The organism is Parapedobacter sp. 2B3 (genome assembly GCF_041925275.1).
Lineage (GTDB): Bacteria > Bacteroidota > Bacteroidia > Sphingobacteriales > Sphingobacteriaceae > Parapedobacter > Parapedobacter pyrenivorans_A.
This window is the reverse complement of record NZ_JBHEUZ010000003.1, coordinates 230,687-288,357: the sequence shown is the minus strand read 5'-3', so window position 1 is coordinate 288,357 and position 57,671 is coordinate 230,687. Positions and strand designations below refer to the sequence as shown.

The 57,671-nt window shown below is 52.0% G+C and carries 43 protein-coding genes and 3 tRNA genes (2 of these 46 running past the window's edge); 25 read left to right on the top strand and 21 right to left on the bottom strand.

The features are described 5' to 3' along the window. From ACEVG1_RS05810 to ACEVG1_RS05795, 4 genes are all read left to right on the top strand, one after another. A protein-coding gene (locus ACEVG1_RS05810) for an MFS transporter (protein ID WP_374742636.1) crosses the window boundary here: on the top strand, nt 1-792 show its 3' portion. The gene continues 513 nt to the left of window position 1, outside the view; only the last 792 of its 1,305 coding nucleotides appear in the window; its start codon lies beyond the left edge, outside the window; it ends in the stop codon at nt 790-792. Next, on the top strand, nt 789-1,517 hold the full coding sequence (locus ACEVG1_RS05805) for a (Fe-S)-binding protein (RefSeq protein WP_374742635.1): 729 nt from the start codon (nt 789-791) through the stop codon (nt 1,515-1,517). The genes ACEVG1_RS05810 and ACEVG1_RS05805 overlap by 4 nt, the downstream gene beginning before the upstream one ends. Before the next feature lie 24 nt (nt 1,518-1,541). Next, complete coding sequence (locus ACEVG1_RS05800; RefSeq protein WP_374742634.1) at nt 1,542-2,444, top strand: sugar phosphate isomerase/epimerase family protein; 903 nt, start codon at nt 1,542-1,544, stop codon at nt 2,442-2,444. A gap of 97 nt (nt 2,445-2,541) precedes the next feature. Next, nucleotides 2,542-2,626, top strand: a tRNA-Leu gene (locus ACEVG1_RS05795). A gap of 59 nt (nt 2,627-2,685) precedes the next feature. On the opposite strand, the gene ACEVG1_RS05790 is transcribed toward ACEVG1_RS05795, so the two are convergent. Further along, complete coding sequence (locus tag ACEVG1_RS05790; protein WP_374742633.1) at nt 2,686-3,210, bottom strand: DinB family protein; 525 nt, start codon at nt 3,208-3,210, stop codon at nt 2,686-2,688. Nucleotides 3,211-3,388: 178 nt separating this feature from the next. On the opposite strand from ACEVG1_RS05790, the gene ACEVG1_RS05785 reads away from it, so the two are divergent. The 3 genes from ACEVG1_RS05785 to ACEVG1_RS05775 all read left to right on the top strand — a co-directional run bounded on the left by ACEVG1_RS05785 (nt 3,389) and on the right by ACEVG1_RS05775 (nt 7,473). Continuing rightward, a complete protein-coding gene (locus ACEVG1_RS05785; protein WP_374742632.1) occupies nt 3,389-4,327 on the top strand; it encodes a LysR substrate-binding domain-containing protein in 939 nt (312 codons plus the stop codon). 71 nt (nt 4,328-4,398) lie between these two features. After that, nucleotides 4,399-6,696: a carboxypeptidase-like regulatory domain-containing protein gene (locus tag ACEVG1_RS05780; RefSeq protein WP_374742631.1), complete on the top strand. Its 2,298-nt coding sequence runs from the start codon at nt 4,399-4,401 to the stop codon at nt 6,694-6,696. A gap of 3 nt (nt 6,697-6,699) precedes the next feature. Continuing rightward, on the top strand, nt 6,700-7,473 hold the full coding sequence (locus ACEVG1_RS05775; protein WP_374742629.1) for a DUF4249 domain-containing protein: 774 nt from the start codon (nt 6,700-6,702) through the stop codon (nt 7,471-7,473). A gap of 1 nt (nt 7,474) precedes the next feature. On the opposite strand, the gene ACEVG1_RS05770 is transcribed toward ACEVG1_RS05775, so the two are convergent. Beyond that, nucleotides 7,475-8,083, bottom strand: coding sequence for a polysaccharide deacetylase family protein (locus ACEVG1_RS05770; RefSeq protein WP_374742628.1), 609 nt, complete (start codon nt 8,081-8,083; stop codon nt 7,475-7,477). A gap of 91 nt (nt 8,084-8,174) precedes the next feature. Here ACEVG1_RS05770 and ACEVG1_RS05765 point away from each other — a divergent pair, with 91 nt between their 5' ends. Then, a complete protein-coding gene (locus tag ACEVG1_RS05765; RefSeq protein WP_374742627.1) occupies nt 8,175-9,560 on the top strand; it encodes a TolC family protein in 1,386 nt (461 codons plus the stop codon). A 30-nt stretch (nt 9,561-9,590) separates the two neighbouring features. Further along, the gene (locus ACEVG1_RS05760; protein ID WP_374742626.1) at nt 9,591-10,964 is read left to right on the top strand and encodes an efflux RND transporter periplasmic adaptor subunit; all 1,374 of its coding nucleotides are present in this window, start codon (nt 9,591-9,593) and stop codon (nt 10,962-10,964) included. A gap of 25 nt (nt 10,965-10,989) precedes the next feature. On the opposite strand, the gene ACEVG1_RS05755 is transcribed toward ACEVG1_RS05760, so the two are convergent. Continuing rightward, a complete protein-coding gene (locus tag ACEVG1_RS05755; RefSeq protein WP_374742625.1) occupies nt 10,990-11,262 on the bottom strand; it encodes a helix-turn-helix domain-containing protein in 273 nt (90 codons plus the stop codon). Between the two features lie 299 nt (nt 11,263-11,561). Between ACEVG1_RS05755 and ACEVG1_RS05750 the strand changes: the two genes are divergently transcribed. The 8 genes from ACEVG1_RS05750 to cysM all read left to right on the top strand — a co-directional run bounded on the left by ACEVG1_RS05750 (nt 11,562) and on the right by cysM (nt 21,382). Then, complete coding sequence (locus tag ACEVG1_RS05750) at nt 11,562-11,807, top strand: hypothetical protein (protein WP_374742623.1); 246 nt, start codon at nt 11,562-11,564, stop codon at nt 11,805-11,807. Between the two features lie 133 nt (nt 11,808-11,940). After that, a complete protein-coding gene (locus ACEVG1_RS05745) occupies nt 11,941-13,125 on the top strand; it encodes an HlyD family secretion protein (protein WP_374742621.1) in 1,185 nt (394 codons plus the stop codon). Between the two features lie 41 nt (nt 13,126-13,166). Further along, nucleotides 13,167-15,395, top strand: coding sequence for a peptidase domain-containing ABC transporter (locus tag ACEVG1_RS05740; protein ID WP_374742620.1), 2,229 nt, complete (start codon nt 13,167-13,169; stop codon nt 15,393-15,395). Between the two features lie 76 nt (nt 15,396-15,471). After that, nucleotides 15,472-15,837 carry a hypothetical protein gene (locus ACEVG1_RS05735; RefSeq protein ID WP_374742619.1) on the top strand — a complete coding sequence of 122 codons (366 nt, stop codon included), beginning with the start codon at nt 15,472-15,474 and terminating at the stop codon, nt 15,835-15,837. Between the two features lie 301 nt (nt 15,838-16,138). Continuing rightward, nucleotides 16,139-16,663, top strand: a complete 525-nt coding sequence (locus ACEVG1_RS05730; RefSeq protein WP_374742618.1) for a ferritin — start codon at nt 16,139-16,141, stop codon at nt 16,661-16,663. A gap of 173 nt (nt 16,664-16,836) precedes the next feature. Continuing rightward, nucleotides 16,837-19,557 (top strand): outer membrane beta-barrel protein, encoded by a 2,721-nt coding sequence (locus tag ACEVG1_RS05725; protein WP_374742616.1) that lies wholly within the window; start codon nt 16,837-16,839, stop codon nt 19,555-19,557. 136 nt (nt 19,558-19,693) lie between these two features. Next, nucleotides 19,694-20,506 (top strand): serine O-acetyltransferase, encoded by an 813-nt coding sequence (locus tag ACEVG1_RS05720; RefSeq protein WP_374742615.1) that lies wholly within the window; start codon nt 19,694-19,696, stop codon nt 20,504-20,506. Between the two features lie 3 nt (nt 20,507-20,509). Continuing rightward, nucleotides 20,510-21,382, top strand: a complete 873-nt coding sequence (gene cysM, locus ACEVG1_RS05715; RefSeq protein ID WP_374742614.1) for a cysteine synthase CysM — start codon at nt 20,510-20,512, stop codon at nt 21,380-21,382. On the opposite strand, the gene ACEVG1_RS05710 is transcribed toward cysM, so the two are convergent. From ACEVG1_RS05710 to ACEVG1_RS05690, 5 genes are all read right to left on the bottom strand, one after another. Further along, entirely contained in the window at nt 21,379-23,658 is a 2,280-nt protein-coding gene (locus tag ACEVG1_RS05710; RefSeq protein ID WP_374742613.1) for a Tex family protein, read from the bottom strand. The genes cysM and ACEVG1_RS05710 overlap by 4 nt on opposite strands. Before the next feature lie 6 nt (nt 23,659-23,664). After that, entirely contained in the window at nt 23,665-24,114 is a 450-nt protein-coding gene (locus ACEVG1_RS05705) for a twin-arginine translocase TatA/TatE family subunit (RefSeq protein WP_374742612.1), read from the bottom strand. Nucleotides 24,115-24,328: 214 nt separating this feature from the next. Then, nucleotides 24,329-25,591, bottom strand: a complete 1,263-nt coding sequence (locus ACEVG1_RS05700) for a PepSY-associated TM helix domain-containing protein (RefSeq protein ID WP_374742611.1) — start codon at nt 25,589-25,591, stop codon at nt 24,329-24,331. 115 nt (nt 25,592-25,706) lie between these two features. Further along, complete coding sequence (locus tag ACEVG1_RS05695; protein WP_374742610.1) at nt 25,707-27,077, bottom strand: hypothetical protein; 1,371 nt, start codon at nt 27,075-27,077, stop codon at nt 25,707-25,709. Between the two features lie 11 nt (nt 27,078-27,088). Beyond that, nucleotides 27,089-29,533 (bottom strand): TonB-dependent receptor, encoded by a 2,445-nt coding sequence (locus ACEVG1_RS05690; RefSeq protein WP_374742609.1) that lies wholly within the window; start codon nt 29,531-29,533, stop codon nt 27,089-27,091. A 108-nt stretch (nt 29,534-29,641) separates the two neighbouring features. On the opposite strand from ACEVG1_RS05690, the gene ACEVG1_RS05685 reads away from it, so the two are divergent. Both ACEVG1_RS05685 and ACEVG1_RS05680 read left to right on the top strand, forming a co-directional pair. Continuing rightward, nucleotides 29,642-30,649, top strand: a complete 1,008-nt coding sequence (locus ACEVG1_RS05685; protein ID WP_374742608.1) for a helix-turn-helix transcriptional regulator — start codon at nt 29,642-29,644, stop codon at nt 30,647-30,649. A gap of 46 nt (nt 30,650-30,695) precedes the next feature. Continuing rightward, nucleotides 30,696-32,054: an MATE family efflux transporter gene (locus ACEVG1_RS05680; protein WP_374742607.1), complete on the top strand. Its 1,359-nt coding sequence runs from the start codon at nt 30,696-30,698 to the stop codon at nt 32,052-32,054. Here ACEVG1_RS05680 and ACEVG1_RS05675 read toward each other — a convergent pair. The 3 genes from ACEVG1_RS05675 to ACEVG1_RS05665 all read right to left on the bottom strand — a co-directional run bounded on the left by ACEVG1_RS05675 (nt 32,051) and on the right by ACEVG1_RS05665 (nt 37,479). After that, complete coding sequence (locus tag ACEVG1_RS05675; protein WP_374742606.1) at nt 32,051-33,436, bottom strand: dihydrolipoamide acetyltransferase family protein; 1,386 nt, start codon at nt 33,434-33,436, stop codon at nt 32,051-32,053. The genes ACEVG1_RS05680 and ACEVG1_RS05675 overlap by 4 nt on opposite strands. Before the next feature lie 140 nt (nt 33,437-33,576). Further along, a complete protein-coding gene (locus ACEVG1_RS05670) occupies nt 33,577-34,833 on the bottom strand; it encodes a competence/damage-inducible protein A (RefSeq protein ID WP_374742605.1) in 1,257 nt (418 codons plus the stop codon). 3 nt (nt 34,834-34,836) lie between these two features. Continuing rightward, nucleotides 34,837-37,479 carry a putative LPS assembly protein LptD gene (locus ACEVG1_RS05665; protein ID WP_374742604.1) on the bottom strand — a complete coding sequence of 881 codons (2,643 nt, stop codon included), beginning with the start codon at nt 37,477-37,479 and terminating at the stop codon, nt 34,837-34,839. Nucleotides 37,480-37,553: 74 nt separating this feature from the next. Between ACEVG1_RS05665 and ACEVG1_RS05660 the strand changes: the two genes are divergently transcribed. The 4 genes from ACEVG1_RS05660 (at nt 37,554) to tig (ending at nt 41,028) form a co-directional block, all read left to right on the top strand. Continuing rightward, nucleotides 37,554-38,396 (top strand): N-acetylmuramoyl-L-alanine amidase, encoded by an 843-nt coding sequence (locus ACEVG1_RS05660; protein WP_374742603.1) that lies wholly within the window; start codon nt 37,554-37,556, stop codon nt 38,394-38,396. Nucleotides 38,397-38,500: 104 nt separating this feature from the next. Then, complete coding sequence (locus ACEVG1_RS05655) at nt 38,501-39,445, top strand: MlaD family protein (protein WP_374742602.1); 945 nt, start codon at nt 38,501-38,503, stop codon at nt 39,443-39,445. Nucleotides 39,446-39,515: 70 nt separating this feature from the next. After that, nucleotides 39,516-39,597: transfer RNA gene (locus ACEVG1_RS05650), tRNA-Leu, on the top strand. Between the two features lie 84 nt (nt 39,598-39,681). After that, nucleotides 39,682-41,028 carry a trigger factor gene (gene tig / locus ACEVG1_RS05645; protein WP_374742601.1) on the top strand — a complete coding sequence of 449 codons (1,347 nt, stop codon included), beginning with the start codon at nt 39,682-39,684 and terminating at the stop codon, nt 41,026-41,028. A 61-nt stretch (nt 41,029-41,089) separates the two neighbouring features. Here the strand turns inward: tig and ACEVG1_RS05640 are convergent, their stop codons facing one another. Continuing rightward, nucleotides 41,090-41,866, bottom strand: coding sequence for a copper resistance protein NlpE N-terminal domain-containing protein (locus ACEVG1_RS05640; RefSeq protein ID WP_374742600.1), 777 nt, complete (start codon nt 41,864-41,866; stop codon nt 41,090-41,092). Between the two features lie 57 nt (nt 41,867-41,923). Continuing rightward, nucleotides 41,924-43,963, bottom strand: coding sequence for an alpha/beta fold hydrolase (locus ACEVG1_RS05635; protein WP_374742599.1), 2,040 nt, complete (start codon nt 43,961-43,963; stop codon nt 41,924-41,926). Nucleotides 43,964-44,058: 95 nt separating this feature from the next. Between ACEVG1_RS05635 and ACEVG1_RS05630 the strand changes: the two genes are divergently transcribed. Beyond that, complete coding sequence (locus ACEVG1_RS05630; protein WP_374742598.1) at nt 44,059-44,367, top strand: DUF202 domain-containing protein; 309 nt, start codon at nt 44,059-44,061, stop codon at nt 44,365-44,367. Nucleotides 44,368-44,409: 42 nt separating this feature from the next. On the opposite strand, the gene ACEVG1_RS05625 is transcribed toward ACEVG1_RS05630, so the two are convergent. The 8 genes from ACEVG1_RS05625 to pbpC form a co-directional block, all read right to left on the bottom strand. Further along, nucleotides 44,410-44,493, bottom strand: a tRNA-Leu gene (locus ACEVG1_RS05625). An 83-nt stretch (nt 44,494-44,576) separates the two neighbouring features. Continuing rightward, nucleotides 44,577-47,762: an efflux RND transporter permease subunit gene (locus tag ACEVG1_RS05620; protein ID WP_374742597.1), complete on the bottom strand. Its 3,186-nt coding sequence runs from the start codon at nt 47,760-47,762 to the stop codon at nt 44,577-44,579. 32 nt (nt 47,763-47,794) lie between these two features. Next, the gene (locus ACEVG1_RS05615) at nt 47,795-48,922 is read right to left on the bottom strand and encodes an efflux RND transporter periplasmic adaptor subunit (RefSeq protein WP_374742596.1); all 1,128 of its coding nucleotides are present in this window, start codon (nt 48,920-48,922) and stop codon (nt 47,795-47,797) included. Between the two features lie 67 nt (nt 48,923-48,989). Then, nucleotides 48,990-50,327, bottom strand: coding sequence for a TolC family protein (locus ACEVG1_RS05610; protein WP_374742595.1), 1,338 nt, complete (start codon nt 50,325-50,327; stop codon nt 48,990-48,992). 26 nt (nt 50,328-50,353) lie between these two features. Next, nucleotides 50,354-50,938: a TetR/AcrR family transcriptional regulator gene (locus ACEVG1_RS05605; protein WP_374742594.1), complete on the bottom strand. Its 585-nt coding sequence runs from the start codon at nt 50,936-50,938 to the stop codon at nt 50,354-50,356. 103 nt (nt 50,939-51,041) lie between these two features. Further along, entirely contained in the window at nt 51,042-53,174 is a 2,133-nt protein-coding gene (rnr, locus tag ACEVG1_RS05600) for a ribonuclease R (protein WP_374742593.1), read from the bottom strand. Nucleotides 53,175-53,320: 146 nt separating this feature from the next. Beyond that, complete coding sequence (locus ACEVG1_RS05595; protein ID WP_374742592.1) at nt 53,321-54,040, bottom strand: 3'-5' exonuclease; 720 nt, start codon at nt 54,038-54,040, stop codon at nt 53,321-53,323. Nucleotides 54,041-54,049: 9 nt separating this feature from the next. Continuing rightward, on the bottom strand, nt 54,050-56,452 hold the full coding sequence (gene pbpC / locus ACEVG1_RS05590; RefSeq protein ID WP_374742591.1) for a penicillin-binding protein 1C: 2,403 nt from the start codon (nt 56,450-56,452) through the stop codon (nt 54,050-54,052). Nucleotides 56,453-56,921: 469 nt separating this feature from the next. On the opposite strand from pbpC, the gene ACEVG1_RS05585 reads away from it, so the two are divergent. Continuing rightward, nucleotides 56,922-57,671, top strand: the beginning of a protein-coding gene (locus ACEVG1_RS05585; RefSeq protein WP_374742590.1) for a mechanosensitive ion channel family protein. Its footprint extends 1,110 nt past the window's final position; only the first 750 of its 1,860 coding nucleotides appear in the window; the start codon lies at nt 56,922-56,924; its stop codon lies off the right edge, out of view.

Sequence of the window (57,671 nt, the reverse complement as noted above, 5' to 3'; positions counted from 1 at the left end):
ATCTGCTTTGTGTTTATACTCAAGCCCGAGTGGTTTGGTATTACCGATCCCAGTTTCGCACCCCGGCTGTCGTTTTTGCTGGTTGGCCTGTGGTGGATCGGGTTTGCCCAGATACCTTTTGTAAAGCTGCCGAAAGACATGCGGAATAATGGGCGCGTGACCCGGCATGTGCTGCGCAAGGGGTTTGCCGAACTGCGGGAGGTGTGGATGCGGCTGCGGGAGATACCGGAAATCAAGCGTTTCCTTCCTGCCTTTTTCTTCTATGCCATGGGCGTGCAAACCGTGATGATCGTGGCAGCGGCCTTTGGCGAAAAAGTATTGCACTTAGGCGCCCCCAAACTGATTGCCACCATCTTGCTGATCCAACTGGTGGCGATAGGCGGTGCCTACCTGATGTCGTTGCTGGCACGTTTTATCGGCAACGTGCGGGTGCTCATGTTGGTGGTGTGCGTATGGATCGGGATATGCATCTCGGCGTATTACATCCAACATGAAATCCAGTTCTACGTGTTGGCCGCGTTGGTTGGGTTGGTGATGGGGGGCATACAGTCACTTTCGCGCTCCACCTATTCCAAGCTGTTGCCGGCCGATGAAACCGACACCGCTTCTTTTTTCAGCTTCTACGATGTCACGGAGAAGGTTGCCATCGTCATCGGGCTGTTTTCGTTTGCCCTCATCGAGCAGGTTACCCGTAATATCCGCTATTCAGCATTGAGTTTAGGCCTATTTTTTGTGTTGGGGTTGGTGCTATTGTTTAGGATGTTGATGTTAAAGAAAGCTACTGCCGCATGAACGTTGAATTGTTCATTCCCTGTTTCATCGATCAGCTATTTCCCGAAACGGCCTTCCATACCGTAAAGGTATTGGAAAAAGCCGGGTGCACGGTCGCATACAATCCGCAACAAACCTGCTGTGGGCAGCCCGCTTACAATGCCGGTTTTTGGGATGAGGCCAAAGAGATCGGTACGAAGTTCCTGCATGATTTTTCGGATGACCGCGTTATCGTTTCGCCCTCGGCATCGTGCACGGGCATGGTGAAAAATGCGTATAATGACCTGTTTACGAACACCATGGTACACAACCGTTGCCGTGCTATCCAAGGGAATATCCACGAGCTCTCCGATTTTCTTGTGAATGTATTGAAAAAGGACTACTTTGGAGCTGAATTGGAAGGGCGGGCGGTTTATCACGACTCCTGCTCGGGATTGCGTGAATGCCGCATCAAGGACGAACCGCGGCAGTTGCTGGGCAATGTTGGTGGGTTGGAACTGGTGGAGATGCGGCATACCGATACCTGCTGCGGGTTTGGTGGTACGTTTGCCGTTAAATTCGATGCGATATCGAGTGCCATGGCCGAGCAGAAGGTGCATCATGCACTGGAGATGGAGGCGGATTTCATCATTTCCACAGACTCCTCATGCTTGTTGCATCTGCAGGCGTATATTGATAAGCATAACTTGTCCGTAAAGACCATGCACCTGGTAGATGTGCTTGCCAGCGGATGGGCAAATATTTGACGTGTGTATACTAACTTTAACGATATGACAGATAGAAGATCATTTTTGAAACATCTTGGGGTGGGTGCTTTGGGCCTATCCGTACTGCCTGCGCTGGGCAGGCAGTTGGCCAATCCAACGGGCAAGCAACTATTCTTCGATATTTCCCTGGCGGAGTGGTCGTTGCACAAAACGTTGTTTGGTGGGAAACTGGATAACCTCGATTTTCCGAAGACCGCCGCGGAAACGTTCGGTATCCATGCGGTTGAATATGTAAACCAGTTTTTCAAAGATAAAGCCAAGGATACCACTTATTTGGCCGATTTGAATCAACGTGCCAAGGATTACGGCGTAACGAATGTGCTCATCATGATCGATGGCGAAGGACCACTGGGGTCGACCGACGATAAGGAGCGTACCCAAGCAGTGGAAAACCATTACAAATGGGTGGAAGCGGCGAAGTTTTTGGGATGCCATGCCATCCGCGTAAATGCTGCCGGGAAAGGCACGCCCGAAGAGGTGAAAGCTGCGGCTATCGACGGCCTGGGCCGGTTGAGCGAGTTTGCCGCACAGCATAGCATCAGCGTAATCGTGGAAAACCATGGGGGCATATCGTCGCATGGCGATTGGCTAAGTGCCGTATTGCAGGGTGTGGGCAAAACCAACTGCGGCAGTTTACCCGATTTCGGGAACTTCTACGAATATGACCGTTACCAGGGCGTGAAAGACCTGATGCCGTTTGCCAAAGGTGTAAGCGCGAAAGCGAATGTTTTTGATGAGAAAGGCGATGAGGCCCATATCGATTACCGGAAAATGCTCCAGATTGTCAAGGACGCCGGTTATCGCGGGCATATCGGCATCGAGTACGAGGGAAGTGAGCTAAGCGAGGAAGAAGGAATCAAAGCCACCAAGCGGTTGCTGGAACGCGTGGGTGCCGAATTGAGCTAGATGCTGGTGCAGTTGGGGGCGGCCGCAAATTCAGCATAATTATATTGCATATAAATGTGAATTTATCTAAGTTTGCGGTCTCTTACACAGCCATGTTGCCTGGATGGTGGAACTGGTAGACACGCAGGACTTAAAATCCTGTTCCCGTTAAAGGAGTGCGGGTTCGATTCCCGCTCCAGGTACGAAAGGCCGCTCAAATTGGGCGGCTTTTTTGCGTTTCGCTGGAAACGGTTGGTCTAATCTAATAAGCCAATCGGTCGTCCAAATCGTATCGCACGCCTTCATAACCCAACACCTTCCGCATGAGGCCCAATTGTCCGAAAAGGTAGCTTTCCCGGTCAAGGCCCATGCCCACCATATTGCGTTTGTTTTCCTCTACATAGGGCGTGTCCATTCCGAACGGATGTGCTTGGTTAAGTTCGGGTTCATCAATCGTTAGGAGCTTTCGGTACAGTAACGGAGAAATCTTGTGCCATTGCTCTTTTAGTCCAGCAAGCGAAGGGTACGTCAATGTCGAATCCAGTGCTTTCGCATCCTTGAAAAGCACCTCATTGGGGTCCTTCTCGGGTATGTTTAATACTTCGGCCAACCAGTATCTACAATTGACCAGATTGCCCACCATCCATGTAAAGTGGTTGGTTCTGTCTTCAATCCGTTTCTGCGCATCGCTTTCGCGGAGATCAGCAAGCATATTGTTGAAGAGTTGGCTATGCATGCGGTAAGCAGGGATGACGATTGCCAGCGTCTGTGCTATGGGGTTGTCCATGTTTCTGTATTTAAAAAGTTAATCGATACTTTCTTCCGCTAGTTTCTTTGCCGTTTACCCACCAGTGGGGTTTCCTGGATAAAGTTATCGAATAAGATGAGAGAACGCTAGGGGTATTAATGACAAATTGAGGGGGTAAGTACGACTTTTCTTACCTTTGCTTCAATTTAGCAAAAAGATGACACTCGTACAACTGGAATATATTGTGGCCGTAGATACGTACCGGAGTTTTGTGGCAGCGGCAGAAAAATGCTGTGTAACCCAACCCACACTGAGTATGCAGATACAGAAGCTGGAAGAATCAATCGGTGCCCGTATTTTTAACAGGAGTCGGCAACCCATCGTACCTACCGAGTTGGGGGTGGAAATCGTGAAGCAGGCCCGTATCGTGCTTACCGAAAGCCGCAAGATCAGCGAGCTGGTACAACTTAAAAAAGGAGAATTGGAAGGTGAACTGCGTATCGGGGTAATCCCCACCATTGCACCGTACCTGCTACCGCGCGTACTGGGCAGTTTCATGCAGAAATTCCCGAAGCTGCAGTTGCAGATATGGGAGTATACCACCGATAAGATTGTTGAACAACTGAAGCTGGGGCTGCTGGACTGCGGCGTACTGTCTACCCCGGTGTATGACCAATCACTGGCAGAGCGCCCCCTTTTTTACGAACCCTTTGTTGCCTACCTTTCGGCAAAAAGTACACTGGTGGATAAGCGCGAAGTGACCGCAGAGGATGTATTGAGCGATAAGCTGTGGCTGCTTACCGAAGGGCATTGCATGCGCGGGCAGGTGCTCAACATCTGCCAGCGGAAACGGAGCATGGACCCACACGGCACTTTTGAATACAATACAGGTAGCGTGGAAACGCTGAAACGGATGGTGGATAGCAACTCGGGTGCCACCATCTTGCCCGAGCTGAGCGTGGCTGATTTCGACGAGGACCACTTGGCCCGCGTACGGTATTTCAAAGCACCTGAGCCGGTACGGGAAATCAGTTTGGTAACCACGCGGAATTTCCTGAAGAAGGTGGCTATCGATGCGCTCGAAAAGGAAATCATTGCTTCCGTTCCGAAGAAATTCAAGTCGAAGAAACAGCGGCAGGTAATGGAAATTGATTGACGTACCCGACGCTAATTTGAAAGAACGACATGTCTCATAAGCTGTTTTGCAGATACTTTTCTACGGTCTATATGGTACTCATCGGATCGGTGGTTTCCGTTTTTTCGCAAACCAAACACACGATCAGCGGCCACATACGCGATGCGCAGTCGGGCGAGACGCTTATCGGTGCCGGTATCCGGCTTGGTACGGATGTATCGGTGGGCGCACGTGCCAATAATTATGGGTTCTACTCGCTCACGCTGCCCGAAGGTAGCCACTTGTTGACGGTGTCGCACGTAGGCTACCAACCGCAGGAACTGGCCATCGAACTGACGGCAGATACGGTGGTGGATATCGACTTGCGCAGCGGCGAGCTACTGCAGGAAGTGGTGATTAGCCAATCTGCCGCGGACGATCAGGTGCGGAGCCCTCAGATGGGGCTCACCCGGGTAGATGTAAATGAGATAAAGCACGTGCCCGTGCTGATGGGGGAGAAGGACGTTCTGAAGACCATCCAACTGCTCCCCGGTGTGCTGTCGGGCGGCGAGGGCAGTAGCAATTTCTTCGTACGGGGTGGTGCCGGTGATCAGAACCTGATTTTGCTGGATGAAGCAATGGTTTATAATGCATCGCATCTTTTCGGCTTTTTCTCCACGTTCAATTCGGACGCGATCAAAGACGTGAAGCTCTATAAGGGCGGCATGCCTGCCCAATATGGGGGACGCCTATCATCGGTGCTCGACATCACCATGCTGGATGGAAACAAAAAGTCATTCGGTGCGGAAGGGGGCGTGGGCCTGATCGCCTCGCGGCTGAAGGTGGAGGGACCTATCGTGAAAGATCGGGGTTCATTCGTGGTGAGTGGAAGAAGGACCTATGCCGACGTATTTCTGAAGCTGTCTAATGATGAAGCGGTGAGTAACAGCCGCTTGTATTTCTACGACCTAAACGCGAAGGCAAATTACCGGCTCAATGAGCGGAATACGCTTTATCTTTCAGGTTATTTCGGCCGGGATGTGATGGGATATTCCGGCTTGTTCGGGTTCGATTGGGGCAATGCCACGGGCACGCTGCGCTGGAACCGCGTATGGAATAGCCGCTGGTTTTCGAACACGACGGCTGTTTACAGCAATTTCAATTACAACGTCAACATCGAAAGTGACGAGTTTAATTTCGTGATTGCGTCCCGTATACAGAACTACAATCTCAAGCAGGATTTCCAGTTTTTCGCCACGAATAAAAGTACTTGGCGCTTTGGGTTTAACGTGCTCCAACAGGGTATCTCGCCTGCCAACATCGATGCCGATGAAGAGACGGCAGTAAACAGTTTGCAATTGGAAAACCGCAACGGGCTCGAGCTGGCCGGTTACCTCTCACACGAGTGGAAGCCTGTACAGCGGTTGAATATGATCTATGGGCTTCGGTTGACGAATTTCATGCTATTCGGACCCGGCACGTTCCATGCATACGACGCCGATGGCGATGTGGTCGATAGCCGCGTATACGGGAGCGGCGATGTGGTGCAGCATTACCTTAACCTGGAACCCCGTTTTTCGTTAAGCTACGAGCTGCGGGCGAACAACAGCCTGAAATTGTCGTATAACCGTAATGTGCAGCACCTGCACCAATTGACCAACGCAACGGCGAGTTTGCCTACCGATACCTGGGTGATGAGCAGCAACAACATCAGGCCGCAGGTTGCCGACCAGGCGGCGCTGGGATATTACCAGAACTTCGGTGGAGACCGGTACGCGTTTTCCGTAGAATCGTACTACAAGCACATGCAGCACCAGATCGACTACCGCAACGCCGCCGATTTGCAGGCTAATGAACACATCGAGGCGGAGTTGTTGTATGGCGTCGGGCGTGCCTATGGAGTGGAATGGTACTTGAAGAAACAAACAGGCAGGTTGAACGGGTGGCTGAGCTATACCTTGGCAAAAAGTGAACGCCGGTTTGACGGCATCAACGACGGGGCTTGGTTTGCCGCACGGCAAGACCGTACCCACGATGTCTCTGCCGTAGGCATGTACCAATTGTCGCCCCGGTGGAACCTTTCGGCCACCTTTGTGTACAGTACGGGCAATGCGGTGACCTTTCCGAGCGGAAAGTATACGGTAGACGGACGTACCTTATGGTACTATACCGAGCGGAACGGCTACCGGATGCCCGACTACCATCGGCTGGACCTGGGCGCGACGTGGGAGTCGAAAACATCCAAGCGGTTCCAGTCGAGCTGGACGTTCGGCGTCTATAATGTGTACAACCGTAAGAATGCATATATTATTGATTTCAGGGAAAGCGAAGCCAACCCTAACGTTACGGAGGCGTATCGGATTGCGTTATTCGGTATCATTCCATCCATCACATGGAATTTTAAATTTTAACGGATGAGCAGAACCTATTTAATCATACTGTCCCTCTCGGCCTTCTTCTTTTCATGTGAAGATGTGATCGATATAGACCTGAACGATGCAGATCCGCAACTGGTGATCGTTGGCGCGATAAGCAACCGATCGTATGAGCAGCAAGTTACCATCAGCCGTAGCGTGGCTTTTGATGTTGCCCAGCCGTTTGACCCCGTATCGGGCGCCGAGGTTACCGTGGTTGACCGCACCGGGCGGGTTTTCCGGTATGCAGAGCAAGCCCCCGGGGTGTATGTGTGCAATTTCAGGGGGCGCGAAAGCGAACGGTACGACTTGTCGGTACAGGTGGAAGGCACCGTATTTACGGCCACTTCGACCATGCCGCGGCTGGTCACGGCCGACTCCATCGGCACGGCAGTGCGGACGCTTTTTGGCGAAGAACAGAAGTTCATCAGCCTACGGTACGCCGATCCGCCCGGTGTGCCGAATCACTACCGGTACCTGTGGAGCGTGAACGGCGGGCCTTTGGCGATGTTGCACGTATCGCAGGATAAGTTTAATGACGGCAAGTATGTAAGCGAAGACCTGGCCGATTTCGATACCGAACTTGTTGCCGGCGATTCGGTGACCGTGCGGATGCAATGCATCGACAGAGCCACGTATGATTTCTGGAACGCGGTGCAGTCCATTAACCCGGGTACGGCCGCGCCGGCAAACCCACCCTCGTCCTATGGCGACGGTGCACTGGGTTACTTCGCCGCGTATGCGGAGTCTGAAATGTCTACGGTGGTACAGTAGGTTATAATAGCCCGAATTCATAGCCTTGGTCTAGCCAGTGCTCGATGGCGCGGGGCAGGGCATAGGTGATGCGCGGTAATGCTTTGACATTATCGTGGAAAACAACGATGGAGCCGTTGCGCGTATGGTCGATGACATTGCGCAAGCACTTATCGGGGCTGAGCTTTACGTCGAAATCGCCACTCAGCACATCCCACATGATGATATCGTAGGTTTCCCGCAGCCGCTTGTACTGAGAGCGGCGGCCCCGCCCATAGGGTGGTCGGAATAAATTGGTGTGCATGAGTTGCTGGCACCGGTCGGTATTCTGCAGGTAAACATCGTCTGGCGTTTGCCAGCCGTTGAGGTGGTTGTAGGTATGATTGCCTATGCGGTGGCCATTTTCAACCAGGTGAGCAAACAAATCAGGATGTTTTTTTATATTTTCGCCAACACAGAAGAATGTGGCCTTGATGCCGTAGTTTTTTAAGGTATTTATGACGAAGGGTGTAACATCCGGTATCGGGCCATCGTCAAAGGTGAGAAAAATACGTTTCTCCGCCCGGCTTCGATGCCAGGTAAGCGCGGGATAGAACCACGTAAGGAATACGGGCGGACGGACGGTATACATATAACGCGTACAAAAGAAACAAATAAAGAGCACATATTGAAAAAGTAAAACGCACATTTGGACGCAAATACAATAACCTACTTATAACTACATGAAGAAAAGTTTCCCATACCTCGCGTATTTCATAGCCAGTTGCTGCTTGGTGGTGTTGACCCCATCGCATAGCGCAGCACAGAAATTGGTGCCTATCAAAGTGGCCATATATCATGCGCTAGATAATAATCTGCAGGTAAAGCAGGCCCGTTTCCAGGCGGCAATGTCTGAAGAAGACCTAAAACAAGCAAAGAGCCAGTTTTACCCCACGCTGAATGCCGATGTGAACGGAAGTATGCGGTTCGGGCGGTATTTCGATCAATATACCGCCCAGTTGGTGCCTTCGGTGAATACAGCTAGCGGTGGTATTTCCACCGATATACCGATTTTTCAGGGCTTCCAACGGATCAATCAGATATCGGCGAACAAAAGCCAGCTTGCTGCCGACCAAAGCAATGTGGAAAAGGCGAAAAACGACCTCGTTTTGTCGGTGGCAACCACGTACTTGGAGGCATTGACCAACCAGGATTTACTCACCGCGGCCGAACAGCAATTGAAACTATCGCAACGGCAATTGGAGGTGGCAAATGCCAACTACGAAGTTGGTAACAACACGCTGGCGGACCTCTCGCAGGCCAAAAGCCAAGTTGCTACCGACGAGTTGAGTGTCACTTCGGCCCAGAACGCGTATGACCTGTCGATGCTGAACCTGAAGCAGTTGATGGAGATGGACCCGACCGAAGACATCCTATTGGAAAAGCCGGATATCGAATTGGTTGAGCATACCCCGGTCGTCTATGATGCCGGTGAGATTTTCGCAACGGCACTGGATGCCCAACCCGATATCCAGGCGGCAGAACTATCCACCGAGGTCGCTAAGACAAACATAGCAATCGCTAAGGGAGCATATTACCCCACATTGGGCTTCGGTGCCGGTTATAGCACCAGCGTCTCTTCGGTGGCTTCCAGGCTCGTGGGGATGGATGCGAACAATGAACCGGTTTACGAACGGGTGAATTTCGGGGATCAACTGAAGGAAAACGAGAGTCCCTACATCGGGTTGAGTTTACGAATACCTATTTTCAACAGGTTCCAAACGAGGACAAGTGTCAATAAAGCCAAAATCAGCTACCAGTACGCATTGACGAACGAGCAGTTGGCAAAAAACAACCTGAATAAGATCATCGCCCAAGCGGTTCTTGACCTGCGGGCATCGAAAACGCGCTACCATTCTACCGAAACGGCCTTTGCATCTGCGAAAGATGCATTTGAAGTGATCAGCCAGCGGTATGACGTGGGGCTGGCCAACTCCGTAGAGCTCTTTACCGCGCAGACCACCATGAACCGGGCAGAATTTGATCATATCCAAGCTAAGTATGAACTGCTGTTCCGGAGCAAGGTGATCGATTTCTACCTGGGCAACGAGATAAATTTTGAAAATTGAGCATATAAACAACCCTATCATAGATAAACGATGGCAAAGAAGAAAAATACGCTTAAGTATGTGTTAATCGGTGCGGCAGTCCTGTTGGTATTCGTAATCGTCGCCAATAAAATGGGATGGATCGGCCAGGGCGACGTAATCAAGGTGGCGACCGACAAGGCGGAGAAAAAGACCGTCAACGAGCAGGTTTCGGCCAGTGGGAAGATCCACCCGGAGGTGGAAGTGAAATTGAGCTCCGAGGTATCGGGCGAGATTGTGGAACTTACGGTAAAGGAAGGTGATGTGGTGACGAAGGGTCAAATCCTGTGCCGCATACGGCCGGATATACTGCAATCGGGTTACGAACGCGCGGTAGCGTCGTTGAATGCCCAACGGGCGAGTTTGGCCATGGCCGAGCAGCAGCTGAAGCAGCAGGAGGTCAATTTCGCCAACTTGGAGGCAAACTTCAACCGGAACAAGGAGCTGTTTGATAGGAAAGTGATATCGGCTGCCGAGTTTGACCAGATCCGGGCCGACTACGAGAGCGCCCGTGCCACGTTGGAGGCGCAACGGCAGAATGTACTCGTTACCAAATATGGCATCGACCAGTCCGAAGCAACGGTAAAGGAAGCAGGTGATAACCTGGCCCGTACAACGATTTATGCCCCCGTGGATGGCGTGATATCGCTCTTGCAGGTGGAACTTGGTGAACGCGTGGTGGGAACCGCACAAATGGCGGGTACCGAAATCATGCGTATCGCCAACATGGACGCGATGGAGGTTGTGGTGGAAGTCAATGAAAACGACATCAACCGGGTAGCGCTCGATAACGAAGCGACGATTGAGGTGGATGCGTTTCAAGGGCGGAAATTTAAGGGTGTCATCACCGAGATCGCTAGCTCTTCTACCACGGCTGCTACGGCAACGAGTGCTACGGCAGGTACCGATCAGGTAACGAACTTCAACGTGAAGGTGCGCATATTGGCCGACTCGTACGCGGACCTGCTTAAGAAAGACCTTGAAAACCCTTCGCCGTTCCGCCCGGGCCTGTCCGCTACCGTAGATATCCATACCCAGAAGGATACCGGTTTGGCCGTTCCTATCCAGGCCGTTACCACGCGGGAGTCCGGCGGCGGCAGTGAAGCCGATACGACGGCCGCTGCCGCAGACACAGCAGCAACGGTTGCCCAGGGGAATGGTACGGAAGGTAAGAAGGCGAATGAGTATGTCTTTGTGTACGATAGCCAAAGCAACACGGTAAAGCAAGTAGCGGTGACGACGGGTATCCAGGACGATACCTATATCCGTATCCTATCGGGGCTCAATGAAGGCGACGAAGTGGTGTCCCGGCCATTCAATGCCATTACCAAAACATTGAAAGATGGCAGCAAGGTAGAAAAAGTAGATAAGAACAGCCTGTTTTGATTTGATGTCAGCATCCATTGCTGCATCAACGCATAGCGCGCTTGCCGGTGGGGTCGACACGTAATTGCACGATCCCATCGGTTTCGTGGTCGAGCAGTGCCTTGCAATCCACATCCAACACCTCGGCAATCTGGAACAAGCGCTCCAAAGACAGCTTATGGAATCCCAGTTCGAGCTTGCTATAGGCATTTTGGGATATCCCTATTTTCTGGGCTACGTAATCTTGTGTATAGTTGCGGTATTCCCGGACGCGCCGGATGTTGCTCGCAACGTTTTTCGCTTTGGCGATGGGCTTCATAGTTTAGCAATAATCCAACCGTTAGGTGTCATAAGCAATGATGCAAAGTAATAAGCCGTCCCGGTATCCGGGGTAGCTTATCTCGTTTATTTCGTTCACAACTTGCTGCGAGCAGCGGTTGATTATATTCCTATCGGTTGTAATTTATTCCTTTTGGTTATTTGATTTACAGCAGGTACCATATGATTTCAATCATAAATTGGCGTTCTTTGTCATAGGCAATGCAGCAAGCCGTTGCCGGAAGGGGACGCTGAAAACCTTTTAATCGAGTAAGCGCTAATTGAAAACTTACATTATCTATGAAACTTCAAGAATTGAACGAGCAGGAATTGAAAGCCACCAACGGTGGATTGTTGGGATTGTTTAATGGTCCGCTGATCAGTGGTATTGCCGTAGGTGACCTGTTGTCACTGACCGTGGTTGGCACCGACGACAAAATCGACGCCAACGCCAGTGTCAACCTGAACGGTTTGGCTGGCGGATTGGGCGGTGGCAACCTTCTGGGTGGCCTTTTGGGTGGCTTATTGGGCGGTATCAGCTTATAAGCCCGTTGCTCACCCTGTATGATGTGTAGCAATCATAATCATGCGGGCGGCTGACTAAAAGGAGGGATACCAACATCCCTCTTTTTTTTTCCAGATACGTTCGGGTAAGCGTTAACAATACAACAAAGACGAGATGGCTAAAAAGCTGTTTCCAGCCGAGATCGTCGAATTTACGGCGGAATACCATTTTAACAAGCACAACCCACGTACGCTCATCTTATACCAGCTCTTGTTGCTGTTGTTGGTGGTGGCTGGTATTTCGCTGTTTGTGGTGAAAATAGACGTCAGCGTAGGCGGGCTGGGTGTACTGCGCGCCGTGCAAGAGAACCATACGGTCAAGGCCATTGTTTCGGGCCGCATCGAAGAAGTGTTCGTTGCAGAAAACCAACGTGTGGAAGCGGGGCAGGTACTGGCGCGCATACGGACCGATATCCTCGATCAAGAGAAGGACCTGTTGGTATCCCAGCGGTCCGACTTCGGTAACCAACTGGATGACCTGCATAAACTGACCCGTTTGCTCCAACAGCGGAATGTTACGCAGCGTCCGGCGTTGTCATCAGCGATGTATGGCCAACAGTTCACCCTGTTTTGGCAGCGTATTTCCAAGATGCAGAACCAACTGGACCTTGCCCAGAAAAATTTCGAACGCTATAGCAAGTTGTATGACAACCGCGTTATCTCTGCGGCAGAATACGACGAAGCGAACTATACGTACCAACAAGCCAGAACCGAATTGGAATTGGCCTATGATGAACAGGCGGCGCTATGGCAGCAGGACCTGAATAGCCTCCGCCTGAAAACAGGTGAACTGGGGGCACGGATCAACCAGGTAAACAAAGAACAGGAACTCTATGTATTGCAAGCGCCCGCATCGGGTACCCTCCAATCGGTAAAAGGACTTATGCAGGGCAGCATGATCAGCGCAAACGAAGTGTTGGCCGAAGTATCGCCCGATTCGGGATTGATTGCCGAGACATACGTACTGCCAAGGGACATCGGGTACTTGCGCGCGGGTACTCCCGTGAATCTACAGATCGAGGCATATGACTACAACCAATGGGGCATGGCCACCGGTGAGATAACGTCCATTTCTGCCGATATCTTCACAGACCGTGGGCAACCCTATTTCAAGGTACGCTGTCTGCTCAATGAAGATCGGCTTACGCTCAGGAATGGCTATGAGGGGAAACTGCATAAGGGGATGACGTTACAGGCGCGGTTTTTCGTGACCCGACGCACCTTGTTCCAATTGATTTATGACAAAGCCGACGATTGGCTGAATCCGAATGTGATACCGCCCCAGCAGGCGGCGCTTTAGGAGGTAGCGGCCAAGACGCTGGCTTACTAAAACAGAACAACATGGCAAACTGGAAGGCTCCCCGATTTGGTCGGCAATACCGGATGGCCCGCGTTAAAATCAGGCAGCATGATATTGCGGATTGTGCCGCGGCTTGCTTGGCCTCCGTACTGGCGTGGTACCGGCGCGATGTGCCGATAGCCCGCATACGCCAGTATGCTTCGACAGACCAGAAAGGTACCACCGCATGGGGTATTATCCAAGCGGCTAAGAGGCTCGATCTGTCTGCTAAAGGCGTACGGGGTGATCTCGATGCCTTGGCCGATATCCCTTTCCCCGCAATTGCCCATGTGGTTGTGCGCCAGCGGCTGCAGCATTACGTGGTCATATACGGAGTGTCGAAGACCCATGCGCAGGTAATGGACCCGGCCACCGGGACATTGGAGAAAATACCGTTATCGACGTTCAAAGAAAGTTGGACGGGTGTACTGGTTCTCTTGAGCCCCGATGACGGATTCAGGCCCGGCAACGAGAAAGTGAGCGTAGCCAGCCGCTTTATGTACCTGTTGAAACCCCATAAAGCGATCCTTTGGCAAGTGCTCACGGGCGCTTTGATGTTTACCGTGCTGGGGCTGTCTACTTCCATTTTCCTTCAGAAGATCGTCGACCACGTGATTCCCGACGGGAACCGCAACCTACTGAACCTCATGGGGCTGGCCATGGTATCTATTTTGGTGGTCAAGCTTATCATTAACCATGCCCGTACCATTCTTACCATCAATACGGGTCAGCAGATTGATGCGAGGCTTATTTTGGGCTACTACAAGCACCTATTGCGGTTGCCGCAGGCGTTTTTCGACAATATGCGCGTTGGCGAGATTATTTCTCGGATGAACGATGCGGTAAAAATCCGTGCGTTCGTAAACGACGTGTTGGTGGGATTGGCTGTCAATGTTTTCATCGTGCTGTTTTCGTTTGCTTTGATGTTTACCTACTACTGGAAATTGGCGCTCGTACTGTTGCTGGTGGTGCCTTTGTTTTCCATCATCTATTATTTTTCCAACCGGATGCACCGGAAGACGCAACGTAAGCTCATGGAAGATTCAGCCGATCTGGAGGCCCAATTGGTAGAATCCGTCAATGCCGTGCGTACAATCAAGCGTTTCGGGCTGGAGGAATTTGCCAACTTCAAAACTGAAACCCGTTTTATCCAACTACTCAAGAGTGTCTACAAGTCGGCCACCAATTCGCTTTGGATAGCGGACGCCAATGGGCTGGTGGCGGGCTTATTTACCGTGGTTTTATTATGGTTGGGTACGTTGTTTGTGCTCAATAAAATCATTACACCCGGCGAGTTATTGTCTTTTTATGCCATTTTGGGATACTTTATTGGCCCCGTGGGCAGCTTGATCGGGATGAATAAGACCATCCAAGACGCGGTTATCGCGGCCGACCGTCTCTTTGAGGTAATGGACCTGGAGCGAGAGGAAGCTGAAAACCAAAGTGACCTGACCCCCGAGATGATCGGCGACGTGACGTTCGTGGATGTGAAATTCCAGTACGGTACGCGCGCGACGGTTTTCGAATGCCTCAACCTGCAGATTCCAAAAGGCAAGGTAACGGCGATTGTGGGCGAGAGTGGTTCGGGGAAAACCACACTGCTTTCGTTGCTACATAATATGTACCCCATCGAAGGTGGGAAAATCATGATCGGCGATTTCGACGTGCGGTACCTCACGCATGATAGCCTGCGGAAACTGGTGGGGGTTGTGCCACAGGAAGTCCATCTGTTCGCTGGCAACGTCGTGCAGAATATTGCCATCGGTGATTTATCGCCTGATATGAACGAAATCATGAAATTGTGTAAGGAATTGGATATGCTTTCGTTCATTGAGCAACTTCCGGCCGGGTTCAATACGTACATCGGCGAGAACGGTGCGCAGCTTTCGGGCGGGCAGCGGCAACGGATTGCCATCGCGAGGGCACTGTACCGTCATCCCGAGGCGCTTATCCTTGATGAGGCAACCTCATCGCTCGACTCGGTTTCGGAAAGCCATGTGCAAAAAGCCATCGCTGATTTCAATAAACAGGGCAAAACCGTGATCCTCATCGCGCACCGTTTGAGCACCGTAATGAATGCCGATAAAATTGTGGTGCTCCACAAAGGGGCTTTGGTGGAGGAGGGTCACCATTCAAGCTTGATGAATATAAAAGGATATTACTACAACATGTGGCAGCAACAGTTTCCGCCTGAACTCGCCCTACTGAGCAAGCCACTGCCACGGAATTGATTACCAAGATTAATTTAGTTGGACTGATTATAAATAATACGTATATTCGCCTCCGATTAATGACTTGGTTTGGACAATGGTTTGCCCGTTAGCTAATTTCGAAGAAGTATATAAGACCCAGCATGGGGCTGTGTACCAATGCAGTAGGCAGAATTGCTATTGGTTGGAGTTCGCCGGTGATACCACCGCTTTTAAGGTGAGCGACTTCTTTAATTTCAAGAAACGAATCGATGCCATCGATCTTTCGGCAATGATTATCGACCCCTCGCGTACGGCTGATTTTACCATCGTGATGCCATTCCGCACGCCGCGTTGTTTTGTGTTGGACATCAACGACGTACTGAACCTCCGCGAATTGTTGGATGGGGCCAAGTTTATGATCGAGCTCAACAGCGTGGTCAACGCGTGCCTCCAAGTGACTCCCGGCGGGATCCGCGTATAATTTAGACTGAATTCGTATTGCTTTTATTTAGTGGTGTTTACCGCTTAGTTTCCGTATTTTTGTACGACAAGCCCGGATATCGTGTCGCTTGTTTGTTGAATTAGGAAATTGATAACGTTATGAAACCATCATGATTTTCCAAATCACACAGTGGAATGACTAAATGGCTTCAGCCATCTTGAATACCGTTGAAGTTAAACACAAATGAAAAATCATGATAGCTTCATCACCATTAAAACCGCCGAAGGCAGCATGAATGCCGTTAGAAGCAAAAAAATGATGAATAAACAAATTTAGACAGATGAAAGATTTATTAAGATTGAAGACTTCGTTGAACGAAGAAATCGAAACCATATTGAATGCGCAGATCCAGGTAGAAGCACACTCTTCGTCTGTGTACTTGGCCATGTCGTCTTGGTGCGACGACCAGGGGTATGACTTCAGTGCAACGTTTTTCTCTGAACAATCGGAAGAGGAACGGAAGCACATGATGAAACTTTTCAATTATGTGAACGATCGCGGTGGAAAGGCAATATCGCCCGAGATTACCAACATACCCGCCGATTTCGAGTCGTTCCGCTCCGTGTTCGAGCAGATGCTCGAACAGGAAATGTATGTGACGCAACAGTTTAACAACATTGCGGACAAATGCATCAAATTGAAGGATTTTGTAACCTTCCAATTTATCCAATGGTTCTTGGAAGAGCAGATTGAAGAAGAGTATGTGGCACGCCGCATCCTGGATATGTTTGATGTGATTGGTGAGGAGGGCGTGGGCCGTTGGGAAATAGATAAACACATTCCGAAAGTGCAATATAACGGATAGCTATTGCCGGTTGGTAAAAGCAATAATCGGGTTGTCTATTTTTAATAGGGCAACCCGATTTTTTTTGCACACATACGGATTATGTGCTATCTTTCGTTCTTTATAAAAGGCGAGGCCGGGATAGCCGCATATTGGGTATAGCCTGCCCTGGGTTCATATTTGTTAACGAAAAGTTGCCGTCGATAACGCCACATAAGCTCCTTGTTTTTGTATTCCTTTTCGTATCGTTGCAGGCCTTGGCACAGCACCAACGAAAGGAAATAAGCGGTCTTGTCATCGATACGGCAAAGGCGCCGTTGGCTGGAGTAAACGTTCGCCTAACAACCATATTGGACACCATGCTCACCGTTACCGATGAACGCGGCCAGTTCAGGTTTGCCGACATCGTCGGGCCGGAATTCAGACTGAGTTTCAGTATGATCGGGTACAAGATATTGGACCGTACGTACGCCGCCAATTTCCCCGGCGCAACCATGCAGCTGTTACCGATTGTGCTGCCTCCGCAGCGGACACTGCTCGCGGAGATTGTCATCAACAGGGTACAGCCCATCGTTATCAAGGAAGATACCATACAATATAACCTGGATGCATATAATATCCGGCAGAACTCCCTGTTGGAAGAGGCGCTAAAATTGCTTCCCAATATACAAGTACGGCGCGACGGCAAGGTCATTGCACATGGGAAGCCAATCAGCCGGGTACAGGTAGACAGCAAGAACTTCTTCGGTGGCGACGTGCTCACAGCCACCAGGAACCTTCCGGCAGAGTTCATCCAATCCATCCAGGTAATCGACTACTACGGCGATATGGCCAATGCTACCGGTGTAAAAGACACCGAACCGGAGAAAATATTCAATATTGTATTGAAAGAAGACAGTAAGCGGATCTTATTTGGCCAGGTGACCGGCGGTGCCGGCACGGAGGGACGCTATATCGGAAGCATGGGGCTGAATAATTTCAACGACGGGCAGGAGCTGTCTATACTCGGTTCTTTCAACAATACCAACACCAGCCTCTTTAGCTATGGTGCGCCCAGCGGGGCGGGTACCCGCGAGCGGGGCAATGTGGACCTTACCGGCATGACGGATCCGGTGGATGGGGTGAATACCACCAATTCGGCGGGGATAAGCTACTCGGACGACCTTTCGGACAAGGTGAGCGTTTACGGTAAATACACCTTTACCAACAGGAAAAACCACACCATCGGCCATTCGCTCCTTACGAGCCACTTCGATTTTTACGAAATCATCAACCAGGAAGAGCGTGAACTTGCAACGGACAATATGAGCCATTTGATGGCATGGGACATCGAAGCGCAATTGGATAGCCGTAACTATTTGAAAATAAGTCCTAACCTGTCGTATAGTACGGTCAACACGAGTAACCATAGCAACGACACCATTAAGAATCGGAATATTGTGAGTGAACGGGTTTACCATGCCAATGACGAGGTTTCGACCCCCAATTTCGATATGGATATCCTATATTCCCGGATGTTTGATAAACCCGGAAGGAAATTTGTGCTCAACATGCAAGGTAAATACTCCAAGCGAGATAAGCTGGAAGATGTGAATGATTATTTCGAGAGTATCAATGCAAATTCCGGTCAGCCGGTCCAAGATGGTGCATATGCATTGGCCCAGCAGATCAAGAGCCATAACCAAAACCGGGTAGGGCGGCTCAAGGCTTCCTTTGTGGAACCGATTGACAAATACAGTATACTGGAAGTCGGTTATGAATATAACTATACGGCAATAGATAGCCGCCGTAGTGTGTGGGATACGAACGGCGGGTTGTATGTAGACTCGTTGAGTGTGGACTACTCTTATTTCTTTGAAAGCAACCGGGTGGGCCTCAACTATCAAATGGAGCAAAATAAGCGGTTTAAATATACCTTGGGGTTTGCCGTGCAGCCTTTGCTCCTCCAGGGCCACATGCTCGAAACGGATACGATGATCCAGCATCGCAACGTGAATCTGATTCCGAGTGCGGGTTTCCGGTTCCGTATCAGCGATGAAAGCGAGCTCACCGTCGAATACCTGGGTACCAACAACCAACCGAACTTTTCGCAGATACAGCCGATCCGCGATCTCTCCAATTCGCAGAATATCATTATCGGTAATGCCGACCTCAAAGCGGAATTCATCAACCGGATAACGACTAGGTTCCGTCAGACCAAATTGGGGAAGAACCAATTCTTCGAGGCCCAGCTGGCGTTCAACAAGATACAGAACAAGATCGTAACCAGCCGCTCCAACCCCAGCAGCACGGTGCAGGAAACCAGTTTCCGCAATTCGAGCGGCTATTTTGATGCAAGGGGCTACTACATGTTCAGCACACCGGTTATCAATGATGATTTCCAACTGAACCTCAATGGCACCACCGATTACCTGAATAACATATCGTATATCAACGAAGAGAAGAACTACGGGCGCAACTTCATCTACTCGCAGGCCGTGCAGATGCGCTTTATGCTGGAAGACATTGTAGAAACCGAGTTGAATACGAGCTACACGTTTAACCATACCCGGTATTCGCTGCGCAACAGTGAAGGCATCAACGCCAATTCGTTTTTGGTGGGGTTGGCGGCGAAGGGCTACCTTTCAGACAACTGGGCATTCGGCTTTGATTTGTCGCACAGGCTCAATAGCGGGTACAGCACGTTTGTGAACGTGAACCCGACATTGCTCAATGCGTACCTCGAATGCACGTTCCTTCCCAATAACATGGCACTGCTGAGGTTCCAGGGGTTTGACCTATTCAACCAGAATACAGGGGTGACGCACGAAATCATGGGGTCCGATGCACTTTTCATGCGCAATAATCGGTTGGCCCGGTATTTCATGGTGTCGCTCAACGTCCGGTTGCAGAAATATCCATCGAAAAAAACATGATGCGTGCAGCCGTTATATATCCACTGATATGTAACCGTACTGTTAGTTTATTGAGATGGTTGTAATAAATAGTTGATGTTGTTGCCAACCTGCAAATAATTTACGTCCTTAGTTGCCACTTATAACAACAGTTATCATGAACGAAGCGTTTTTTCAACGGCTCTATAATAAACAACGGGAAATAGGGGACGTCCCCCCGAACAGCGTCATTGCCGCGTGGGCATTGCAGCTATTGGACCTGCTTTTCCCCGAGCGGCAGACCCACCCCGATCGGGATGTGGAACAACTCAAAAGGCAATTTGCCCAATCGGAGGCAGACTTGCTTAGCATACTCAACCGGACCAAAGCATGTGAAGCGTGCAACCATGGGGCGGTTACGGAGCGGTTTTACGCTGATCTGCCCGAATTGCACAGGGTGATGCATACGGATGCAGCCGCGATTTTTGAGGGCGACCCGGCGGCGACCAGCACCTTCGAGGTCATCCGTACCTATCCCGGATTCCTGGCGATTGCACTGTATCGCCTGGCACATGCCTTGATAACATTGGAGGTGCCGCTCTTGCCGCGGATACTTACCGAGCATGCCCATTCGCAGACCGGTATCGATATCCACCCGGCGGCGATAATCGGTGAACATTTTTGCATTGACCACGGCACGGGTGTCGTAATAGGCGAAACGGCCGTTATAGGCAAGCACGTGAAAGTTTACCAAGGCGTTACCCTGGGCGCCATGAGCGTAGAGAAAATCCTCGCAAATACCAGGCGGCATCCCACCATCGAAGATGGGGTGGTCATCTATGCCGGCGCGACGATTCTGGGGGGCGATACGGTTATCGGCCACGACAGTGTTATCGGAGGGAATGTTTGGTTGACATCCAGCATACCGCCATACTCAACGGTATACCATCAGCCAACGGTGAAGATTGTGGATTCAAAAGCAGCGCACTGACCCATGAAAAGACTGATAGATTGTGTGGGGAACACCCCGTTGGTGAAAATTGAGAAACTGAACCCCAACCCGAGCGTGGAGCTTTATGCCAAACTGGAAGGTAACAATCCGGGTGGGAGTGTGAAGGACCGTGCCGCGCTCAACATGATCCGCAGTGCAATCGATCGCGGCGATATCACCGCAGATACCCGGCTGATAGAGGCTACGAGCGGTAACACCGGCATCGCACTGGCGATGATGGCGCGTGTTTTTGGGTTGTCGATTGAACTGGTGATGCCATCCGGCTCCACACGCGAGCGTACATTGACCATGGAAGCGTTCGGCGCGAAGGTGACCCTGTTGGAGTCGATTGAGGCATGCCGGGATTATGCCGAGGAAAAAGGCGAACGGCCGGACTATTACCTATTCAATCAATTTGCGAACCCTGACAACTACATGGCCCATTACCATACAACGGGCCCTGAGATATGGCGCGATACCGAGGGTAAAATAACTCACTTTGTGAGTGCCATGGGGACCACGGGCAGCATCATGGGAAATTCGATGTTCCTGAAAGAGCGAAACCCTGCCGTGCAGATCGTCGGTTGCCAGCCCACGGAGGGGGCGTCTATCCCCGGCATCCGCCGTTGGCCGGAGGAATACCTGCCTAAAATCTACGATCCTCAACGGATAGATCGCCTAATGGATGTCTCGCAGGCGGATGCAACGGCTATGGCACGGCAATTGGCGCGGGAGGAAGGTATATTTGTGGGGATGAGCAGCGGTGGGGCCATGGCCTGTGCAACACGGTTGGCCGCGGAAATGGATGGCGGCGTTATCGTATTCATCGCGTGCGACCGTGGCGACCGTTACCTTTCCAGCGATCTGTTCGGCTAGGACCCAAACTTACTTTTCAGTGCAGCCAGTTTACTGGCCATGTCGTTTTCCTTTTCCTGTGTGTGCGCCTTGCTAGGCTTACGCTGCTGATGCTTATGGGAGTTTTTAGGGTTGTTGGGGCGCCCGCTTTGTTTCTTCCTCGGTTCGGGGCGTTCTTCCGTTTTCATTGAAAGGCCGATCCGGTTACGTTTTTCATCCACTTCGGTAACCGTTACCATCACCTTTTGCTGCACCTTGACCACCTCGTTCGGGTCTTTTACAAAACGGTTGGCCAGTTGGCTGAGGTGCACCAATCCGTCTTGGTGCACACCGATATCTACAAAGGCACCGAAGTTGGTTATGTTGGTAACGATACCCGGCAGGCGCATGCCAATGCGGAGGTCCGATACGCTGTTTACCCCTTCGGTGAAAGAAAAGGTTTCAAACTGCTCGCGCGGATCCAGCCCCGGCTTGGCCAGTTCGGACAGGATGTCGTGCAGGGTAGGCATCCCCACATGTTCATTGATGTATTTTTTCAGGTCGATCCGCTTACGGAGCTGCTCATCACGGAGCAGGTCCGATACCTCACAGCCCAGGTCCGCCGCCATCTGCGCCACAAGGGCGTAACGCTCGGGATGGACTGCGCTGGCATCCAGCGGGTTCTGTGCGTTCCGTATACGTAAGAAGCCTGCGGCCTGCTCAAAGGCTTTTTCGCCCAATCGGGGCACTTGCTTCAGGGACTCGCGGTTCCGGAAAGCACCGTGCTTTTGGCGGAAGGTGATGATCTGTTGGGCCAATGACGGTCCTAATCCCGAGATGTAGGAGAGTATCTCTTTCGATGCCGTGTTAAGCTCCACACCCACCGCGTTGACGCAACTAACCACGGTATCGTCCAGTGCGGTCTTTAACTTTGACTGGTCCACATCGTGCTGGTATTGGCCCACGCCGATGGATTTCGGGTCGATTTTGACCAATTCGGCCAACGGGTCCATAAGCCGCCTTCCGATGGACACAGCACCCCGCACGGTGACGTCATGATTGGGAAATTCCGCCCGGGCGGTTTCTGACGCGGAGTATATGGATGCGCCGCTTTCGTTTACCATCACCACGGCCACACCGGGGATGCCCAACTTGCGCACAAATGCTTCGGTTTCCCGTCCTGCTGTTCCGTTTCCAATGGCGATGGCCTGCAATTGGTGTTTTTCTATCAGTGACCGGATGGTTTTGTCCGCTTGTTCAGCTCCAGCGCTGCCGGTATGGAGAAATAGAGTGGTGTTCTCCAGCAAGGTGCCCTGCTCATCCAAACATACGGTTTTACAGCCGGTACGGAAGCCCGGATCGATGGCCATGATGCGTTTCTGCCCCAAGGGGGCGGCCAGCAGCAGCTGCCGCACATTGCCTGCGAATACGCGTATGGCTTCATCGTCCGCCCGTTGGCGTGTAAGCATGCGCACTTCGGTTTCCATGGCGGGTTTGAGCAACCGCTTGTACCCATCCAGCATCGCCATGCGTACCTGTGTGCTTGCTTCGCCGACGCCTTTTACATACGCATTGTCCAATAGGGGGAGCACTTCGCTTTCGGGTACCTCGATATCGAGGTAAAGCAGCTCTTCCTTCTCGCCGCGGCGCATGGCCAGCACACGATGGGAGGGGGCCGTCTTCAATGGCTCCGTCCACTCGTGGTAATCCTTGTATTTCAATGCCGCTTCCTCCTTCCCAGGTACGACGCGGGCGGCAAACATCCCTTTCTCGAGGAACACCTGCCGTGTTTTTGCGCGGATGGCTGCATCTTCAGCGATGGTTTCAGCAACAATGTCGCGGGCGCCCGCTAATGCGTCTTCCACGTCATGGATGTCCTTTGCCGCATCTATATACGCCAATGCGGCTTGGCGCACGTCCGTGCCATCTTGTAGCAATACCAGCAGCGCAAGCGGTTCCAGCCCCCGGTCGCGTGCCACGCTTGCCCGTGTTTTACGCTTCGGCCTGTGCGGGAGATAAATGTCTTCCAGCGTGGCCATGGTGTCAACTACTTTAATCTTTTCTTCCAATTCGGGCGTCAGCTTTCCCTGGTCCAAAAGTGATTTGAGGATCGCTTCACGCCGCTTGTCCAATTCGCGCAACTGGTGCACGCGGTCGCGGATTTGGGTGAGCTGTACTTCGTCGAGGCTACCCGTCATCTCCTTGCGGTAACGGGCAATGAATGGGATGGTGGCTCCGTCATCGAGGAGCGAGATGGCCGTGTCTACCTGCCGTGCGGACAACGCAAGTTCCTGACCAATACGGATGTGGTGGTTCATATTCCCTTAGGGGTTCTTTTCTTCACTAACCGGTTGTTGCGGGGTTTCCGGTGCAGGAGATGTGCTGCCGGTGCCTGCGTCGGTATGCTCATCAGCAGGATGGTCGTTGTGGTAATAAGGACCTTGGCTGCCGTAGTAGTCGGGTTCCCGGCTGGGGTCGGGGTTATGTTGGTAGGTGCCCGCAGGTGCGGTCGGGTTGTTCTCATTCAGTTTCTTGGGTTCGTGATCTTCCACGATGGCATCCTTCACATCCAGGTCTTTTTCGAAATTATTGATCTGGTCGCTGATATCGCGTTTGATGGTTTCCGACGCATCCTTAAACTCACGTATGCCACGCCCCAAGCCACGCGCCAATTCCGGAAGCTTTTTACCACCGAATAGCAACAGGGCCACGAACACGATGAGCATCATTTCACTCGTCCCTATGTTCAAGAATGCAATAACTGTACTCAACATAACAATAGCTCAATTTTCCACCTGCTAAGGTAGGGGTAAATTTTTTTATATCCATGGCTCACCTTATTTTTCCGGATATTATTGGCCGAGCAGCCACGCCAACGTGCCGTGGCGTGGTGTGCGGAAGGGGATTTCGAGACCAAAAGCGTACACGGCACCCTTGCCGATGGGTGCATGGATAGCAACTACTCCCTTGCTGAGAGATATGTGAGGACTACACTGGTAAACCGACTTTCGGGACCTTCCGGGCGTGTTTAGCCGGCTTCTTTTTCATTTTGTTGAGCCAGATCAGCGTGCCGGTAATGGGCAGGGTGGTGGCTACCAGACAGGCGAGGAAATAGATCAACTTGGTGAATTGCCCGTAGACATTACCCACATGCAGTGCTTTAATGGAGGCAGCTATGCGTTCGTTTAGCGCTTTGTCGCGGAAAATCTGTATGTCGGTTATCGTGGCGGTGGATGCATCCAAACTTATTTGATCGCTGGCTGCGGGGGCAAAAAAGCCAACCCGGTTCTTGCTGATGGATAGGGGAGTTTCCGCATGGCGGGGAAGGGTGATCCGATAGTCTCCTGGATAGGGCAATGCTTGGTCGGCTGCGGCGATGTAGGTAGTGAAGGGGAGGAGTTCGGGGCCGCCACCGGCTTCGGTATTCCCGGTGCTGCGCGCAGGGCTCTGTGCACCGCCCTCTCCACGTCCGGCGGGTTGCTCCTTGTACGTTCCCAGGGCTTTTTGGAGGCCGGTACGGTACCACGGGAAGGACCACTGTGGGCCGGTAATGCCCATAAGGAACAAAAAGATGAGCGAATAGAAGGCCAACGTGTTGTGCAGGTCGTGGTTGATGCGTTTCCAACTAGCGCTCCATTTGATTTTCAGGCCCTGCCGCCAGTTCCTCAGTTTCTGTGGGAACCAGATAACCAGACCCGTTAAGACACCCAGTGTGAACAAGATGGTCGCCGCACCGGAAATATAACTGCCCAGTTGCCGGTTAGGGAGGTCGCCAATAAGCGGTTCCTCTATTTTATCCAGCAGTAGCCAGCGGTGCAGGCTGAACATCGTTTGCATGAACTCGCCGGTTTTGGTTTTTTCTTTGGAAGTACCGGTGATGTTCCCGGTGTATGGGTTTACGTAATACGTGGTGCCACCACGGCTTTGCTCGCCTTCTATCCGTACGGAGAATTGATACGTCCGGGCAGGGTCTGCCGGTAGGCTAACGGCGGTGATGATGCCACCGGATTCGTTGGCTATTTTCGGCAGGAGGGAATCCGCCGGTATCCGTTTCGCGCCTGCCGGTGCCTGTATCTTGTGCAGATGTGGCGATGCCCACTCGCGGAGTTCTGTATTGTAGGTGTAGATCGTGCCGCTGAGACAGACCACAACGACCACCATGCCGCTGATGAGCCCCGCCCAAAGGTGGATGTCGTTGAAAAGCTTTCGTATTTTTTGCCACGTCGTTTTTGTACGCGTTGATTTCGCCATGGTTGTTTAGTTAGTTTTGCTTAGTTAGTATAGCAACCTAAGCAAGAAAACCATCCAAAACGATGATGGGATGATTTTCTTGCTTGGCTAGGCAATCGCTGGAAATCGGGCGTTGTTAATATGCGCCGATGTAGTAGCTGCCTGATTGGTTCACCAACTTGGCACCTTTGGTGATTTCCTTGGTTTTGGAGTTGATGACAAAGATATTGCCGTCTTTTCCAGCAGGTGTGAGCGGTACGTATACGTTGTCGCCATCAACACCGATGTTTTGGAACTGCCCAAATGTGGATGACAGTTCAGCAATGGTTTCGACATCCGTAGTCAATTTAGTAGCTGTTTTGGCATTTAAATCAACCAGCGCTACGTAACCGCCATCTGTACCGCTCCTCGTGTATAGTACCAAACCGATACCGTCTTTAACATAACGGAACGCCCGGATACCGGCATCGCTGATACCAAGTGCGGCGTTCAAATCGAAATTGTACGAATTATCGTAGTCGTTCGTCGACTTGCTGATGCGCAATATTTGATGCCCGCTACCCATACTGGTTGCCGCTTGGTAGATATGTCCATCGGTACCTACGTATTGGGTCATCGTACGGTAGGAGAGGTTGTCTGTCTGTGCCACGGTAGAGGTGATGATTTTGGGATTTCTCAAAGACGGATAATCCACCACGTAGGTAATCGTACCCAAGTCCCGCTCGTCTGTGGTGGCCCAGCTAATTGCACCATTTCTACCAATAACCACCTCGGTATTGCCAATATCATGCCTACGGACACCTACACCGATAAACAACTTGTCTTTTGCCTGGTTCAAAACCGGTACGTCAGCACGCCAAACATGGTAGCCCTGGCCTTCCAACTCCGCACCCAGATCGATATCGATAGCGCCGGTATTTGTAATGGCAGTACTATTTAAATCGATGTTTGCAATCCGGATGGCGCCTTTCGGGTGTTGGTATTGGAAGTTGGGCGCCGTACCTGTATATGAGTCGCGGGCATCTCCGAAAGATACACCTACGCCGATACCTTCAGCCGCTTTGGTCCAGCGCGGCGAAGTCCCCAGAATGATGGCTGTGTTCAGCTCGAAGCCCACTTCCTTATAAACACCTTCGCCTGATACTTCGTATTTGTTGAATACGCCGCCCTCGGCACCGGTATATTGGATGTTGTACAGGTATTTGCCGTCGGCCGATGCCTGCACGCGCGCCGTACGCTCGGATTTCAGCGAAAAGCCTTTGCCCGCATCAAAAATCCGTACTTCATAATTGGGATTTGCTGCATTTTCGGGTGTGATGGCATAGGCGAGTGTACCGCCATTGCCAGCGGTTCCATTGTCATCGGGGAAGGCCGCGGTGAGGGTAATCCATCGCTGGCTGTCTTCGACCGGAGGCTCGGGATCGGGCCCCACACTTTTACTGCAGCTACCTAGGGTCACCGCCGCAACTGCCGCAGCACACATTGCTCTTGAGAGATGATTTTTCATGTCGATTATTGTTATAAAAATTTACTTATTGTGTAATTCAATTTGATATATATGCCCCTTCCTGGCTTCTGCACCATGAAATTGTCGTATACCTCAGCATTGAAGATATTCTTGGCATCGATGCTTGCAATTAATTTGCCGCTGGGAAAACGATAGCTGGCACCGAGGTCGTGCGTAAATTGCGTGGGCGTTTTGGACCACTCGGGTTCACCCCATACAATGTAGAATTCGCCCACATACCCCGCGTTGTAATACAGGTTCAATACCGATTGCCGCTGGAAGATATGGTTGAGCCGATATTGGATATTCCCGTTGACGGTAAAAAAGGGCTCATTGGGCACCTGTTCGTTGTAGAGGTCATGCGCTTCGCCGCTTGCATCCGCCCCGCCCTTGAATAGGTTGTTGAATTTCGAGAAATTTGCCGTGGCGTTGAGGCGGTTGTTGTAGGTGTAAATAATTTCACCCTCTATGCCCAATGCCTGGGTTTTGCCTAGATTGATGTATCGGGTGGTTTGTATATCGGCATCCTCTTCATACTCGATGTCGTCCGCATCGACCACTTGTTGCGTGATTTTATCGAAACCATTCCGCCAGAAAGCACTTGCGTAAGCAGAAAACCTGTGTTTGCCGAAGTCGACAGCGCCCCAGCGGAGGCCGAGGTTGTAATTGATGTTTTTTTCCGGTCTCAGATTCAGGCTGGGTAGGATATTCGTTTCCGGATCACCGTACAGTTGGGTTTCGCCCGGCATAATGTAAGCATTCTCAATGGAGGTGATGACAAACAAGTCAGGAATGGCGTTGTATGATAGCGTAGCGCCGTAGCCGAAATTATCGGCGAAGGTGGTGGTGTCTCGGCGGATAATTGAATTTTGCCCGTTTTGATTGATAATCCTCGGCTCGCTCCGGTGGGTTTTGTTTACCGTGTATTTGCCTAGTAGGTTTGTTTTCAGCTTGTTTTTGAAGGTTTGTGCCTCGTAGTTGACAGAAAAGATGTTCTTGGCCACCGTGCTAACGGTGACTAGGTCTTTGTTGATGGGGTTGAGCAAATCGTTGTCATCGCGGTCGGTCGTTTCAAATTTATGGTTCAAGGAGATACGATGCCCCTCTTTGACTGTATACCCAAGGTTCGAACGTATATTGGTTATTTTTCGGTCTATCTGCGAGATGGTTTTCTCGCCTTGTTGTCCACCGCCGGTGGTGCGCAAGGGCACCCTTTCGTCAAATTCGATCACTTCCCGCACCGTCCCGTCCCAATTGTAGGCCAATCCAACGGTATCTTGTAGGTATGTGCTTCGATAGCTGCGCACTGCGTTAACGTTTAACGCCAGCCCGTCAATGAACAAATCCCTTTTGTTATAATTCAGGCTCAGCACATGCGCTTGAAACTCGGAAAAACGGCCAACATAAGGTACGGCCATGGTGGTGCCGTGGGGTATTTCATTGTACGTGTCTGAAATGTTGTAACCTAGGAAGAATTGGTCAGCCCATTTCACATCCGTAAAACCAGCTTCTATGCGTCCACCGATTGATTTATAGGCGTCGTTGAACCGTTTAGCGCGGTAGGGCCTGGTTATTTGCTGTAAATGGTTGACGTAGGTGGTAGACCGGCCCCAGGTAGTGAAGCTATTGTCGGTATACGTATAAAAGCCCGACCCCCTTGCTGAAAACCCACTCTTTTTGTCGCGGAATGTTGCGCCGATATCCGATTGGAAGGTGTTGAACGACCCGTATGAAGTAGCTACCGTGATATTATTCTGCGAAGCGTCTTTCTTTAATACCACATTGATGGCTCCTCCTACGTAATCGCCCGTTAGATGCGAAGGTAATACCCCTTTGTAAATCTCGATACGTTCAATCATGGCAGGCGGGATATTGTTTAGATTGAAGGAAGAGCCATAGGTGGAGATTTCGATGCCGTCCAGGAACAGCCCGACAGCGCTACCTGATAGACCGTTCAGGTTGTATTCCACCTGGGACCCAATCCCCCCGTTTTGCCGCACGCGGACACCTACCGTCCGATCCAATAGTTCGTTGGTGGTCAGGTTCCGTAAGGATGCTTCCTTGGTCTCAACGACAGCAACGGCGAAGCCGGAAACTTCCATCGTCCGTTTTTCCGTATTCCGGACCACGGACGCTTCCTCCAATCGCGTAGACTCGTTTTCCTTTGCAACAATGTTTTTACGGTTACGGGCCTGATTGATTGTTATTTGTATTTCAACGGTCTGTATCTCGAGCGAAGTGACGGCCAACTCATAGCTGCCGAAGGGGATGTTGAGGACGGTGTAATGGCCCTTTTCATCGGTCATGGTGGCTAGATTGCCGGGTCTTAGCGATATAGAAGCACCCACCACGGGCTGGCCGGCGGGCGTGGTGACGGTGCCCGAAAGCCCGCCAGTCTGGGCGAAGGCGACTGAAGCTGTGAGGAGTAGTAACGCGGTGGATAAAAATTGATTCATATCTTTTTCCGAATCATTATTTATATATAGTCTAAATAATGTAAATTTGGCGCAAATATAAGGTGTTGCATAACCTGTAAATTATAGTTGACGGAATACAAATTATAAATGGCGGAATTTTACTTGGGGCGTGACGAATTTACGCATGGCACATTGGTAGACGGAGGGTGCCACGCTGTGGCGCTGAAAGACAATCGTATCACGATAAGCCGTTTTGGTATTTTCAGTTATTACCAGATCAGTGCCTCACATGCTTCGGGGTACCGAATTTCGGCACAGCCAAGGCCGGAGATCCGTTTGATGTTCGTGTCGAAAGGGCGGGATATCCGTATCGGAAACGAAGAGGAAATGAAGGCATTCACAGCAGGAGAGAGCAACTGTTCCTTGGTGGCCGGAGGTTGTACACAAGATGTGGCTATCCATGGCGATGGGACGAACGAACTGTTCATGCTCATTGTGGGCCTTTCGGATATCCCGCCACCGATAGCGGATAGCCAGCCGTACCTCCATGATTTTCTGGAAGCCGCTACCTGTACCTGGTTGCTGAAAGGGCAGAATATATTGTTGGGGATCAAGAAAATAGCCGTCATCCAGCAGATACTCCATGAGAAGAAGCCTGCTTATTTGCAAGCGGCCTATATGCAGTTGAAACTGGGCGAGTTGTTTGTGCTGTTTTTGGAAAAAGCTGATTGTTTTGCCGGCAAGGGGGCGTTGGTGCAGCTACGGCCGGAGGAATTGGAGCGGATCCGGAAAGTGCGGAATATGCTGCACGACAACCCGGCGGCGGATTACTCATTGGTAGGGCTGGCCCATGCCGTTGGTACCAATGAAACTAGTTTGAAGAACAATTTCAAGGCCGTATATGGTATCACGGTATTTGGCTACCTCACATCGTGCCGCATGGAGCGGGCCAAAGCGTTGCTGGTAAAGGAAAAATTGAAAGTTGCCCTGGTGGCGCAGGAAGTGGGCTATAAATATGCATCGCATTTTTCGGGGGCTTTCCGTAAATACTTCGGTTGCCTACCCACAAAAATGTTGCGCGTGCTTGTGTCCGTTCCTGCCTATTTATCAAGCATGGCCGGCCCGGAAGTTTGCACCTGTTTAGCAGTTTTGTAAGAATTTATCTAAGTTTGCCGCTCCTATTAAAAAAAAGGAAGGCAAGGTGCGCCAAAGATTCAAATCATACAAGCCGTATTATCTCAGCACATTGGTGCTTGCTGGCCCCGTGGTGGTTTCGCAGTTGGGCCACATGCTGGTGCAGGCGGCAGACAGCATCGTGGTTGGCCATTTTGCCGGTACCATCCCGCTCGCCGCCGTATCACTGGTGCATAGCATATTCATGATCGTGATGGTCATCGGCCTGGGCCTTGCGTATGGGCTCACACCGCTGATCGCGCAAGAGAACGGCCGTAAAAGCTATGGGGAGTGCGGCGCCTTGCTGGCTAATAGTATATGGATTAACCTGTTTGCCGGCATCGGGCTTTTCTGTTTGGTGTATTTTGGTTCGATGGTGGCCATCGATCACCTCGACCAAGACCCGGCGGTAGTGCTGGAGGCGAAGCCTTACCTGTTTATCCTGAGCCTATCCATCGTTCCGCTGATGGTTTTCAGTGCGTTCAAGCAATTTGCCGAAGGATTGGGCTTTACCAAGCAAGCCATGCGCATCACGATTTGGGGCAATGTGCTCAATGTGGTGCTGGCCATCGTTTTCGTGAAGGGGATGTTTGGCCTGGAGCCGATGGGCGTTCGTGGGGTAGGGTATGCTACGTTGATAGACCGCTGTTTGATGGCTGCGGTGATGGGCGCCTATGTGTTCCGGTCGGTCAACTTCAAGGTATACCTGGAACAGTTCCGTTTGTTTCATCTGGATATATTCCGGAGCCGGTCTATCTTGAAAATAGGTGCGCCTGTGGCTATGCAATACGTATTTGAAGTGGGTGCGTTTGCGGCGGCGGCGGTGATAGCGGGTACCATCGGTGCCAATGAACAGGCCGCCCACCAGGTTGCGATCACGCTGGCAGCCATGACCTATATGATGGCTAGCGGGATTGCAGCAGCGGCTACCATCAAAACGGGCAATAACTTCGGACAGCGGAATTTTTTCCGACTGCGGCGCTTCGCTGTTTCCAGTTACCACATCGTGTTGCTGTTCATGGGCGTGAGCGCCCTGTTGTTTGCGTTGTTGAACCAGTACTTGCCATGGATTTTCACGAAAGATACCGTGGTGATAGGCATCGCCGCGCAACTGCTCATCATTGCCGGATTATTCCAGTTATTTGATGGTACGCAGGTGGTAGGATTGGGCATTCTGCGGGGGGTGGGCGACGTGAATATACCGACGTTGATCACGTTCGTCGCCTATTGGGTCATTGGGCTTCCCATGGCCTACGTACTCGGCATCGTGCTTGATTTGGGGGTCACCGGTATATGGTATGGGCTTACGCTTGGCTTGCTCACATCGTCGGTATTGTTGTATGCCAGGTACCTGAAGGTCGCTGCGAAATTCAGTCCCAATAGCTAAACCTCCCGATTGGAATCCCAGTTTTCCAGGTAATCCGCAACACGTTTCACGAAACGGCCGCCCAAAGCGCCGTCAACCACGCGGTGGTCATAGGAGAGTGAAAGATACATCATGTGCCGGATACCGATCATGTCGCCGTGTTCGGTTTCGATCACCGCCGGTTTTTTCGTGATGGTGCCCACCGCCAGTATAGCCACCTGCGGCTGGTTGATGATGGGGGTGCCCATGATGTTGCCGAATGCACCGATGTTGGTGAGCGTGAACGTGCCGTCTTGGGTATCATCGGGCCGCAGCTTGTTGCTACGTGCGCGGTTAGCGAGGTCGTTTACCGCCTTGCTGAGGCCCACGAGGCTCAGTTGGTCGGCATTTTTGATAACCGGCACAATGAGGTTCCCCGAAGGCAGGGCCGCAGCCATTCCGATATTGATGTTGCGCTTTTTGATGATCTGCGTACCGTTGACGGATACGTTGACCAGCGGGAAATCGCGGAGCGCCTTGCTCACGGCTTCGATGAATATCGGTGTAAGCGTGATCTTTTCACCCTCGCGTTTTTCGTAGGCACCTTTCATCTTATTGCGCCAGTTAACGAGGTTGGTAACATCGGCTTCCACGAAGGAACACACATGGGGAGAGGTCTGTACGCTCTTTACCATGTGGTCTGCGATCAACCGGCGCATGCGGTCCATCTCGATGATCTCGTCTTGGGGGTTGATTGCGACAGCGGCCGGTGTTTCAACGGGCTTGTTGGTTATGGCTGGCACAGGAGCGGACTCATGCATCGTATCATCCCGTGTTGGTGGCGGTTGCGAGAAGGTAACTTCTTCTGTAAATCGTTGTATATTTTCATACGTAGCGGGCCCATCCGGATTGTTTTTCCAGGCCAGGTAATCGAGTACGTCCTGCTTGGTTACCCGCCCGTCATGGCCCGTACCCGGAATGCTGTCAAGCTCTTGGGTGGTAATGCCTTCTTCAGCAGCGATGTTTTTTACCAGCGGAGAGTAGAACCGGGTAGTGGCGTCTTTGTCTTTGGCAGACGCTGGCGTGTCGTCGATGTCCAATTGATCCACACCTGGGATATCCGCTGCTTCGACCGCGTCGGTATCAACCTCGGCCACTTCGACGGGTTCATTGCCGTCGGCTCCATCCACCTCGATGGTAGCAATGATGTCGCCCACCTGCGCTACCGAATTTTCCGTGAAAAGTTGCTCCTTCAGTGTGCCTGAAACCGGCGAAGGCACATCGGAATCCACTTTATCCGTAGCAACTTCCAATATCGGCTCATCCTCTTCGATGCGATCTCCCGGTTGTTTCAGCCATTTGACCACCGTTGCTTCCGATACGCTTTCACCCATGCGGGGTAGTTGTAAGTTGTATGTCGCCATAACGATTCTCCGTATTACTGATTGAAACGCGCCTAAGTTACATAAATAATTGACTAAAAATAAAACAACGAAATTTTATTCTGCATTCGGTTTGTATTTCAAAATAAAATAATGGTTGCATCTGCAAAAGATGCATACTATCAGTTTATATCGGTAGATTCCGCATGCAGTAGCCGCCAAAGCATGAACAATGCTGCCATGGATGACCGTTCGATGTTGATTGCCCGGTCGTGGCCAAACAGGAACTGGTGTGCCACCACACCTGTTTTGCCGGCTACGGCTATCCAGACCAGCCCAACGGGCTTTTCCGGCGTGCCGCCATCTGGCCCTGCTATGCCGCTCACCGCAATCGCATAATCTACGTGGAAGCAGGCTTGCGCACCCAACGCCATTTCTCGGACGGTTTGCTCACTGACGGCTCCTTGGGTTTCGAGCGTAGCCGACTTTACATCAAGAAGGTGCTGTTTCACGGCATTGGAATAGGCTACCGCACCCCCTTCAAACATGGAACTGCTTCCCGGCAATGCCGTAATCAACCGGGCGATATTCCCACCGGTGCAGCTCTCGGCCGTAGCCAGCAACAGACCCCGCTGCTGCATGAAATCCCGGATGAGCGCTTCCAACGTGGTGTCTTCGTCGGCAAGGAAGTGGTCGCCCAACCGCTCCCGCAATTGGCGGGCAACGGCCGTGGTTTCCTGTTTTAGTACTTCCAACTGCTTGCCCTTAGCGGTAAGCCGGAGCCGTACCATTCCGGGCTTGGGTAGATAAGCTAACTGGATATGCGCAGGCAGCGCACCTTCGATATCGGCTATTTTTTCTGCGAGGAACGACTCACCGATACCTGCGGTCAGCAGTGTGTGGTGCCAAAGTGGCTGGCGTCCTTCCAGGTTGCGGAGCCGCGGCAACACGTGTTCCTGCATGATGTGTTTCATCTCGAACGGCACGCCCGGCATGATGATGTAAGGCTTTTCCTTGTGGGTAACCCACATGCCGGGGGCAGTGCCCATGTTGTTAAAGAGCACTTCGCTTTTGTCGAGCACATCCGCTTGCCGGCGGTTGATTTCGAGCATCGGCCGGTTGTTCCGGCTAAAAATGGATTCTACGTGGGCGAGTACCTTCGGGTCGCGCCGGAGGCCGCAGCCGAAATAAACCGAAAGTGTCTGCTTGGTTACGTCGTCTTTGGTGGGCCCCAACCCGCCGGTCACCAAGACCACATCGGCCCTGCCCGAAGCGAGTGTGAGGGCCACGATGATGTCTGCGGGGTGGTCGGCCACGGAACTCACCTGCTTCACCTGGATGCCGATGGTATTCAGGTGCTGTGCCATCCATGCCGAGTTGGTATCAATGATCTGCCCGATCAGTATTTCGTCGCCGATAGTAATGATTTCCGCCTGCATATCTTAGAAAGCTCCGAAGTTATCGTTTCGTTTAGTCAATTTCAAATCCTGGAGGATAGAGGCTTTGGCCCGGATGGTTACATTGTAACTTTGGTACCGCCCGAAAGGCACCCAACCGAACGACATGTCCCAGCAGTGGAGGTCGCGATAGATGCTGAAGCGGGTCATGGAAATCTCCTTTTGCTTGAAATCATACCCGGAGTTGAACTGTACTTTCCACTTGGGCGTGAGGCTGAAGTCGCCATGGAGGTTCAGCGTGGCGGTAATACGTTTCTGGGTTCCCGGGTTGGCGTATTGGAAACTGAACGACCCGGCGAGGTTCCAGGGGATGTTGAAATCTACGAAAGCGTTCGGGTCTGAACTGATGCGCGCCAGTTGTTGCTGTTGCTCGGGCGTCATGTTGGCCTTCTGGTTATCCAGCGAATCGAGGCCCGCTTGCCGGCTTTTGTTCGCATCGGGGTTGAAGCTGTAGTCGAACGACAGCCCGAAGTTCGTGAGCCGCGCCAATTTGCCATCTTTGATCATATAGCGGTTTACGCGCCTGCCCGCCTGGTTATCGAAGGCATACGGGTCGAACGTTCCGTTGAAGTTGAGGTTGATTTTCTGGTTGAATAAGGCCGTACGGCCCGAGAAGTTGATATTGGACAGCTTGAACGAATCGGCCACGAAATTGTAGTTGCCGCTGAAGGTAAGCCCCTGCAAGAGCGGTATTTTCTTGACACCACCATCTGTCGTATCCTTTTTGCTCAATATTTTGGCCTCCACGTTGTTGTCTATGGAGAACCCGATGCCCATGGATCGGCCAGACCCGGGCGATCCGTAGCGGCTGCCCTGGAAAATCGAATACAAGGTCTCTTCGCCCCGGGCATCGATGAACTTCCGGTAGAAACCGTATTGTGCGTCGGAGAAATCCGGCCGGTAGTTGAGGTTTACCGATGGGGTGATGACGTGGCGCATGGCTTGTATTTTCCCGATTTTTGGGTACATGCCGTAGATCTTGGTCGATAGGCCGGATGACACCGAGTAATTATAAGACCGCGTGAACCCGTTTACCGTATCGCGCAGCACTTCAAATCCGCTGGGTGTATTTTCCAGCCGCTGGCGGTAGGTTTGGAAGTGCCAGCCTTCGCTGTAGTTCACGCTGGTGTTGAACTGGAAGTATTTCAGTGCATTGAGCGAGAGGCTTATGGGGATGCTGTGTTGGAAGCCATGCTGGAACTGGCTTAGGGTCTCTTTACTGAATAGTCCGGTTTCTTTCGCATTGAGGATGTTGTCGCCCCGCAGTGAATAGCTCACGTTGATGCGTTGGTACCATTTCTGTTCGCCTACGCGGTCTTTGGAGTCGAACGGGTTGAACGAACTCACGCTGAGCGAGAAGGTGGGGAGATCGAGGTTCACCGTCTTGGCCGCCATGTCTTGCGAGTGCCGCAAGCTGCTGGTGAAGTTGACCTTGCCGTCGAGGAAGGTCCTGCCGTAGCTGATGCTCGAATTCATCGAATTGCGGGTGATCTCGTCGTAGTTGTAGGATGCGCCAGCGGCGGTATTCTGGGCATAGGAGCTGGTGCCGAAATTCACGTTGGCGCTGAATGTGGTGCCGGGATTGGCTTCCTGCAGTTGCGTGTGGTTCCACGTTACGTTGAAGTCTTTGGTAGAGCGGTATTGGTCGGTGCCCTCCACGCCATTCTTGGTGTTGGCATAACGGAAGTTAAAGCCTCCATTGAACTTATAGTTTACTTTATACTGTGTGCGTATGGAAGCTTCATAAGATCCCTTGGAATACAGGGTGCCCCGGATTTCGCTGTCCCAATAATCGTTGAAGGCCAGGTACCATCCGATATCGCGCATGAAAAACCCCCGGTTGAACTCCTCACCGAACGTAGGGAAGAGGAAACCCGAGGAACGTTTGTTGGGTTTGGGGAAAAATCCGAAGGGGATGGTGATGAATTTGAGCGGAACCCCTTCCATCACGAGGTAGGCCGGCCCCGCAATAATTTGGTTTTCCGTTACGATGCCTTTGCTGATCTGGATGCCGAAATGGGTATGTGGTTCGGGCAGGTTACACGTGCTGTACATGCCGTGGTAGAGCGACATCTCGTTGTATTGGTTTTTGCGTACCGTGTTTGCTTGGATAAATCCGCCTTCCACTTCCGTAAAAATTCCCCAAGTATCCCCTTTTTCCGATTTAAAGTTGTACCGCAATGAATCGACGACCTTCGGCGTTTCGTTGGGGAAGATGACGACCGGCCTGCCGACATATTTGTTGTTATGGTCGTATAGGCCGCTGGCGTAGATTTCATTGGTGTTGTTGTCTATCCGGATGTAGTCGGCCGCGAGTTCGAACCCCTCATACTTTATTTTCGCTTCTTTGTACAGGTGAATGATATTCTTGCGGATGTCGGTGAACTGAGAATCTTGGGCAACGATGGTCACGACGGCTTTCAAGCCATCGGTCTGTTCCCTCCGCGTGGTATCGGGCGAAGCGTTCAGGGAGTCGAGCGCCAGGGTATCCGTTCCCAAGGTGAGCGTGTCTATTCGCGTGCTATCCGGCTCCGAAATTTCCTGGCCATATACCGAAGTGGCCGCGAATATCGTTAAGAATAGTGAAATGCAAGAAAAAATAGCGGCAACTGACCTCAAATTTGACAACGAATATTATTTTTGCAATATCAGAATTGCGTACAAAATTAATTAAAATAGTTAGTACTTTGGTGTTTTCAGATATGACAAAACGTTCCATTACACCTTTTCTTTTTTTCCTTTCGTTAGTTACCCTCCCTACTATATTAGTTGCAAACGAGCACCGAGATTCAATATACACGGTTCGCACCATTGTGCTGGATGCCGGGCATGGTGGCGACAAGCCAGGAACGCGTGGTGCCAAGTCGCTCGAGAAAGACGTCGTGCTGCAAGTGGTTCTGAAATTGGGTAAGGCGATCGAAAAGGAGCTGCCCGGCGTGAAGGTGCTCTATACACGGACGACGGATGTGGACGTGGATCTGTACAAACGCATTGATTTTGCGAATAAAAACCGCGCCGACCTGTTTATTTCGGTCCATTGCAATGCTACCGGCCTTAAACCGGTGCGCCGCCGAAACAGCAAGGGTAAGTATTATACTGCGCGTGTACAGGATAAGACCGTGCGCGGTACGGAAACCTTTGTGTCGGGCTTCCATCGGCTAGGCGAACAGGATGCGGCCATTCGGGAGAATGCCGATATCCTGCTTGAAGAAAATTACGAGGAGAACTACCAGGGTTTCGACCCCAAGGACCCGGCGAGTTATATCGTTTTCTCCTTGATGAAAAACCAGTACCGCGAACAGAGCATCCACCTTGCCTCGGCTATACAAGATGAGTATGTGCGGTCTGGCCGGGTAGATCGTGGCGTACAGGAGCAGGGCCTGCAGGTGCTGGCCGGGGCGGGCATGCCTGCAGTATTGACTGAAATCGGTTTTTTGAGTAATCCCAACGAAGAGACCTATATGATGTCTGAAAACGGACAGGCTGAAATCGTAAAGAATCTGGTCGATGCCATCAAAGCGTATAAGAAGCGAATCGGGCAATAACGCCCGGATATTAAACAATATCGGCATCAAAGTTGTTTTGTACTATTGATAAGCTTTTCATAGCTTAGCGCAATAGCTTAACAGACTAAAACGAAAGGGAACTCTTGAAAATAGCAAACGAAACCAAAGTAGGGATATTGGCGGTGGTCGCCATCGCGATATTGATTCTGGGGTATAGTTTTCTGCGGGGAAACGATGTGTTTAGCCGTGAAATCACCCTTTATTCCATCTATGACCGCGTAGATGGCCTCACTGAGTCGAAACCGATCTTGGTAAACGGCTACCAGATCGGCCGTGTCTCGAAGATGGAATTACAGCAAGATGGCCGTATCCGTACGGAGTTTAAGGTAAAGCGAGACTACGCCGTTCCGGCCAACACGGTTGCGCTTCTTTCCAGTACCGATTTATTGGGTGGTAAAGCCATCGTGTTCGAGCTTGGCGACAGTGCCGTCTATGCGAAAAATGGCGACAAGCTGCCTGCCGGCATACAGAAGAACATCATGGAGCAGGTAGAGCCGATACAGAAGAAGGCGCAGGACATCGCGGCGGTGCTCGACTCGGTACTGAATTCCATCAACAATACGATCAACAAAGATTTCCAGCGTGATTTCAACCGTAGTATCAACAGTATTGCCAATTCGCTCCAAAACCTGGAGGGTATTACCCGGCAGCTGGATGGCTTGGTGGTTTCCGAGCGTAACCGCATCAGCCACATCGTGGCGAATGTGGAATCCATTACCAACAACCTCAAAGAAAACAATGAACGCATCGGTAATGTGCTGGCCAATTTGAACAGCATCACAGACCAGGTAGCAAAAGCCGATTTTGCACAGACCATCACCAGTGCGAATAAAGCGATGGCCGATTTCCAGTCGATTACCGACCGCATCAACCAAGGGCAGGGTTCCATCGGCCAACTATTGAACGATGAGCAACTATACGATAATCTTAACCAGGCTTCTAAAAACCTGGAAGAACTGATTGCCGATATGAAGGCCCGTCCCAGCCGGTATGTGCATTTTTCGGTGTTCGGGCGAAAAGACAAATAGCAAAAAAGCAAAAAGTTATTGTTGGTTTGAAGAAATAACCCTACTTTTGCAGTCCAAAGAGAAATCCTATGCGGAAGTGGCGTAATTGGTAGCCGCACCAGACTTAGGATCTGGCGCCGCAAGGCGTGGGGGTTCGAGTCCCTTCTTCCGCACTTGAATCCTTCCGAGACACCGGGTCCTCCCGGCAAATCGGGAGGATTTTTTATGTAAATGCGAATAAACGCTTAAAATTGAGTATGAATATTTCACACGAAAACATCGACGAAACCAACGCAGTCATCACCGTGGACCTCGCACCCGAGGATTACAACCCACAAGTGGATAAAGCAATTAAAGAACAGGCCAAAAAGGCGAAACTGCCGGGATTCCGGCCGGGTATGGTGCCGACCTCGCACATTCGGCGGACCTACGGTAAAGCGATTTTGATCGATGAGGTAAACCGGGTGGTGAGCGATAAGATCAACGCATATATAGGCGACAATAAGCTGGAAATCCTGGGGCAGCCGCTGCCGAAGGAAGACGATACCGATTACAACTGGAATTACAACGATAATTTTTCATTTGCTTACGAGGTCGGGCTTGCCCCACAGTTTGAGGTGCCTTTTACCGAAAAAACCAAATTCACCCACTACGTGATCAAGGCCGATAAGGAGACGCTGGAGTCGCGCATGAAAAACCTGCGCCGCAGCTATGGTAAAATGACCAATCCCGAAACATCTGAAGACGGCGATGTATTGTATAGCGAATTGAAACAACTGGGTGCCGATGGCAACGAACTGGAAGGCGGTATCGCCAATACGGCATCGGTGCGTACGGACTTGGTCGATGATAAGAAAATCAAGAAATCCCTTATCGGCCTCAAGAAAGACGACGCGGTAACCATCGATGTCAAGAAAGCATTTAAGTCGGCAGCAGACATCGCCCGCATCATCGGTATTTCCGAAGAGGGGGTTGAGGCACTGGAAAATACGCAGTTCCAATTGACGGTGAAGAATGTGAACCGCCTCGAGGAGGCAGAACTGAACGAAGAGTTCTATACCAAGGTGTTCGGCGAAGGGGTGGTTGCCACCGAAGCTGAATTTGAGGAAAAAGTAAGGGCAGAGGTAGAAGATATGCTGGTGCAGAATGCTACCCAAAAGTTGCAGAACGACCTTTACTTGAAAGGGCTCGACGCGGTGAAGGCCGAGTTTCCGGAAGCATTCCTTAAGCGTTGGCTCAAAGCGACCAATCCGGAAATAAAGGATGACGAGTTGGAAGAGGGTTTTGCCGAGTTTGTGAAGAACCTGAAATGGACGCTGATTGAAAACCGGATCATCACCCAGAACGGGCTCGAAGTGAAATACGAAGAAGTGCTGGCGTTGGCAAAGGAACGTATAGCGGCACAGATTAAGTTATACGGTCCTGGGCAAGAAGTCTCCGACCAGCAGCTTGCGCAATATGCCGTGCAATTGCTGGGCGATAAGGAGCAGGCCAATCGGCTGTTCGACGAGGTGAAGGCGTTGAAGGTATTTGACTACCTCAAGGGCGTGGTGAAGTTGGAGGAGAAAGAAATCGAATACAACAAATTCCTCGAATTGAAATAGCACTGCATTGATGCATAAAAAAGAGGCGCCTCAACGAAGCGCCTTTTTTTATGCGTTGCTTTTATTGTTCTTTCGCCACGAATTTGGCCAACGGTGCCATCCGCGCACGGAAGAGCTGCAGCGTATCGCCCTGCACGTGGTAGCTATCGGCCGATTCCAATGCACGCTTCAGCCCGTTTTCGACCTCCATATTCTCGCACGCCATCAACGTGCCTATGAGCTGCGAAAAGGATATCCGGGTGGGCTCTTTCAGTTCGTAAGTGCCCCCCATGCCATTGCATCCGCCAGTGGCTTCCAGCCTGTTGTCCTCACTGTGCAGCTGCATGTAAGGTTCTTTTTGGGTAGACCCGTCCACTACGGCTTGGCCGCCGACCTCGATGAGCTTCCAATAGCGGTCGGTAAGCTGGTCCGTTACTCTGGCCAATACGTAATGCTCGGCCAAGTTACCCGTAATGCGGTTGCCTTCCATATCCAAGTGGAACAACTGGTTTTCCCCTACCTGGAATTTTTCGCCGCGGTCGGCCAACGTGATCTTCCCGCCGGTTTGATCCCATGCGAAGGTGCCCGACTCGGTAAAGACGGAATCACTTTTTTCGAGGTAACGGGTTTTCAGCAGGTAGGTGTCGTCGTCGTTCAATGTAATCGTGTACCGGATACCGGGACAGTCGGCGCAGGGTAACGTCCCCTGGTACGTCCCTGTCCAATCGACCGAGTTCATGCTATTGTGTGCCGGGTCTGCATCTTCGTTGCTTGCTGTTTTCTTGGTTTGGCATGCCGCAATGGCAAACGCGATTACCATCGCGCCAATAGCGGTTTTCAGTAATTTCTTAGTTTCCATAGCACCTATGTTTTATCAACTGATAAGCATAAAATATACCAAAATCGTTATCGGGCGTTACAATGTTTCTTCCAGCCAGCGGAAAAACTCTCGTTGCCAAACGATGGCATTCTGGGCACCCAACACCCAATGGTTCTCATCGGGCAGGTACAGCAGCCGGCTTTTGATGCCGCGTAACTGGGCGGCCTGGAAAGCCTCCAGTCCCTGCTCGATACCGACCCGGTAATCTTTGCCACCCTGCACAATCATAATGGGTGTATTCCACTGGCTTACCCGGGTGATGGGGTTGAAGTCCGTGTACGTTCTTCCATTGCGCTCATCCCAATACGGTCCGCCAAGGTCCTTATTGGCAAAGAAGAGCTCTTCCGTGGTGCCGTACCAGCTGCGCATATCAAATAAACCATCGTGGGCAATGAATGTTTTAAACCGGTCTTGGTGCACACCGGCAAGCATGAAAACGGAGTATCCACCGTAGCTGGCGCCCACGGCACCCAGCCGATCGGTATCCACATAGGGTTCCTTGGCCATGTCGTCTATCGCCGAGAGGTAATCGTTGATGGCTTGCCCGCCCCAGTCGCCGCTTATCTGTTCGTTCCAGGCCACGCCGTAGCCCGGCATGCCCCTGCGGTTGGGTGCAACCACGATATAGCCTTGCGCAGCAATTAGCTGGAAATTCCACCGATAGGAGTAGAACTGCGAGAGGGCACCCTGAGGTCCGCCTTGGCAATACAATAAGGTGGGGTACTTTTTGGCAGGGTCGAAATTGGGTGGATAGATGATCCACGACAGCAGGTCCTTGCCATCCGTGGCTTTCGTGATCCGCGCTTCCACCTTGCTTTTGGCAATGCCTGTATAGCGATGGTCGTTTACCGACGTGATTTTAGCAAGTTGATGGCTGGCCAGGTCAAAGCGGTACAGCTCGGCGGCATGGTTCATGTCTGTGAGCGATACCACCAGTTGGTTGCCTGCTTGGCCAACCACGCCGGCAATATCGTGTTGCCCCTGGCTTATTTGGCGGATGTGGTCCGCGTTCGCATCCGCTAGGTTTGTCGGCAAACGTATTTCAAACAGTTGCACAGTTCCTTTCACGGCCGCTGTGAACCAGATGGTGCGTGCATCATTGCTCCAAAGGTATGCATCGACGGTGCCGTCCCAATTTTTGGTAAGGTTGTGCCGCCGGGAGGTACGTTTATCGAAAACGATGATGTCGTTTTTATCGGCTTCGTAACCGTCTTCTGCCATGCTAAGCCACGCCAGGCGCTGTCCGTCCGGGCTATAGGCCGGCGATCGGTCGTATCCCATCATCCCTTCGGTAAGATTGCTGGTTTTAGCCGTCGCCAGCTCATATCGGTAAATATCGGTGTTCGTACTCTGGGCGTAGGCCGTGCCCTCGCTTTTCTTGCTGACGTACAGGATGCTTTTGCCATCGGGACTCCATATTATGTCTTCCTTGCCGCCGAAAGGTTGCTGGGGCGAATAGTAGGGTTCGTCGGCCATGATATCGATGGGCACGCCGATTTCACCATCGGTGTAGGTTGCGTAGAACACATGGTTGTACGTTCCGTCGGCCCACGTGTCCCAATGGCGGTAATCCAGTGCGTCATATACATAGGCATCGGATTTTGGGAGGTCTGCATGGCGGTCCGTACCGCGCATTTTTTTAAGGAGAACGGCTTTGGTGAATAGGATGTGCCTGCCATCGGGCGAGAAGCGGACGTTCTGCAGGGATATCGCTTGGTCGGTCAGTTGCTTTGGCTCGGCATTGCCGGGCGCTAGTTGCCACAGTTGCCCTTTGGATAGATAGATGATTGCGCCGTTGTTGCCGTCCACATGAACCACACTTTCTCCACCCTCGGAGGTGGTGAGCTGCTGGGCCGCACCGCCCGATACGGGAATGCGGAAAAGGTTCTTCTCGGCTTTGTTTTCGGTCAGGTCGTAATAAGTGACGCCGAAAACCACATCTTTTCCGTCGGGCGTGATGGCTTCTGCCGACACCCGGCCCAGTTGCCAGAGCATTTCGGGGGTAAGGGGTTGTTGGGCCTGGCCAACGCCTGCCGTGGCTAACGCTGCTGCGATCATAAGTGCTTTGTGCTTCATGGTTGTTGTATTCGTGTGTAACGGCTGCAAGTTAGTGAAGTCTGGCTATATACGGAAATGATAGGACAGACGCGAACGTTTCGTACCTTTGGGTTATGAATAGAGATTTAATCCTTCGCGAACGGTTAGCCCTCCAGCGGACGATATTGGCCAACCAGTCCACGTTTTTGTCATTTTTGCGGACGTCCATGTATTTTGCTGTGGCTGGAATTTCCGTCGACCGGCTGCTCGACATTCCGGGCGGACGTATCTACGAGTATGTCCTTTTCGTGATTGCTGCCGTTGTTTTGGTGGTGGGCGTGTTCAACTTCTTTATCCAGCGTAAGAAAATAGCAGGTAGCGAGAAACATATCGGCGGCTATAAAATAGAATACGGCGAGCAGATCGATCAGGTGGGAAAGTGAGCCAACAAAAAGGCGAATCCAAACCAGATTCGCCTTTTCTTGTGCCCAGGGAGAGACTCGAACTCTCAAGGGACTGCTCCCAACGGCTTCTGAGACCGCAACGTTTACCAATTTCGCCACCTGGGCGGGCTTCCCCAACACCAGTCGGTTGGGGGAGTGCAAATATATTAATAATTGTTAATTGTCAATCGCCAATTATCAATTAAATTCTACTCTTCTTCATCATCGCTATGCAGCATATCCCGGTGTTCTTCGGGTTTATACGATGCTGAAAGTTCCGCGAGCTTTTTCTTCCCATAAGCCATCTTGGTAATCAGTACAAACAGCACGGGGATGATGAAAATGCCGATGATGGTAGCGATAAGCATACCGCCGAATACCGTCCAGCCGATGGTTTGCCGCGACACCGCACCGGCGCCGACGGAAAACATGAGCGGCATGATGCCGATGATGAATGCGAGCGAGGTCATGATGATGGGACGGAGTCGTAGTTTAACGGCCTCGATAGTTGCCTTCAGCAGTCCCATGCCCATATCCACACGTTCTTTGGCAAACTCCACGATGAGGATGGCATTCTTGGCCGCCAACCCGATGATGGCCACCAGACCGATCTGCGCATAGACGTTATTGTCGAGCTGTGGCAGGAATGTCAGGACCAGGATAGCACCGAATATGCCCAATGGCACGGACAGTAGGATGGAGAATGGCACGGACCAACTTTCATATAAGGCGGCCAATAGGAGGAACACAAAGATAATGCAGAGCGCGAAAATCTGCAAGGTTGCGTTGCCCGATTCTTTTTCCTGCAAACTTAACCCCGAAAACTCGTACGTATAGCCGGCTCCGAGTGTTTCGGCCGCAGCCTCTTCGAGTGCATTCAACGCATCGCCGCTGCTGTATCCCGGTGCGGCGCTGCCACCCACCTCGATCGACCGGAAAATGTTGTAGTGGCTGATGATCGAAGGGTTTTGGACCACCGAGTATGAAACCAATGTGCTCAAGGGCACCGACACACCTTGCTGGTTCTTGACGTACAGCCTATTGATGTCTTCGATGCCCATCCGGAAGGAGGTGTCCGCTTGGGTCACCACGCGGAAGTTCCGGCCGAAACGCGTGAAGTCGTTCACGTAGCTGCTACCCAAATAGCCCGATATCGTACTGTAAATGCTGTTGAGTGGGATGCCCATTTTCTTGGCCTGATCCCGGTCGACCGTCACTTCGTAATTGGGGGTTTTCGAGTTGAACAGCGTATAGGCCATGCCGATTTCTGGCCGCTGGTTGGCCGCCATCAACAGTTTGCCCACTGCGGCCTCGAAATCCTTGATGTCGCCGCCCTGCTGGTCGAGTACCTGCATACTGAAGCCACCGCTCGCACCCAATCCGGGTATGGCGGGCGGCGCCACGGCCAGCACGGTGGCTTTGGGGTATCCCCTGTACATCCCCTGGATTTGGGTGAGGATCTCAGCCGCCGTACGCGTACGGTCTTTCCATGGTTTTAGCTGTACGAAGAACGTGGCACCGTTCGACTTGAACGAACGGTTGAGGAGGTTGATGCCGTTGATGGCGGTGATGTTGTTGATTTCGGGGAAGGCTTCCATAAAGGTGGCTTCCATTTCTTCCAGTACCTCCGTGGTGCGGGCAGCCGATGCCCCTTCGGGAAGGGTGATCCCCGTGATGAATATACCGTTGTCTTCCGTCGGGATAAACCCGGCCGGTTTGGCCGAAAACAGGCCATATGTGCCAACATAGATGCATACCAGGATAATGATGACGAATGGCGCGCGCTTGATGGCGGCCCGTACGCCGTGCGAATAGCGCTTAGTGACCCGGTCAAACCAGTTGTTGAACCGGTAAAACACCTTGTTCATACCCGTCGATTTTTCATTAAGCTGCGAGGGTTTGAGCATAATGGAACACAATGCCGGGGTGAGCGTAAGCGCAACAAACGCAGATAAGAGCACGGAAACCGCAATGGTAATAGCAAATTGTTGGTATAGCAAACCAACCATGCCGGGTATGAAACCGACCGGAATGAATACCGCCGCAAGGATGAGTGCGATGGCGATGACCGGTGCCGTGATCTCTTTCATGGCGCGGAGGGTCGCCTCCCGCGCACTGAGCTTGTTTTTATCGATGTGATGCTGCACGGCCTCGACCACCACGATGGCATCATCCACCACGATGCCAATGGCCAATACGAACGCCAGCATGGTGAGGTTGTTGATGGAGAAGCCAAATAGGTTGAAGAAGACAAACGTACCCACGATGGACACCGGAATGGCCAATACGGGTATCAGTGTGGCCCGCCAGCTTTGCAAGAAGATAAACACCACCAGCGTAACCAGGATGAGCGCTTCGATGAGGGTGTGAAGTACGGCATTGATAGACGCCTCGACCACCGATACCGTTTCGTAGCTCACGGTATAGTCTAGGTCGCTCGGGAAAGTCTCCTTCAGCGCTTCCAACGCGGCATATATGCCTTCGGCGGTTTGTACGGCATTGCTGCCCGGCATCTGGTTGATCATCATCCCCGATGCCGTCCGGCCATTGACGGTACTGGTAATGGTGTAGGCAAATTGGCCCAGCTCTACCCGGGCTACATCATCGAGGTACACCAACGAACCATCGGCATTCGTCTTGACAACGATCTGTTTAAATTGCTCTTCCGTATCAAGGTCGCCATCGAGGATGATGGGGAACTCGAAAACCTGGTCAGATTGCTGTGGCCGTGCGCCTACGCTACCACCCGGCATCCGGAGGTTCTGCTCCTGGATGGCGGCGCTGATGTCGGCCGGCGTAAGGTTGAGGTTGGCCAGCTTATCGGCGTCGAGCCACACCCGCATACTGAAGGGCTGTCCGAACGCCATCACGTCGCCCACACCATTTACCCGCATCAGTGCATCGCGCACGTAGAGGTTGGCATAGTTGTTCATAAACTGCTGGTCGCGCGTGCCATTGGGCGAAAAGAGGTTGATCATCATCAACACGTCGGTATTGGCTTTGCGCGTGGTAACCCCCAGCCGGCGGACAGCTTCCGGCAACGCCGGTTCGGCGATGCCCACGCGGTTCTGCACGTCGAGCGTGGCGATATCGATGTCCGTGCCCACGTCAAACGTAACGGTGATATTCGCCCGTCCGTCGGAGGTGCTGTTCGACGACATATAGGTCATGCCCGGCGTGCCGTTGATCTGGCTCTCGATCAGCGTGGTAACGGTTTGCTCCACGGTCTCGGCATCCGCTCCCGTGTAGTTGGCCGAAACGTTGACCGTAGGAGGCGTAATGTTGGGGTACTGGCTTACCGGCAGCGTGGTAATGGATATGGCGCCGATCAGCGTTATCAAAATGGAGATAACGATGGATGTGACCGGCCTTCTTATAAATACTTCTGAAATCATGCTTACACTTGTACTACAATGTGATCTACCTTCTATTCTGGCTTGGCGGGCTGTTGCACAGTAACTTTAGCGCCCGACCTCAAGTTGATGAGTCCCTGCGTTACCACCTCGTCGCCAAGGGAAAGCCCCTCGCGCACCACCACCCGGTCGGCCACCTTGGCGCCGAGCCGGATCAGGCGTTCTTCAACCGTGCTGCTGTCTGTAACCACATATACGGCCGATTGCCCTAGCTGTTCGGTGACCGCTTGGTAGGGGATAACCAGTTGCTCGGTTTCGGATGTTGTGCGGACACGCACGTTGGTATTCATTCCGGCCCGTAGCAGGCCGTCGGGGTTGGCAAAAGTTGCCCGCACGGTGATGGTACCTGTATTGGCATCCACGGCACGGTCGATAACCGTGATTTTGCCGGGCAGCGGATACACGGTACCACCCGCGAGACTGAGCGTGATGATGGAGTCTTTTTCGATGTTGCCCTGTTTCTGGAGCGTCACGAACTGTTGGATGTTCCGTTGGTTCACGGCGAAGTCAACCGCAATAGGGGTGGTGGATGAAATGGTGTTGAGCAAGGTAGTGCCAGCGCTTACCAAGGCCCCTGCACGTACCTGCGAAATGCCTATCGTACCACCGAAAGGGGCTACGATCGTGGATCGGTTGAGGTTCGTGGTAGCCGTAACCAGTGCCGCTTTCGCCGATGCTACCTGAGCTTCGGCGTTATTGAGGTCGGTCTCGGCATAATCCAGCGTCTGCCGTGCAATGGCGTCCTGCTCGGCCAGCTTGCGGTACCGCGCCACATCGCGCGTGATGCGATCCAGGTTGGCCTCTGCGATGGCCAAGCTGGCCTTGGCCTGCTGCGCCGCCGCCTCATAGCGGGTACGGTCTATTTCGTACAGCTTCTGACCTTGGCTCACGGAAGCACCGTCGGCGACGAAGATACCGGTAATGTAACCGCTTACTTCCGCACGTAAGTCGGTTTCGTTGAGCGGCACTACGCTGCCGGGGTAGGCTTCCACACCTGCCACGATTTCTGCCGTCACCACATCCGTAGTTACCGGAATGGCCTGCGCTTGCGGTCCGGCAGCTTGTTGCTGTTGCTTATTGCCGCATGCGCCTGCAAGGCCGGCAGCAAGGAGGAGGAGGGGGGCTATCTTGTAATTTTTCATCTGTTTATAAATCAATTGCCGTATAAGTCACTAGTCGTATGTCGATAGTCGTATTATTTTCGAATCATCAAATCTGCTCATCCAATACCGATCCCAATGCGCGTTGTACTTCCAGCTTGCCGGAGAGTACGGCAAACAGCGAATTGAGGTAGTTGATCTGCGCGGTGCGCAGGTCCGTTTCGGCGGTCATCAGGTCGAGGTACGTTTTGATGCCTTCATCGTATTGCAATTTGAGGGTATTATATACCTCTTCCGCCAGCGCCATGTTGTACTGAGCGGTGGTCCAATCATTGAGGTTTGCTTTGTAGGTGGCCATGGCCATTTCGTACTGCGTATTGATCCGGTTCTTCAGGTTGAAGATGTCCCAATCGATACGCGTTTCCTGCAGCTTGGATTTGCGGATTTCCTGGAGGCGCTTCGTGCCTTGGAAGATGGGTACGTTGAGTGTAAGACCGAATACCGACCGCGGGAAAGCGGGGTTGTACAGGTCTGCGAAGCGGTTGTCGCGGAAATCCCATGCGTAGTTATAGAAGGCCGACAGATTGGGCAGGAATGTCCATTTATTGTACTGGGTATTTACCTGCTGCAGCTGCTTGAGTGTCTGTAACTGCCTAAATTCTACACGGTTTTCGAGATCGACGGTCTGTGTGGTGTCCAACAGTATTTCGCGTTCCATAGCCGTGTCTTCAAACGACAAGGAGAGCGGTTGTGCGGCTTCCAGTCCGATGAGTTCCTTCAAGTAAGCGTATTTGTAGTTGAGCATTTCGGCAACCCGCTTTTGTTCGGCCTTGGTATTGGCGAGCGTGATCTCTGCCCGTTTGTAATCGATCTTGTCTACGATGCCCGTTTCATAGCGTACCTTCGCATCGGCCAGTTGCCGCTCGATACGCCCTAGGTTCTCGCGGATGATATTCAGTTGCTCCTCACTGGTGAGGATGTCGTAATAGCCTTTGCTTACTTCCACCACTGTATTGATGGTGCTATTTTCCGTGTTCAGCGCATTTCGCTGCCGGATGTACCGGGCTGCTTTCGCCGCCTGCATCAAGCCCGGATTGAGTAGTTGTTGATCGGCTTGGAGCACCACGGCACTTGCGTGGTTTTGCCCCATGGCGATCACTTGGTCGCCGATTACCGTGGTGGGGATTTTAACGTTGTAATTATACGTGCCGGTAGCGTTGATCTGGGGGTACCATCCCGAAAGTGCCGACGCGATTTCACGCTCGCCGATTTCCTCGTCCAACACCGCCTGCTGTACCATTGCCCGGTTGTCCAGCGCGAAATCGATCAAATCCTGCAGCCGCGCACGTTCAGGAAGGTCAGCCGTGTTTCCCTGTGCCAGCAAAGGTGAAGAAAAACTTCCGCCGATCACTATCAAAGTGGTATAAGCAAGTTTCTTTAAATACATAGTTGCCGTTGTCGTCATATTGCAAATCAATTCTTGATGCCATCCCAGATAATGGCAACCATCTTTTTGAAGTCTTCTTCCTTTAACGCGAAGCGGCCGTGGATGTTTCGCTTGGCCGTTGCAGATACCGTACCGATGTATGCTGCACTGATGATATTGATATCCAGTGGTTTGATGTAGCCTTCCTGGATGCCTTGCTTCAGGAATACCGATACCTCATCCTGAAAGCACACGCGGTCTTCGGGGTATACGTCTTTTACGTAGGGAGAGGAAAAAAACTGCTCGAGGAAACTCAATACTTGTGGATGTTGTATATAGTATTTCACGAGATTCATCCACACGGCAGCGAACCGCTCCGGATAGGACCGCTTGTGATCGTTGCCCTCGAATATCTCCTGTTGCATACGCTCCCTCACGTAATGATAGAGGTCCACGATCAGTTCGTCTTTCGAGTCGAAATAATGGTAAATCGTGCCGGTGGCCACGCCGGCCTCCTGTGCAATCTGGCTCATCGGTGTGCCGTGGAAGCCAAACTCCCTGATGAGGCGCAGTGTGCTCTCGTAGATTGCCTGCTTTTTCGCTGTGGTTGCCGTATTTAATTGAACGTTCATTCGGGTGGCAAAGGAAAACATAATTTGCGGAAAATAGCGGCGCCTACCCGATTAATAACGGAAATTTGACAATTGCCGTCAAAAGGTCAATTGCGGTGCCGGACTAGGAGACAAGGGTGAAGTCGATTTGCCTTTTGGCCAAATCTACTTTCTTCACGCGGATCTGCACTTCGTCGCCCAATTGGTACTTCTTTTTTCGCCGCTGGCCGATGATGGCATAATTCTTCTCATCCAGTGCATAGAAATCGTCGGTGATGTCGCGAAGCCGCACCATGCCCTCGCACTTGTTTTCCTCAATTTCCACATACATGCCCCATTCGGTTACTCCCGAGATGATGCCCGTGAAGGTTTCGCCCACCTGATCCTGCAAAAACTCGGCTTGCTTATATTTTACCGATGCCCGTTCGGCATCCGCAGCCCTTTTTTCCATCTGCGAAGCGTGTTCGCACTGCTTTTCATACGCTTCGGCATTGACCGATTTGCCGCCCGCGAGGTAATGCTCAAGCAGCCGGTGCACCATCACGTCGGGATAGCGGCGGATGGGAGAGGTGAAGTGCGTGTAGTAGTCGAACGCCAGGCCATAGTGGCTGGTCTTTTTGGTGGTATAGATGGCTTTGGCCATGGAGCGGATGGCAAGCGTGGTCAGCACGTTCTGCTCCTTGGTGCCTTCTACCCGCTCCATCAGCGTATTGAGCGACCGGGCGGTCTCGCGGTCGGACCTTGTGTTGATTTTGTAGCCGAAGCGGGCAGCAAACTGTGCGAAAGCGGTAATGCTTTCCTCTTTGGGTACATCGTGTACGCGGTAAACGAACGTTTTCCTGTTTCCGCTTTTACCTTGCTTACCGATAAATTCGGCTACTCGCCTGTTGGCTAATAGCATAAAGTCTTCGATGAGCCTGTGTGCATCCTTGCGTTCCTTCACATATACCCCCAAGGGTTTGCCATCCTGGTCGAGGTGGAACTTCACTTCGGTGGTTTCGAAACTGATGGCGCCGTGCTTGAATTTGCGCTCGCGCAGGATGTAGGCCAAGTTGTTGAGGGTATGCAGTTCGGTGCTGAATGCGCCCGATTGCTGTTCGAGGATTTCCTGCGCCTCTTCGTAGCTGAACCTCCTATCGGAATGGATGATGCCTTTCCCGAACCAGTCGTTAACGACGTTGGCATCGCTATCCATTTCGAATACGGCCGAGAACACGAGGCGGTCTTCATTTGGCCGGAGGGAGCACAGGTCGTTCGATAAACGTTCAGGTAGCATGGGGATGACCCGGTCTACGAGGTAGACCGAGGTTCCGCGTTCGTAGGCCTCCTTGTCAAGTGGCGAGCCGGGTTGCACAAAATGGCTCACGTCGGCAATGTGCACACCGATTTCGAAGTTGCCATTGGGAAGCTGCTCAAAAGAGAGTGCATCGTCGAAGTCTTTGGCGTCTTCCGGATCGATGGTAAAGGTGGTAACGGACCGGAAGTCCCGCCGTTTGGCGATTTCCGTTGCAGGTATTTCGGCGCCGAACGCGGTAGCCTCCTGTTCGGCTGCTTCGGGAAATTCAAGCGGGAAACCGAAGTCGGCGAGGATGGCATTCATTTCGGTATTGTTCTCGCCTTTTTTGCCCAACACGAAGGTTACCTTCCCCACGGGGTTCTTGCTGTCGCGCGGCCATTCGGTGATGGCTACGACGACCTTCTCGCCGTCGTTGGCACCGTTGAGGTCGGCCAGCGGCACGAAGATGTCGTGCAGCATCTTCCGGTCGTCGGGGTTAAGGAACGCAAAACGGGGGGATATGGCGATGGTTCCGGTAAACTCGGTGCGTGCACGTTCGAGTATCTCCACCACTTCGCCCTCCTTGCGCCGGCCACGCCGCTTTTCGTAGGTATGTACCTTCACCCGGTCGCCGTGCAGCGCTTGGCGCAGCTTCCGCGGCGCAATGTAGATGTCGTCCTCAAATTCGTCTTCCGGCACGATGAATGCGGATCCGTCGGCCGTCATGTCTACCTTGCCGATAACGAACGCCTTGAGTTCCTTGAGGGTGTATTTCCCTTTTTCTACCTCTTTGAAGAGTCCGCCTGTTTGGGCTTCTTCCTGCAGGATGTTGCGGATGGCCTCGCGCGATTCAGCGTCGGCCAAGTTGAGTTTGGCCGCCACCTGCTTGTAGTTCATCGCCTTATTGCCCGATTTCTCGATAAGATCGGAAATCAGTTGGGTAAGCACGTTTTTGAATGCGTTGTTTTTTTTATTTGCCATTTTATGTTTTTTGCTGTTTGCTATTTGCTCTCCGCTATTTGCGCTTTGCTGTTTGCTTTTTTGTGAGCTTGTGAAGTTGTGAACTTGTGAGAATATCTCATATCTCACGTGTCATATCTCATATCTCACGTCTCATATCTCATATCTCACGTCTCACCTGCATAGCTAACGGCCTCTTGCGCGATGGGTGGTTCATTGCGCAACCGCCGCAATATTTGTGCCGTGGTGAGCACATCCTTTTCGCAATAAATGCGGATGCGCGCCAAATCGTTTTCTCCGTAATACACCCGGTACACATCTTCACCACTGATGTCGTCCTTAGGCGATGGGATACCCAAGGCCGCTGCGATAAGGTTGAGCGATACGTAGCTGCGGAAATCGCCGAATCGCCAGAGCTCCATCGTATCCAGGTGATTGATTTCCCAGGGCTTCTTGCCCGATATGTCCAGCTGCGCCGGCAGCGGGAGTCCGTTGATGACCATCCGTTTGCACAAGTAGGGAAAGTCGAAGGCCTTGCCGTTGTGGCCGCAGAGGATCAGGGTGGTGGGCTGCGTTTGCAATAGATTGGAAAAACCGACCAGCAATTCCCGCTCATCGATATGGGTGAATGACTTGAGGCGGAAGCCCATTTGGCCCTGCCGCTGGTGGAATACGCCTACGGATATGCATATTATCTTACCGAACTCGGGATGTAATCCAGCATTCGGATATACATCCGCGGCTGTCTGATCCGCTTCCAGTGTATTACGCACTTTATGTGCCCACAGTTCTTTGAAGTTGTCGGGCAGCTCATCGAAAGCAGCCTTTTGGCTGACCGTTTCGATATCCAGTACCATTACTTGCTGTAGGTCGACCGTTTCGAGCATGTCATTTCGCTATTTCGCTAAGATTTCAAATCGCTGGCTGATGCGTGTGCCGTCATCGTCTACCAGCGTGATGCGGTGTTCTCCAGGCGGTATTTCCAGTGCCAGTTGGTGGAATGTTTCTGTTTCGCCGACAAACGTATCGTCGAGGTGCCAGAATATCTTGCTGCCACGCTTGCGGTGGGCGGCATTGAAAATCACCTGGCCGCGCTGTCCATCAATTTCTAAAGGTATATAAATTCTCGCATTATTTTTCGGATATATCATTTCCATTACCAGCCACGGTGTGCCGACGGCACATCCCGGCGCGTATGGCGGCAGCTCCCGGTAGTTGCCGTGGCGCGGCTTGTAATAGTATTCCATGGCGGGAGGCAGCACGAACCACTTGGCCGCTACGATATCCGCCGGCGCGGCACAGTCAGCCGTGACGCGGAGCGTGCCCTCCCTGTTGGTATGGATGGTTTGGTGGTAGGGGCATACGGAGGAGCGGTGGCCCGGTACCGGAATGTACAGCGTATCGGGGTTGGGGCAATCCGGTCCAGCCAGGTGGCCGCTTTGGGTGCATACGGCCGTTTGCACCATGCGGTCCAACGGCGGGTTGAACCAACCGGGCGACGGTAGCAGGTCGAAGATGTCGAACAATATGGGTGCAGCCGTGTTGATGCCCGTAAGCCCGGGTCGCCCTTCGCCATCGGCATTGCCCACCCATACGCACACCACGTGTGTGGGGGTGAGCCCCACGGCCCACCCGTCGCGGAAGCCAAAGCTGGTACCCGTTTTCCAGGCTATTTTCTTGGAGGAGGCGAACTGTTCCCAAAGTGCTTCCTCGCCGGGGCGCATCACCTCGTTCATGGCTTGGAAGGTGAAGTAAAGCGAGGCATGGTCGACGACCGAAGCCCTCTCGATGGATTCGTCGGGTGGCTCGTAGTCGTTTCCGAGATAAGATGGCTCGTGGTAGTCCGCGCGGTTATAGTTGGTGCTGTACCTTTCGTAATGGTTCAGTGTGCGGGCCATACTGGCGTAGGTGCCAGCCAATTGCCAAGGCGTTACCTCACAACCACCCAAGATCATCGACAGTCCATAGAAATCGGCCGGCCGGTTGAGGGTGTGGATGCCGAGGGACTTGAGGAAGGGGTGGAAGCGTTGGTATTTGTATTGCTGCAGCATCTTCACGGCGGGGATATTGAGTGAACGGCTCAGTGCGCGGGAGGCAGGGATGGCGCCGTCGTAGCCGAGGTCGTAGTTCTGTGGCGCATAACCGCCGATCTGGGTGGGCACATCGGCGATGAGCGTATTCGGCAGGATCAGTCCGTCGGTAAGCATAGCCGCGTAGAGTAGCGGTTTGAGTGTGCTTCCCGGGCTCCGCAGGGAAGTGATCATATCTACTTGGCTTTCGGCACTGCTATTTTGCGGTGTATGGATATTTCCTATGTATGCAAGCGCTTTACCTGTTTCTACCTCCAATACCAGTGCAGCAGCATTCTGGATGCCATTGGCACTCAGGTTACGGTGGTAGCGGTCTACGATGTCGGCAACCTGCTGTTGCAGGGATGCGCGTATCGTGGTGGCCACACGGGTAGTATTCAGGTCTAGGTCGGGGTAGTCCTGTTTGAAACGTTCAAGCAAGTGTAGGGCGAGCCGCGGTAGCGGGTGCGGCTTGTCGGGTAGCGGTTCCAACTTGGCCAGGTGGGCCGTCTCTAGGTCGATGGTTCCGGCTGATGCTAATTTATCCAATAAGGCGTTGCGTTTGGCGAGGAGTTGTGCGCGGTTGCGGCCGGGGTGGATGAGTGCCGGTGCATTTGGCAGTACGGCCAATACAGCGGTCTCGGCCCATGACAGTCGTTCGGGCGCGCGGCCGAAATACCGCCACGCGGCCGCATCGAGCCCTACCACGTTGCTTCCGAACGGGGCGTTTGCTGCATACAGTTTCAGGATATCGGTTTTGCTGTAACCCGCTTCGAGCCGCATGGCCAGGAACGCTTCGATCAGTTTCTGCCATAGCGTACGGTCGCGGTTGCGGCTCATGCGGATAACCTGCATGCTGATGGTGCTTCCGCCGCTAATGATGTGTCGGCTCGCGATATTCTGTCTTATCGCCCGTGCCAACGCGAGGAGGTCGATGCCGGGATGGTAATAGAACCGTTTGTCTTCAAATGTGGTGATGCATTTGGCGAATTTTTCCGGCACTTCGCTGGTTGCCGGAAAGCGCCATTGACCGTCGACCGCAATGGATGCGGCAAGCAGTTGGCCCGAGGCATCTTCGATAACGAAGGAGGTAGGGGAGCGGAAGAGCAGTTTGGGCAATGAAAGGTAGAACAGTGCCAGCAACAATATGGACACGGCCAGCAAGGCCATGCCTTTTTTCGTTTTGGAGAAGCGGACGAAACGCCTCCCTTGTCTCTTTGTCCATGCCATCACCCCGCTAAATTACAAAAATAATCACGCCTCGGCAGGTCGCCTAACGGTAGAAACTGTGCTAAAATTTATATATTATGCGTCTATTTATATGATATGTATATTATATTGTGAATTAATTTGTTGAATTGTATATTGTTGTATTTTTAGCTTACATTTTAGCAAAGAACGGGGCTTGTGGGGCCGCTAGGGCGGGTCGTGAGTATTTCGGGTGACATAGTTCGTGATTTGCTAAAAGTGTAAACGATATTTTATATTTATGTAAATATGATTTATATTTTGATTGCCAATTATATATTTGTTTGAATTTGTAATTTTAGCAAAATTATTAATGAATATTTTAGCTATTGTTTAGAAGGGTTTTTATGTTGTTTGTGGTGTGCATCGGCTGGGGTGGTCGTTCTGCAGACGTACCTTGGTTTGGTGGAAAATCCTTATATTAGTATTTTCGGTTTTTTAAAAAAAATGCATGAAATCTGTCAGCGGTGTGATCTTGTTGTTATGGCTTCTATTGGGCGGTGGTGCGGGTTGCCTGGCACAAGATGCTCCGGCCGATACCACCTCGGTGATTACCGAGCAGTCGCAGGCCCTTATGCGCATGCTGGAGCAGCAGCGCCTAGACTCGGCCAAGCGTAGGGCATTGGAGGAGCGCCTCATGACGTTGGAACTGGGCGACCGCCGGGAGAACCAGCAGTTGCTTACGGAGATTGCCACGTTGAAAAGCCGCGATTCGATCAATCTTGCGCGCCGCAGGGATAAAGTGGATTCACTTCGGTCGTTGAACGCGGGCACTCCGGTGGTGCCGTTCAGGGATACATTGTTTACCATCTACACGAGCTTGGGCAGTTATGCTGCCGCGGAGCGTGCGGCGGCCGTTGAGGAGCGCGTGCGGGCGTTAGCCGGCAATTACGAATTCCATCCGGATTCGCTTTATGTAGCGCAACAGGAGAACAGCTATGTATTGCAATGGCGCGACCAGATGGTGACCAGCGTGAATGACCTCGATGCCCTTTGGATGGACACGGATGCAGCCACGCTTGCCAGGGATTATCTCCATAAAATAAAGGCATCCATTTCCGCGCATCGCGACGAGACCAGTTTGAAGAAGCTCCTGGTGGGGGTACTTCAATCCCTGTTGATCGTGGCGGTGATATTCCTACTCGTAAAGGGGATTGCGAAGCTGGTGGGTTGGGCGAAGCGGAAATCGGTGGCCGGAAAG

Excerpts from the sequence above, each read along its gene's own strand:
- ACEVG1_RS05805 (WP_374742635.1), top strand. The coding sequence starts at position 789 with ATGAACGTTGAATTGTTCATTCCCTGTTTCATCGATCAGCTATTTCCC.
- ACEVG1_RS05800 (WP_374742634.1), top strand. The coding sequence starts at position 1,542 with ATGACAGATAGAAGATCATTTTTGAAACATCTTGGGGTGGGTGCTTTG.
- ACEVG1_RS05790 (WP_374742633.1), bottom strand. The coding sequence starts at position 3,210 with ATGGACAACCCCATAGCACAGACGCTGGCAATCGTCATCCCTGCTTAC.
- ACEVG1_RS05785 (WP_374742632.1), top strand. The coding sequence starts at position 3,389 with ATGACACTCGTACAACTGGAATATATTGTGGCCGTAGATACGTACCGG.
- ACEVG1_RS05780 (WP_374742631.1), top strand. The coding sequence starts at position 4,399 with ATGGTACTCATCGGATCGGTGGTTTCCGTTTTTTCGCAAACCAAACAC.
- ACEVG1_RS05775 (WP_374742629.1), top strand. The coding sequence starts at position 6,700 with ATGAGCAGAACCTATTTAATCATACTGTCCCTCTCGGCCTTCTTCTTT.
- ACEVG1_RS05770 (WP_374742628.1), bottom strand. The coding sequence starts at position 8,083 with ATGTATACCGTCCGTCCGCCCGTATTCCTTACGTGGTTCTATCCCGCG.
- ACEVG1_RS05765 (WP_374742627.1), top strand. The coding sequence starts at position 8,175 with ATGAAGAAAAGTTTCCCATACCTCGCGTATTTCATAGCCAGTTGCTGC.
- ACEVG1_RS05760 (WP_374742626.1), top strand. The coding sequence starts at position 9,591 with ATGGCAAAGAAGAAAAATACGCTTAAGTATGTGTTAATCGGTGCGGCA.
- ACEVG1_RS05755 (WP_374742625.1), bottom strand. The coding sequence starts at position 11,262 with ATGAAGCCCATCGCCAAAGCGAAAAACGTTGCGAGCAACATCCGGCGC.
- ACEVG1_RS05750 (WP_374742623.1), top strand. The coding sequence starts at position 11,562 with ATGAAACTTCAAGAATTGAACGAGCAGGAATTGAAAGCCACCAACGGT.
- ACEVG1_RS05745 (WP_374742621.1), top strand. The coding sequence starts at position 11,941 with ATGGCTAAAAAGCTGTTTCCAGCCGAGATCGTCGAATTTACGGCGGAA.
- ACEVG1_RS05740 (WP_374742620.1), top strand. The coding sequence starts at position 13,167 with ATGGCAAACTGGAAGGCTCCCCGATTTGGTCGGCAATACCGGATGGCC.
- ACEVG1_RS05735 (WP_374742619.1), top strand. The coding sequence starts at position 15,472 with ATGGTTTGCCCGTTAGCTAATTTCGAAGAAGTATATAAGACCCAGCAT.
- ACEVG1_RS05730 (WP_374742618.1), top strand. The coding sequence starts at position 16,139 with ATGAAAGATTTATTAAGATTGAAGACTTCGTTGAACGAAGAAATCGAA.
- ACEVG1_RS05720 (WP_374742615.1), top strand. The coding sequence starts at position 19,694 with ATGAACGAAGCGTTTTTTCAACGGCTCTATAATAAACAACGGGAAATA.
- cysM (WP_374742614.1), top strand. The coding sequence starts at position 20,510 with ATGAAAAGACTGATAGATTGTGTGGGGAACACCCCGTTGGTGAAAATT.
- ACEVG1_RS05710 (WP_374742613.1), bottom strand. The coding sequence starts at position 23,658 with ATGAACCACCACATCCGTATTGGTCAGGAACTTGCGTTGTCCGCACGG.
- ACEVG1_RS05705 (WP_374742612.1), bottom strand. The coding sequence starts at position 24,114 with ATGTTGAGTACAGTTATTGCATTCTTGAACATAGGGACGAGTGAAATG.
- ACEVG1_RS05700 (WP_374742611.1), bottom strand. The coding sequence starts at position 25,591 with ATGGCGAAATCAACGCGTACAAAAACGACGTGGCAAAAAATACGAAAG.
- ACEVG1_RS05695 (WP_374742610.1), bottom strand. The coding sequence starts at position 27,077 with ATGAAAAATCATCTCTCAAGAGCAATGTGTGCTGCGGCAGTTGCGGCG.
- ACEVG1_RS05690 (WP_374742609.1), bottom strand. The coding sequence starts at position 29,533 with ATGAATCAATTTTTATCCACCGCGTTACTACTCCTCACAGCTTCAGTC.
- ACEVG1_RS05685 (WP_374742608.1), top strand. The coding sequence starts at position 29,642 with ATGGCGGAATTTTACTTGGGGCGTGACGAATTTACGCATGGCACATTG.
- ACEVG1_RS05675 (WP_374742606.1), bottom strand. The coding sequence starts at position 33,436 with ATGGCGACATACAACTTACAACTACCCCGCATGGGTGAAAGCGTATCG.
- ACEVG1_RS05670 (WP_374742605.1), bottom strand. The coding sequence starts at position 34,833 with ATGCAGGCGGAAATCATTACTATCGGCGACGAAATACTGATCGGGCAG.
- ACEVG1_RS05660 (WP_374742603.1), top strand. The coding sequence starts at position 37,554 with ATGACAAAACGTTCCATTACACCTTTTCTTTTTTTCCTTTCGTTAGTT.
- tig (WP_374742601.1), top strand. The coding sequence starts at position 39,682 with ATGAATATTTCACACGAAAACATCGACGAAACCAACGCAGTCATCACC.
- ACEVG1_RS05640 (WP_374742600.1), bottom strand. The coding sequence starts at position 41,866 with ATGGAAACTAAGAAATTACTGAAAACCGCTATTGGCGCGATGGTAATC.
- ACEVG1_RS05635 (WP_374742599.1), bottom strand. The coding sequence starts at position 43,963 with ATGAAGCACAAAGCACTTATGATCGCAGCAGCGTTAGCCACGGCAGGC.
- ACEVG1_RS05630 (WP_374742598.1), top strand. The coding sequence starts at position 44,059 with ATGAATAGAGATTTAATCCTTCGCGAACGGTTAGCCCTCCAGCGGACG.
- ACEVG1_RS05620 (WP_374742597.1), bottom strand. The coding sequence starts at position 47,762 with ATGATTTCAGAAGTATTTATAAGAAGGCCGGTCACATCCATCGTTATC.
- ACEVG1_RS05615 (WP_374742596.1), bottom strand. The coding sequence starts at position 48,922 with ATGAAAAATTACAAGATAGCCCCCCTCCTCCTCCTTGCTGCCGGCCTT.
- ACEVG1_RS05610 (WP_374742595.1), bottom strand. The coding sequence starts at position 50,327 with ATGTATTTAAAGAAACTTGCTTATACCACTTTGATAGTGATCGGCGGA.
- ACEVG1_RS05605 (WP_374742594.1), bottom strand. The coding sequence starts at position 50,938 with ATGAACGTTCAATTAAATACGGCAACCACAGCGAAAAAGCAGGCAATC.
- rnr (WP_374742593.1), bottom strand. The coding sequence starts at position 53,174 with ATGGCAAATAAAAAAAACAACGCATTCAAAAACGTGCTTACCCAACTG.
- ACEVG1_RS05595 (WP_374742592.1), bottom strand. The coding sequence starts at position 54,040 with ATGCTCGAAACGGTCGACCTACAGCAAGTAATGGTACTGGATATCGAA.
- pbpC (WP_374742591.1), bottom strand. The coding sequence starts at position 56,452 with ATGGCATGGACAAAGAGACAAGGGAGGCGTTTCGTCCGCTTCTCCAAA.